This is a genomic window from Streptomyces sp. cg40, assembly GCF_050320165.1.
Taxonomy (GTDB): domain Bacteria; phylum Actinomycetota; class Actinomycetes; order Streptomycetales; family Streptomycetaceae; genus Streptomyces; species Streptomyces hokutonensis.
Map to the genome: position 1 here is coordinate 8,979,358 of NZ_CP190128.1, position 57,671 is coordinate 9,037,028.

A 57,671-nucleotide genomic window follows, 5' to 3' on the forward strand; every position below is an offset into this window, starting at 1 on the left:
CCTTCACATGGAGGTAGCCGATGATCCGGCGCTCGGCGTCCACCACCGGGAAGCGCGAGAAGCCGGACTCGGCCGACAGCACCTCCAGCTCGGCCGGGGTGATGCCCGCCACCACGTAGTCGACGCGTTCGAGGGGGAGTACGACGTCCCGGACCGGCCTGCTGCCCAGCTCCAGGGCGTCGTTCAACCGCTCCCTGGCGCGCTCGTCGATGAGGCCCGCCTCGCCGGAGTCCCGGACGATCCGGGCGAGTTCGGCGTCCGAGAAGGTCGCCGTGACCTCGTCCTTGACCTCGACGCGCAGCAGCTTGAGCAGCGTGTTGGCGAACGCGTTGATCGTGAAGATCACCGGCCGCAGCGCCCGGGACAGCGTCACCAGTGGCGGTCCCAGCAGCAGCGCGCTGCGCACCGGCTCGGCCAGGGCGATGTTCTTCGGCACCATCTCGCCGAGCAGCATGTGCAGATACGTCGCGGCGGCCAGCGCGATCACGAAGGACACCGCGTGCCCCGCGCTCTCCGGGACGCCGACCGCGTGGAACACCGGCTCCAGCAGATGCGCGATCGCCGGCTCGGCGACGATACCGAGCACCAGCGTGCACAGCGTGATGCCGAGCTGAGCCGCGGCCAGCAGCACGGACACGTGCTCCAGCCCCCACAGCACGCTCTTGGCACGCCGGTCGCCCTGCTCGGCGTGCGGCTCGATCTGGCTGCGGCGCACCGAGATCAGCGCGAACTCGGCGCCCACGAAGAAGGCGTTGACGACCAGCGTCGCCAACCCGATCAGCAGTTGTACGGCGGTCACAGCTCCCCCTCCACGGAGTCGGTACGGGCGTCGGAGCCGTCGCGCGGCGCGTGCAGCAGCAGCCGCGCGGCCCGTCGCCCCGACGCGTCCACGACGTCGATCCGCCACCCGGCGACCGCGACGGTGTCCCCGACCTCGGGGATCCGCCCCAGCTCGGTGGCGACCAGACCGGCCAGCGTCTCGTACGGCCCCTCCGGCGCCCGCAGTCCGACGCGCGCGAGCTGGTCCATGCGGGCGGCGCCGTCCGCCGAGTACAGCGCCCGGCCCTCGTCGTCCGTCCCGGCCGGGGCCAGGTCGGGCGTCTCGTGCGGGTCGTGCTCGTCCCGCACCTCGCCCACGACCTCCTCGACGATGTCCTCCAGGGTCGCGACCCCCGCCGTGCCGCCGTACTCGTCGATGACGACGGCCATCGTGCGCTTGCCGGACAGCCGGTCCAGGAGGCGGTCCACGGTGAGGGACTCGGGGACGAGGAGGGGTTCGCGCAACACGTCGGAGAGGGGGAAGCGGGCCCGCCGGTCCGCCGGTACCGCCAGGACGTCCTTGATGTGCACGGTGCCGACGACGTCGTCGAGGCTGCCACGGTAGACCGGGAAGCGGGACAGTCCCGTCGCCCGGGTCGCGTTGGCCACGTCCTCGCAGGTCGCCTGGGCGTCGAGGGCGACGACCTGGACGCGGGGCGTCATCACGTTCTCCGCGGTGAGGTCGGCGAGGTTCAGGGTCCGGACGAACAGTTCGGCGGTGTCCGGCTCCAGGGCGCCCTCCTTGGCGGAGTGCCGGGCCAGCGCGGCCAGTTCCTGCGGCCCGCGCGCGGAGGCCAGCTCCTCGGCCGGCTCCAGGCCGAAGGCCCGCACCACGTGGTTGGCCGTGTTGTTCAGATGGCTGATGAAGGGGCGGAACGCGGCACTGAACCAGCGCTGCGCGTTGCCCACCCGCTTCGCCACGGCCAGCGGCGAGGAGATCGCCCAGTTCTTCGGCACCAGCTCGCCGACGACCATCAGGAACACCGTCGACAGTGCCGTGCCCAGCACCAGCGCGACGGACCTCGACGCGGAGTGCGAGATGCCCAGCGACTCCAGGGGGCCCGCGATGAGGGCCGCGATCGACGGCTCCGAGAGCATGCCGACGACCAGGTTGGTGACCGTGATGCCCAGCTGCGCGCCGGAGAGCTGGAAGGTCAGATTCCGTACGGCCTTCAGGGCACCGGAGGCGCCCCGCTCGCCGCGCTCGACCGCGCGCTCCAGCTCGCCGCGCTCCACGGTGGTCAGCGAGAACTCGGCCGCGACGAAGGCGCCGCAGAGGAGCGAGAGCAGGATCGCCACCAGCAGCAGAAGCACTTCGGTCATCGGGTCACCTCCGTCCCATGATCGGACAGGGCAGGGAGGTTCGCGCGATGTCGCGTACTGGGAGGCTCGCCCATGGGCGGACGCTCACACCTTTCGAGGAGAAGCAGAAGTTCCGGGTCGTCCGCCAATGGTAAAGGATGGGCAAAGCGTTCAGGTGGTGAGGTGCTTCACCCAGCGCCGCCAGTGGTCCTCGCGTGCATACCCCGCCGCTCGCCAGGCATGCTGCCCGGTCTCGTTGCGCTCCAGCACCATCGCGTCCCCGCGGCGCCCGCCCAGCGCCACGAACCGCTCCTCGGCCGCCGTCAGCAGCGCCGAGCCGATGCCCCGGCGGCGCTGCTCCGGGTGCACGGCCAGCCGGTAGAGGTGACAGCGCCAGCCGTCGAAGCCGGCGATCACGGACCCGACGAGCCGCCCGTCGCGTTCCGCGAGGATCAGTGCGTCGGGGTCCCTCTCGATGAGCCGTGCCACGCCGTCGCGGTCGTCGCTGATGCTCGTGCCTTCCGCGGCCTCGCGCCAGAACGCCAGCACGGCGTCGATGTCGGAGAGGGCCGCGCTGCGGATATGAAGATCACTCATGGGGCGAGCCAAGCAGAGGGTCGGCCGGCGCGGCGAGCGGATTTCGGCGCAGTTCCTCGACCACCGGCGCGAACGCCTCCAGGTACGGCTCCAGCACGGTGAGATACGAGAACCCGTACCGGTCGCGCAGCGCGCGCAGCTTCGCGCTGATGTCCTCCAGGGTGCCGACCAGCATCACGGGGAGGTCGAGCACCTGCTCCAGGGTGAGGTCCGGCCGGCGCTCCAGCAGCGGGCGGAGCGCGCCCGCGGGGTCGTCCGTCACTGCCACCAGCTGGATCAGCAGGTTGAGTTCGGCGGGTTCCGCCGCCGCCCGCTCGGCCGCGAACTCCCGGTACCGGGCGACCCGTTGAGCGAACTCGGTGGAGTCGACCGGCGCCAGCCTGCCGTCCGTGTCGCCCGGCACCAGTCGCGCACCCGTGAACGCCGCGATGTCCGCGTGCTCGGCGGTCAGGCGCAGCATGCGGTCGCCGTTGCCGCCCAGGAGCAGCGGTACCCGGGTCTCCGTGGTCCCCAGTAGTCGCGCCAACTCCGCGACGGTGCGCCGGAGATGGTCCACGCGTTCGCCCGGCGAACCGAAGGGCAGCCCGGCCATGTCGTGCTCCGCCTGGATGTAGCCCGTGCCCAGGCCGAGTTCGAGGCGACCGCCGGTCAGGTCGTTGGTCGTCGCGACCTCGCGGGCCAGCAGAGTCGGGTTCCAGAAGCCCGCGTTGAGCACGAACGTGCCCACCCGTGGCCGCTCGGTCGCGTCCGCCGCCGCGACCAGTGCCGGGAACGGCGCGACCATGCCCAGATGGTCGGGGACGAGGATCACGTCGTAGCCGAGTTCCTCGACGCGTCGGCATCTCGCGCGCCACTCGTCGGCGGGCGCGGACGTGAGCAGACTGGCCCCGAAGCGGAACGGGCGCGGCATGAACTCTCCTCGGGCGCAAGGGACTTCAGATCGACGGCGGCAAGGGACTCCAGATCGACCGTCGCGATTCCATCACTCGTGTGCGATCGCCGCCAGCACGTTCATACGGGAGGCGCGCAAGGCCGGCAGCAGGGCCGCGACGATGCCGACCACCGCCGAACCGATCACCACCGCGACGATCGTGCTCCACGGGACCGCGAGCGCCTTCATGCCCTGGAGCGCCAGGACTTGCTGCGCGCACACGCCCCACACCAGGCCGAGACCGAGCCCCAGTACCGCGCCGAACACCGCGATCACCACCGACTCCAGCCGGATCATCCGCCGCAGTTGACGCCGTCCAAGTCCGATCGCGCGCAGCAGACCGATCTCCCGGGTGCGCTCCACGACCGACAGGGCAAGGGTGTTGACCACGCCGAGCACCGCGATGACGATGGCCAGTCCGAGCAACGCGTAGACGAGATACAGCAGTACGGCGATCTGGTCGTGCACGAGTTTCTTGTAGTCGGCCTCGTCGCGGACCTGCACCTGCGGATAGGGCTTCAGCGTCGTGTCCAGCGCCTTGCGGAGCTGGTCGGCGCCGGTGCCGGAGGCGGCGTTCACGTACAGCGTGGAGTCCTGGCCGTTCGGGACGTACTTCTCGACCGTGGCGATCCCGAAGAACAGCCCGCCCTGCGTGCCGAACCCGCCGGCCGTGCCCTGGTCACTGAGGGCGCCCACCGTCAGCTGTGTGGTGCGTCCGCCCGGGAACTCGACGGGGAGCACGCTGCCCAGCCGTACCTTGTGGTCCTTCGCGAAGTCGACGTCCATGGCGAGGTGCCCGGCCGCGAGTGCCGAAGTCGTGTTCCCCTGCGCGTACTTGATGTGGGCGACGTCGTCGAGCGGGGCGTCGTAACCGGCGGCCGTCGTCTCCACCCGCTTGCCGTCCGGCAGCCTGACGGCGAGGGGCGCGAACCGCGCGCGTACGACGAGACCGACGCCCTCCGTGGCGCGCACACGGTCCGTGACCTCCTTTGAGAACGGCACGAAACCGCCGTTCTGGATAACGAAGTCGGCGCCCAGGGTCTTGTCGATCTGCTGGTCGAAGGACTTGGACATCGACGCGCTCGCCACCGACATCCCGCCGACCAGGGCCAGGCCCACCATCAGAGCCGCCGCGGTCGCGCCCGTACGACGCGGGTTGCGCAGGGCGTTGCGCTGGCTCATCCGGCCGACCGAGCCGAACAGGGCGGGGAAGGCACCGCCCAGCACCCGGATCATCGGGCGGACCAGGAGCGGGCCCGCGATCACGGTCGCGATGAGAGTCAGCACGATCCCGAGCCCCAGGAACGAGGCGGAGGAGGCCGTCTTCGTCGCGGCCGCGCAGCCCGCGAGCGCGGCCACGCCGATCGCGCCGACGATCGAACCCACTACCGCCCGCACCCTCAACGGCCGCCCCACACCCGCGACTTCGGCGTCCGCGAGGGCCGCCATCGGCGAGACCGTCGCGGCCCGCCGGGCCGGGAGGTACGCGGCGACGAAGGTGACGCCGACGCCGACGACGTACGCCGCCACGGGAGTCGGCCAATTCACCACCATCTCGGTGGTCTTGAGATTCATGCCGAACGCGGTCATGAGCTTGATCAGCCCGGCCGCGAGCCCGATACCGGCCGCCAGCCCCAGAGTCGAACCGATGAGACCGAGCAGCAGCGCCTCGGTGAGCACCGAGCGGCGCACCTGCTTGCGGTCGGCGCCGAGGGCGCGCAACAGGCCCAGTTCGCGGGTGCGTTGGGCGATCAGCATCGAGAACGTGTTGACGATCAGGAACACACCGACGAGGACCGCGATGCCCGCGAAGCCCAGCATCACGTACTTGATGACGTCGAGGAAACCGCCCAGGTCGGCGGCGGCCGACTTGGCCTGCTCGTCGGCGGTCTTGATGTCGTAGGAGCCGGACGAACCGATCGCGGCGGCCACCCGCTGCTTGAGCACGGCGTCGGACACGCCCTTGGCCGCGTCCACCGAGATGCTCGTGGCGCGGTCGGAGGCGCCGAGGAGCTGGGACTTCGCGGTGGCGGGGTCGAGGAAGACGAGCGCGGCACCGGGGTTGGTGGTGGTGAAGGTGGCGATGCCGACGATCTCGACCTTGAAGCTGCCGGGCTGCGCCTGCACGGTGAGCGTGTCGCCGATCTTCACGTGCTTGTTGTCGGCGGTGTCCGCGTCCAGGAGGGCCTGGCCGGCGCCCTGCGGAGCGTGGCCCGAGGTCAGTTTCACCGGGCTGCGGTCGGTGAGGTACCAGTCGGTGGCGATGGTGGGCGCGCCCGTGGTCGGCCCGACCGACTTGTCCTTGCCGTCGACGACCACGATGTTCTGCACGGACACGTCGGCGTGCGTCGCCGCGACGCCGGCCACCTGCGCCACCTGCCCGGCCAGCGCGGCGGGCACGGTCTCGGTCGCGCCGGTGGGCACCGAGGACTTGAGGTCCTGCTTCGGCTCCACGGTCACGTCGGCGGACGTCGAGGCGAAGAGGCGGTCGAAGGTCCGCGTCACCGTGTCGGAGAAGATCAGGCTGCCCGCGACGAACGCGACGGACAGCACGACGGCCAGCGCCGAGAGCAGCAGCCTTCCCTTGTGCGCGAGGAAGCTCCGGAGGGTCGCCTTCAGCACGGTTCAGTCCTTGTCCTCGGTGTCCCCAGGGGCGGTCGGCGGCCCGTCGAGCTGCCCCCTGGCCAGGTCGAAGCGCTTCATGCGTTCCAGCACGCCCTCTGCCGTCGGCCGCTCCATCTCGTCCACGATCCGCCCGTCCGCCAGGAAGAGCACCAGGTCCGAGTGGGCGGCGGCACCCGGGTCGTGGGTGACCATGACGACGCTCTGCCCCAGGCCGTCGACCGCGTCCCGCAGGAAGCCGAGCACCTCAAGGCCGGCCCGGGAGTCGAGGTTGCCGGTCGGCTCGTCCGCGAAGATCAGCTCGGGCCGGGAGGCGAGCGCCCGCGCGCAGGCCACCCGCTGCTGCTGGCCGCCGGACAGCTGGGACGGCCGGTGCTTGAGGCGGTCCCGCAGCCCGAGTGTGTCGATGACCTGGTCCAGCCACTTCTGGTCCGGCTTCTGGCCGGCGATGTCCATGGGCAGCGTGATGTTCTCGGCCGCGTTGAGGGTCGGGATGAGGTTGAACGACTGGAACATGAACCCGATCCGGTCCCGGCGCAGCCGGGTCAGCTCGCGGTCTTTCAGCCCCGTTATCTCGGTGTCGCCGAGCCACACCTGTCCGGCCGAGACGGTGTCGAGCCCCGCCAGGCAGTGCATCAGCGTGGACTTCCCGGAGCCCGAGGGGCCCATGACGGCGGTGAAACGGCCGCGCGCGATGTCCACGTCCACCGCGTCCAGGGCGAGCACGGTCGTCTCGCCCGAGCCGTACGCCTTGGTCAGACCGCGGGCGCGGGCCGCGATCCGGCCGGCCGGGGCCTGACCCGGGGCGTGCTCCGCTGCAGGTGTGGACAAGACGGCCTCCTGGAGTTCCCTCGCTCGTGGACGTGCCCGACTCCGTACTCCTGGCCGAGCCTAGTGTGACGCGGCGCACACCCGATATCCCCCGTGCGACCGAGGCGGTCTCCGCCCCAGGTCGGGCCCCCGACACCGGTGTAAGGGGCACTCTCCACCCACCGGATGAGCCCTTGCCTCTGCTAGCGATTTGGCGCTAGCGTCTAGGTATGGCGAAGACCCAGCTGAACGTACGCGTGGACGAGGGCACCGCCCGCGCGGCGCGTGAGCGTGCCCTGGCCCGTGGCATGAGCGTCAACCGCTACATAGAAGAGCTGGTCAGACAGGACACCGGGGAGGTCGGCCACACCTTCGTCGAGGCCGCCGCCGACTTCATGAAGCAGTACGAGTCCGTCTTCGCCGACGAGTTCGGCGCCGACGGGGCGAGCACCCGCGAAGGTCGCCGCTGATCCCTTGAACAACCTCAGGATCGACCTCGCCTGGCTGCTGATGCTCGCCGAACACAACACACCCGGAGACCCCCAGGTCACCGACTGGGGCGCGCTCGTCGCCGCCGTCGCCCGCCACCAGGCCGACATATTCGACGTCCCCGTCTACGACAGCCCGCACGCACGAGCCGCCGCGTTACTCCAACTCCTCATCCACGTGCCCGCGTTGGAGCGCTCCAACGCCCTCTTCGCCTCGGCCGTCGCCTACGCGTACCTCGTCGCCAGCGGCCTGAAGGTCATCACCTCGCCCGAACAGGTCCGGGATCTTGCCCGGTTGGTGAAGAGCGGCGAGGCGTCGGTCGACGACATCGCGCACGAGCTGCGCCAGTGGAGCCTGTGACGTGTGATCACCCGTCCGCGACCGGGCGCCAGGCCGTGCCCAGGACGCAGTACGACGTCGGCAGCGCGGGCCCCTTCTCCGGGATCAACACCCGTCGGTACGGCCCCAGTTCGAACCCCGCCTCGCGCAACTCGGCGACCGGGTCGCGGGCGAGATGACAGCCTCCGTTGAGCGGCGGCCACAGTGTGCGGTCCAGGGCGCGCTGGGTGAAAGCCATCGCAGGTCCGCCGCCCCGGCCGTGCTCGAAGAACCGTACGACTCCGCCGGGCCGCAGCACGCGCTGGGCCTCCGCGAGCGCCCGCGGCACATCGCGCACACTGCACAGCACCAGTGAGAGCACGACCGCGTCGAAGGCCTCGCTCTTGACGGGCAGCTTCTCCGCTGCGCCCGGCACCACGTCGACGGGCACCCCGGAGCGGAGCGCGGACTCCACGGCCAGCTGCCGCAGAGTCCGCTCGGGCTCGATCGCGACGATCTCCGAGACGGTGCCCGGATAGTGCGCGAAGTTCAGCCCGTTTCCGGCGCCGATCTCGATCACCCGCCCGGAGAGCCCGGCGAGCAGCCTCTCCCGCATCCCGGCCAGGCCGAAGCGTGACTCGGCGCGCACACTGAAGCGGGCGTAGTAACGGGCGAACAGCGGGTGGTGGACGGCGTCCCGCGGCACAGTGCCGGAGCCTGCGGACCGTAGCGGCATGGCGACCTCCCGGACCGGACCGAAACCGGTCCTTACCGGGATTGTCCCCCTTGTCGGCCGCGCCCACCCCCGCTGTCGCCCTGGGGCGGGTCAGGAGATGAAGTCCCGGACCTGCTCGTAGACGCCGTAGTCGTTGTTCATGTCGGTGTGCGAGATGCACCCGACGTCGACATTGCTCGCGCCGCTCAGTTCGGCCGAGGTGTCCGGATTGATCGCCTCGTCGCAGTCCGACCAGTAGGCCGCGTACGACACGCTGCCGGGCGTCTCGTCACCGGAGTTGAGCGCGGTGAGGAAGGAACTCCCGGTCTGCATCTCCTTGCAGGACGTGTACAGCCAGCCGCAGAGCGAGGCGATGTTCGTCCCGTGGTTCACCCCGGCGACCGACACGAAGTCGTCGACGTACGCGGTCCCGCCGAGGTTCTTGAGGTAGTAGCGGCTGTTGAGGGCACCCATGGAGTGGACCACCAGGTCGACCTTCGAGGCGCCGGTGCTGGCGAGGACGGACTGGATGTAGGTGGACAGCGTCGAAGCGGTCGTGACGTTCGACTTCGTCCAGTCGTAGGAGATCGCGTACAGCTCGGAGGACGAGTATCCGTCGGCCTCGAAGTCCGCGATCCAGTCGTCCCAGCTCGTCGAGTCGCTGCTCAGACCGTGCACGAACACGATCGGGTTGTGGCTCGCCGCATGGGCGGGCGTCGAGGCCAGGGAGAGTGACAGAAGGAGCGAGGTCGTCACGGCCGACAGGGCCGCGGCGATGCGACGCTTGTGGCGCTGCATGATGCCTCCTGATACGGGTGGGGTTGTCAGGAGTGTCAGCGGGGTCTACGCGCGCCGCATCGGCGAAATCGCCGGTCTTTACGTGTGAATTAACTCGCCAGTAACGTCAGTTGTGTGGTGACACCAGTGAACCCCCCACCTCTGGACCGCACTTGGCCACCGTCGCGCACCGACGCGTGGCGAACCCCCGATCCCGCGCTCCCCGAAGGCGTTCACATCCGCCTCCTCCGCGCGGCCTACGGCGACCCCCGCGCCGCCGCCGAGCTCCGCTCCCGCCTGACCCCACGCCAGGCCGCGGGACTCGACCCCCTCCCCACCGAACCGGCCTCCCTGGCACCGGAGTTGCTGTACCGCCACCGCCGGGAGATCCGCTCCCTGCCCGACGACACCCGCCTGCTCCTGCTGCTCGCCGCAGCCGACCAGTACCCGGTCCCCACCCACGCCTTCCTCCGTGCCGTCGCGGCGGGCCGGCTCGACACCAGGCCCCTGGAAGCGGCAGAGACTGCCGGGGTCGCGCAGGCGACAGCCGGCGGGGTCGTGTTCCGCGACGCGTGGACGAGGATCGCCGCGTACGAGACCGGGTCCCCGGCGGACCGGCGGGACGTCCACCGGTTGCTGGCGCGGGTGTTGCGCGCGGCGGGCGAGACGCCGCGGCGCTCCTGGCACCGGGGCGCGGGCGCGCTCGGCCCCAGCGTGCGGCTCACCGCGGAACTCCGTACGGCTGCGGACAAGGCGCGGGCGACGGGCGAACACGCCTTCGCCTGCGCCCTGGTGGAACGCGCCGCCGCCCTCTCCCGCGACCCCCGCGAACAGTCCCGCCTCCTCGACCGCGCCGCCGGCGACGCCTGGCAGTCCGGCGAGGGCGACCGCGCCCGAAGACTCGCCGCCGCGACGGACAGCGACGCGCTGAACGGGGTGTTCGCGCTGCGCGCCGGGAACGCGGCGGAGGCGTTCGACGCGTTGCTGATCGCGGTGGCGCGAGGGGGAGTTGAGGGGGCGAACCCGGTCGCGGGGCGAGTGGGTGAGGGGTCGGTGGTGCGGCGAAGGGGCGAGGAGCCGGTGGTGCGGCGAAGGGGCGAGGAGCCGGTGGTGCGGCGAAGGGGCGAGGAGCCTGAGGCGCGGCCGGGGGCCGAGGAGCCTTTGGCTCGACGGGAGGCTGACGAGCGTTCGGCCCGACGGGAGGCCGAGGAGCCTTTGGCAGGAGGCCACTTGAGTGAGGCGTCGGGGCCGGCGATGCCGCGAGCGGAAGCATCTCGGACGGCGGGTTCCCGTGCGGGTGTGCCTGGTACGGCAGTTCCCCGGGGGGATGTGTCTGGTGCGGCGGTTCCCCGGGTGGGTGTGCCTGGTACGGCGACTTCCCGGGCGGATGCGTCTGGTGCGGCGGGTTCCCGGGAGGGTGTGCCCGGAACGGCGACTTCCCGGGAAGGTGTGCCCGGAACGGCGACTCCCCAGGCGGATGCGCCCGGAACGCCAGCACCTCGAACGGCCAAGCCACCAGCGGCGACGGCATCCTGCCCCGCCGGGACCCCCCGTCCTGGCGAGACTCCGCGCCCCGCTGAGACCCCGCGCCCCACCGAGACCCCCCACGCCACCGCCGCACCCCGAACTCCCGCCCCCGACCACGCGGTTCACCTCCTCGCGCGGGCTACCGAGGCCGCTGTCTACACCGGGGACCTGAGACGCTGCCGGGAGGCGGCTGCCGTTGCCTCCCGGCTCGGGATCGTGCCGCACGGGACGCTCGGGGGACTGGCCGCCGCGTTCGAGGGGCGGTACGAGGACGCGCGGGACCTGCTGAAGGCCGCCGCCGGGCGGTGCGGTCCCGGCGGCGACCCCACCCTCCTCGTCCACGCCGGGATCGCCGCCCTGATGCTCGGCGACCACACCCGCGCCACCACCGCCACCGTGCGGGCGGCGGCCTCGGCCCGGGCGCGCGGCGCGACGGTGATCGTGCCGCAGGCGATGGAGTTCCGGGCCTACGCCGAGTTCTGGACCGGACACTCGCGAGCCGCCGAGACGGCCGCGGCGGACGCCCTCTGGCAGGCCCACGCCACCGGCCAGGACAACGGCGCCTGCCATCTCCAAGCGGCCCTCGCCATGTTCGCGGCGCTCACCGGGGACGAGGAGGTCTGCCGCGAACGGGCCGCCGCCGCCCGGTCGTACGCGCTGGGCCACGGCCTGGGACTGCCCGCCGCGCTTGCCCAATGGGCGCTCGCCTACCTCGACTTGAGCACCGGACGCTTCGCCGCCGCGGCGGCCCGGCTGCGCGCGCTCGCCGGGTTCGGCCCGGGCCACGGCCACCGGGCGATACGGCACCTGGCCACCCCGCACTACGTCGAGGCCGCCGCCCGCAGCGGCGACACCCGCATCGCCCGCGCCGCGCACGCCGACTACGACCGCTGGGCGCGGGCCGTGCGCAGCCCCGACGACCTTGCCCTGAGCGCCCGTTGCCGTGCCCTGCTCGCCCCCGGCACCGAATCCGTCGACCACTACCGCACCGCCCTCGACCTGCACGCGCGCGGCACCCGCGACTTCGAACGGGCCCGCACCGAGCTGCTGTTCGGCGGCGCGCTGCGCCGACTGCGCCGACGCACCGAGGCCCGCGACCACCTGCACACCTCGCTGGAGGCCTTCGAGTCCTTCGGCGCCCCGCACTGCGCGGCCCAGGCACGGGCCGAACTCCGCGCCCTCGGCACACCGGTGGCCGCGACGGCCCTCCCCGCACCAGCCGCTCGCCTGACCGCCCAACAACTCATGGTCGCCCGCATGGCCGCCGACGGCGCCACCAACCGCGAGATCGCCGTCCGCCTCGCCCTCAGCCCCCGCACCATCGACCACCATCTGCGCGGCGTCTTCAGCCGGTTGGGCATCCGCTCCCGGATCGAACTGGTACGCCTGCTGGCGGAAGGGGAGGCATGAGGCGTCCTGAAGCCCCCGGGCACTTCCCTTACGCTGCGGGCATGCGGGAGTTGACGGTACGCGTCCGGGTGGCGGCCTATGTGCTGCGCCGGCGCGCGGGACGGCCGACGGAACTGCTCGTCTTCGACCACGACGCGGATCTCCCGCCCGGCACACACGTCCCGGCGGGAGGCGTGGCGCCGCAGGAGTCACCGGAAGAGGCGGTGCTGCGCGAAGTCGCGGAGGAATCCGGGCTGACCTGCGTACGCGTACTGCGCCCGATCGCCGAGGAGCACACCCCGCACCCGATCCGCCGCTTCCCTCGCCACACCACGTTCTTCGCACTGGAAGTGGACGCCGACGCGGAGGTCCCGGACGCGTGGGACCACCACGTGACGGGCGCGGGCCGCGACAACGGCATGATCTTCCACTGCCGTTTCGAGCCACTGCCCCTGACTCTCCCCTTGGCAGACGGCCAGGACGCCTGGCTGAACCGACTGGAGGCTTGAGCGCCGTCCGGTTACGGCGCCTCGCGCACCCCGAACCCCTCCGCGTCCCACGCCCCGTCGAGCCGCGCCCCCAGCCAACCAGGCGCCGCAGCACGGAAGTCGGCCGGGGCGAGTGCCCCCGCCCCCTCCGGCAGCGCGCCCAGCAGTGGAGCCCCGGACACCTCCGGCAGGTCGGCGACATTGCAACGCGAGGCGAGGTCAGGGTTGTTGGGCCAGCTGCCGATCACCACGCCGAGCAGGTCGAGCCCCTGGGAACGGAGTTCACGGGCCGTCAGTTCCGTCGTGTTCAGGGTGCCCAGGCCCGCGGACACCACGACCAGGACCGGAGCGTTCAACAACCGCGCCGCGTCCGCCAGTGTGCCGCCCTCCGCGTCGAACCGTACGAGCAGTCCGCCCGCGCCCTCGACCAGGACGAGGTCGTGTTCGGTGGCCAACTTCTGGGCCGCTTCCGCTACTTCGTGCGGGCGGACCGGAGGCATGCCGGCCCGGCGGGCCGCGGTGGCCGGGGCCAACGGCTCGGGGTAGCGGGCGAGTTCGGCCGTTGTCACGGTGCCCGCGAGCCGCGCGACCTCGTCGGCGTCGCCGCGCTCGTCCGGCCGTAGTCCCGTCTGGGCCGGCTTCAGGACGGCCACCGTGCGGCCGGCCGCCAGGGCCGTCGCGGCTACCGCGGCCGTGGTGATCGTCTTGCCGACCTCCGTGCCCGTGCCCGTGATCACCAGTACCGGCATGTCATCCCTCCCGTGCCGCCGCGCACACCGCGCGGGCGATCCGAGCCAGGTCGGCGTCGCCCGTCACGTACGGCGGCATCGTGTAGACGAGGTCGCGGAACGGCCGTAGCCACACGCCCTCGCGTACGGCCGCTTCCGTGGCGGCCTGCATGTCGACGTCGTGGTCGAGCTGGACCACGCCGATGGCGCCGAGGACGCGGACGTCCCGGACGCCGGGGATCTCCGAAGCCGGGGCCAGGCCTTCCCGCAGGGCCGCCTCGATGCGCTTGACCTCCGTCAACCAGTCCTGGTTCAGGAGGAGTTCGATCGACGCGCAGGCCACGGCCGCCGCCAGCGGGTTGCCCATGAAGGTCGGGCCGTGGGCCAGGACCGGCACCTCGCCCCGCGAGATGCCGTCCGCCACGCGTGACGTGCACAGGGTCGCCGCCATCGTCATGTAGCCGCCGGTCAGCGCCTTGCCCACGCACATCACGTCCGGGGTGACGGCCGCGTGCTCCGCCGCGAACAAGGCTCCCGTACGGCCGAAACCCGTCGCGATCTCGTCGAACACCAGCAGCACGCCGTGCGCGTCGCACGCCTCGCGCAGCACCCGCAGATACGAGGGGGAGTGGAACCGCATCCCGCCCGCGCCCTGGACCACCGGTTCCACGATCACCGCGGCCAGCTCGTGCGCGTGCCGTTCGATCGCGGCGCGCAGTTCGTCGGCGTACGACTCGTCGTAGTCGGTGGGGGGCGCGTCCACGAAGACCTGCCGCGGGAGCACCCCCGACCACAGCTCGTGCATCCCGCCCTCGGGGTCGCACACCGACATCGGCTGCCAGGTGTCGCCGTGGTAGCCGCCGCGCCAGGTCAGCAGGCGCTGTTTCTCGGGGCGGCCGAGCGAGCGCCAGTACTGGAGGCACATCTTCACCGCTACCTCGACCGACACCGAGCCCGAGTCGGCGAGGAAGACATGCTCCAGGCCCTCGGGAGACATGTCGACAAGGAGCTTCGCCAGGCGTACGGCGGGCTCGTGCGTGAGCCCGCCGAACATCACGTGGCTCATCCGGCCGAGCTGCTCGCGCGCGGCCTCGTTGAGCACGGGGTGGTTGTAGCCGTGGATCGCCGACCACCAGGACGACATCCCGTCGATCAACTCGCCCTCGCCGCCCGCCAGTCGGAGCCGGACCCCGCTCGCCGATTCGACGACGAGCGGTTCGGCACGGCCGGGCATCGGGCCGTACGGATGCCAGACGTGCCGCCGGTCCAGTTCCAGCAGCTCGGCGACGGGCAGAGCGGGCAGGGCGGTCGGGTCAGGCATTGGGCGCGAGATCCGTTCCGGCACCTCGGCGGCGGACCGAGACCAGGTCCCGGCGGACCTCGTCGACCCGCGGCGCGGGCGTGGCGGCGGGAGCCGAGCCACAGACGCCCGCCTCCTCGTGCGAACCGCAGCCGCCGCAGGCTTCGTCGTGCGACCCGCATCCGCCCGCCGCCACGGCCGCCCGGTGCTCCGGGAGCGTCACCTCGTCCGCGCCCTCCACCTCGAAGCCCGCGTCCGCGATCATCTCCAGGTCGGCGTGGCCGGCCTGGCCCTCGGACGTCAGGTAGTCGCCGAGGAAGATCGAGTTGGCGAGGTTCAGGGCGAGGGGCTGCATCGTGCGCAGGTGGACCTCACGGCCGCCCGCGATGCGCACCTCGACGTCCGGGCAGACGAACCGCACCATCGCGAGGATGCGCAGGCAGCGCTGCGGGGTGAGGTGCCACTCGGCCGCGAGCGGGGTGCCCTCCATCGGGATCAGGAAGTTCACCGGCACCGAGTCCGGGTCGAGGTCCCGGAGCGAGAAGACGACGTCGACCAGGTCCTCGTCGCTCTCGCCCATGCCGGCGATCAGGCCGGAGCAGGCGGACAGGCCCGCCGCGTGCGCCTTCTGCACGGTGTCGACGCGGTCGGCGTAGGTGTGGGTGGTCGTGATGTCGCCGTACGTCGACTCGGACGTGTTGAGGTTGTGGTTGTAGGCGTCGGCGCCCGCCTCGCGCAGCCGGTCGGCCTGGCCGTCGGAGAGCAGGCCGAGGCAGGCGCACACCTCGACGCCCTCGTTCTGGTCCTTGATCGCCTTGATGGTGCCCGCGACCCGGTCCACGTCCCGGTCGGTCGGGCCCCGGCCGGAGGCCACCAGACAGACCCGCTTGGCGCCTCCCGCCACACCGGCCGCCGCGGCCTTCGAGGCGTCGTCGGGCTTCAGCCAGGTGTACTTCAGGATGTCGGCCTTGGAGCCGAGCCGCTGCGAGCAGTACGAGCAGTCCTCGGGGCACAGGCCGGACTTGAGGTTGACGAGGTAGTTGAGCTTCACCCGTCGGCCGAACCAGTGCCGGCGCACCTTGCCGGCGGCGGCCACTACGTCCAGCAGGTCGTCGTCGGACGTGGCGAGGACGGCGAGTGCTTCGGCGCGGGTCGGCAGCTCGCGCCGAAGCCCCTTGTCCACGAGCGTGTTCAGCAGGTCCATGAGGCCCGATCCTGTCCTACGAAAGCGCCCTCGGCCAAGGAGAGATTGCACAAGACATGCGGTCGGCGGTGTGGGTATCACCACACCATGGGCGGCGGGTCGTCCGATTAGTGTCTGTGCACTGCCTACAAAAGCCCCGGAGGAACCATGGCGTTCGGCTGGATCGACGACCAGGCTGAGCTGCGCCGCCGCGCCGGGCTCGTACGGACCCTGCGCCCGCGCCCCGCCGACTCGCCGCTCCTCGATCTCGCGAGCAACGACTACCTGGGGCTCGCCCATCATCCGGAAGTCGTCGAGGGGGCCGCGGCGGCGGCGCGGACCTGGGGCGGCGGGGCCACCGGGTCGCGGCTGGTCACCGGTACGACCGAGCTGCACAGCCGGCTGGAGCGCGAGCTCGCCGGGTTCTGCGGCTTCGAGGCCGCCCTCGTCTTCTCCTCCGGCTACGCGGCCAATCTCGCCGCGGTCACCACGCTCGCCCCGCACGGCTCGCTGATCGTCTCCGACGCGGGCAACCACGCCTCGCTGATCGACGGCTGCCGGCTGGCCCGGGGCGCCACCCAGGTCGTAGGGCACGCCGATCCGGACGGGGTGCGCAAGGCGCTGCGGACGCACGACGGGCCGGCCGTCGTCGTGTCCGACTCGGTGTTCTCCGTGGACGGGGACGCGGCTCCCGTGGGGGCGCTCGCCGAGGCGGGCCGGGAGTTCGGGGCGGGGCTGCTGCTCGACGACGCGCACGGGCTCGGGGTGCTGGGCGAGGGCGGGCGCGGGGTGCCGTACGCGGCGGGGCTCGCGGGGGCCGAGGACGTGGTCGTGACGGTCACGCTGTCCAAGTCGCTGGGCAGCCAGGGCGGAGCCGTACTCGGGCCGGCGCGGGTGATCGACCACCTGGTCAACGCGGCGCGGACGTTCATCTTCGACACCGGACTGGCACCCGCCGCGGCGGGTGCGGCGCTGGCCGCGCTCACCCTGCTGCGGCGCGAGCCCGAGCGCGCGGCCCGGGCCCGTGCCGTGGCGAGTGAGCTGCACGCACGGTTCACCGCCGCGGGTCTGGAAGCGGTACGTCCGGACGCCGCGGTGGTGTCGGTGCGGGCACCGTCCCCGGAGGCGGCCGTGCGGTGGGCGGCCGACTGCCGTACGGCAGGGCTGGCCGTGGGCTGCTTCCGTCCTCCTTCCGTGCCCGACGGCATCTCACGGCTCAGGCTGACCGCCCGAGCGGACCTCTCCGGGGCCGAGATCGAACGCGCTGTACGTGTGATCGGCGAGACGCGACCATGAGTCGGCGTGACACGGTCGTGCGTCGCTGACGGGGGAAACCGATCAGTGGAAGGCGCCGAGGAATCCCGTCCAGCTCTCGGGGGAGAAGAGCAGGGCGGGTCCCTGGGGGTCCTTGGAGTCGCGTACGGCGAGCAGCCCCGCACGGGGGCCCGAGTGCGGACGGGCCGCCTCGACGCAGTTGTTCGCTCCCGTGCTGTAGCTGCTGCGCAGCCACCGCACGCCGGACAGATCGGTACTGGAAGGTACGTTCCGAGGCAGTGCAGACATGGTGCCTCCTTACGCGCCGTCACCTATCCCGGCGATGTAGTCCAACGAGTCCTCGGGTGAAAGGGCGTGGAACTGAAGGGTGTTGAAGGCCTCGCTGTAGGCCTCTAGGTCTTCTTTCCGTTCGAGGTAGAGGCTACTCGTCAAGTGGTCGAGAACAACCACGTCCAGATCAGAAGTGCTCGGAAAGGAGAAGATAACGAAAGGACCGGTGATGCCGATGTGTGCTCCTGCGGCGAACGGCAAGACCTGAAGCCGGACTTGGGGCAGCCGGGCCGCCTCGACGAGCCGCTCCAGCTGGCGTGCCATCACACCCGGCCCGCCGACCTCCCGGCGCATCACCGCCTCGTCGAGGACCACGCTCAGTTCGAGTGGGGGATCCGCGCGCAGGATGTCCTGCCGGGCCAGCCGCACCTGCACCAGCGCGTCGAGCCGCTCCGGCCCGTCGTTGTCGAGGCCTCCCACGGCGGCCCGGGTCACCGCGCGGGCGTACTCGGGTGTCTGGAGCAGCCCGGGGACCACCGAGGTCTCCAGGGTGCGGATCGTACTGGCCTGTGACTCCAGGCTGATGAAGTCCCGGTAGGCGGGCGGCAGTACACCGCGATACGCGTGCCACCAGTGGTGCCGGCCGCCCCCGTCATCCGAGCCCGCCAACACGAGCAGCATGTCCCGGAGTTGAGCGTCGCCGACCTGATAGGCGTCCAGAAGTAACCGGACGTCGGGCGGTTTCACGCCACTCGCGCCGGTCTCGATGCGGCTCACCTTCGACTGGTGCCAGCCGACCAGCCGGGCCGCCTCACCGCTGGTGAGCCCCGCGTCCGCACGCAACGCGCGGAGTTCGGCGCCCAGTTTCCGGCGGCGCACCGCGGGACCGTACTGCATGGGTTTCTCCTTACTCCTTCCGGGCCGCCCAAATAGAGTCTGGGTTCGCAGAGTTCACCGCTTTGAGCGACAGATATATGCATATCTTGGTGGATCGGCACCGTTGGCGACGCGGTAATGGCAGTCTGGCGAAGAAGCACCAGTCCGGGACCGTACTCGAACCATCCGCTCCGTGTCGGACACCGGTCCCGCGGGAAAGGGACGACCGCGCCATGGCAGACCATCTGGAAGCATCCGTCACTCTGCCGAGCGATCCCGCCTCGGTCTCCACCGCCCGCTCCTACGTGGTCGGGACCCTCGTGGAATGGGGACTGCCGGCGGACACGGAGGTCGCCGACACCATCCGCCTCATCGTCTCCGAACTCGCCACCAACGCCGTACAGCACACCTTCGGACAGTCACCCACCTTCACGGTGGACATCGAGCTGGAGCGTGACGAACAGCTGCGCATCGGAGTCACCGACAGCCATCCCCGCTTCCCCAAACGCCTGCCGGCCGCCGTCCAGCAGGACAACGGCCGGGGCATGGTCATCATCCGCTGGCTGACCGCGGAGTGCGGCGGCAAACTCCGGGTCCGGCCCACCCTGGAGGGCGGCAAGACGGTCTCCATCGAGGTGCCCTGGACGGTCCCGGCCCGGCCGGTGACCGCCGCCGGCCAGCAGGAGCCGTAGAGACCATGCCGAACGCCTTCGAACACCCGAGGGGGTGGCGGTCCGTCAGGAGACCGCCACCCCCTCGGGAGTTTTCAGCACGGATCAGCTGACCCGGCCGTACCAGACGCTCTTGGTCCAGATCTTCTGCAACCGCACCACGTCCCCGGTCTTCGGGGCGTGCCAGATCTTTCCCCCGCCGGCGTAGATGCCGACGTGGTAGACGCTGGAGCCCGAGTGGAAGAAGACGAGGTCCCCGGCCTTGCGGCTGCCGGCCGAGATGTGGTGGGTCTTGTTGTACTGCTGGGCCGCCGTACGCGGCAGCTTCTTGCCTGCCTTCTTGTACGAGTACAGCGTGAGCCCGGAGCAGTCGAAGCGGCCCGGCCCGGTGGCCCCGTACCTGTACGGGGCGCCCTTCTTGGACGCCGCGACCTGGAGTGCCTTCGTCGCGGGTGTCGCGGCCGCGGCGTCGGATGCGACGCCCGGGATCACGACGGAACCGCCGACGGCGGCGATGGCGAAGGCCGAAGCCGTACCGGCCCGGACCATCAGCGACGGGACACGATTGAGCGCAGTCATGCGCAACCCTTCGTCAGCCGCCTGTGAAGGATGACCTGTCGGATTCGGGCTGGCGAAGTTGCCCGGCCGCACACTCGCGGCTTCACCCCAAGGGCTGCTCGGCCCGGTCATGGCGTGACCGTCCCGGCGACCCGTCGTGCTTGGGTCCTCCACTCCTGCCGATGCAATCCTGTCGACCTGTCATCCGGGCGGCGGCAGGACTCGGCGTCCGCCCGGATCGCCCCGCCGCTGCGGCGGGGTCTTGTCGTCAGACAGGGATCTTCACCTATGAATGTCCGAAAAGCCCAACGGAATCGGGGATTTGTGGGGTTACTCACCACTCACTCGTTCGGCTGAACGCAGCGGTGTTCGAAGGCGTGTCGAGTGTGCATGACCCTCGGACCAGCACCGGAACACCTCACCCGCCCCACGGGCTACGCGTGTTGCGCAACCCGGACGGCCGCATGGACGGAGCGGCGACTACATCGATCGGGGGTACACCGTTCGGCCCGTTTCGCCCCCGGCCCTCATGGCTCCGGGTCCGTCAACTGTCGGAGGGCGCGGGGATCGTGACGCGAGCGGTGCGGCGCTCCCCGTCCAGCACGCGCAGCGCCCGCGCGAGCGTGGGGGCGTGCAGTTCGGTCTCGCCCCGCTGGTGCATCAGGGCCAGCGCGTCCCGCAGTTCGGTGGCCTTGGCCACCAGTGCCTGGGCCGCCCGCAGTCCACGGTACGTGTCCCCGTGGTGCGCCGGGTTGATACGGCCCAGCAGGTCGGCCACATCCAGATAACGGTCGATCAACTCGCCCTCGGCACGCGTCAGCGCGGGCAGCGGCGGAAGCTCCGGCGGCAGCATCGTCGGCTCACTCCCCGCCGGACTCGGTGAGCGAGGTCTTGCGGGTCGGCACGATCCGGTCCACCAGCCCGTATTCCAGAGCCTGTTGGGCGTCCAGAACGAGATCCCGCTCGATGTCCGCGCTCACCTGCTCCGCCGTCCGGCCCGTGTGCAGGGCCAGCAGCGCCTCCAGTTGGGACCGGGTGCGCGCCAACTCCTCGGCCTGGATGGCGAGATCACTCGCCTGACCCTGGATCGGCTCGGGCAGCGAGGGCTGGTGGAGCGTCATCCGCGCGCCCGGCAGCGCCGACCGCTTGCCCGGGGTGCCGGCCGCCAGCAGCACCGCCGCGGTGGTGCCGGCCCGGCCGAGGCAGATCGTCTCCACGTCGCAACTGACGTACTGGAGAGTGTCGTAGATCGCCGACATCGCGGTGAACGAGCCGCCGGGCGAGTTGATGTACAGCGAGATGTCCCGGTCCGGTGCCTGGTACTCGAGGTGCATGAACTGGGCCATCACGTCGTTCGCCGAGATGTCGTCGATCGGCGTCCCGAGGAAGACGATCCGCTCCTCCAGCAGCTTCGAGTACGGATCCATCGTCCGGTGCCCGGAACTGGTGCGCTCCGTGAATTCGGGCAGGACATGGCGGGCGAACGGTCGGGTCATGGGTACCCCTCCTTCGGCATCTGTAAGAAATGTACAGGACGTACATGACGTTATGATGGGAGCGGATTCTAGTGATCAACTCAAATGCCCAGGTCGGAGGGTCTTTTTTGCTCCCCGTGGGGGCTCGTGTCTCACATTCCTGTCACCGTTTTGACGGTTCTCTGGCGGGAGTGTTGTCGCTGTTGCGTTCGGCAACCAGCCAGTGGTCGTCCCCATGGCCGCTCTGATCTGCGAGCCTGTCGCGACTCGCCGCGGTAGGAGCGTCCGTCAATGGGTGCGGGCAGCCCGTCCGGAATGCCTGAGCCGTAACAGGCCTGTTGCTGCACGGCGGTCGTCGCCGATCGGGTGGGTATCCCCGATCATGAGAGCCCTGCCGTGCTTCCGGTGGCCGTACGACGAGCCCAGCATCACGCAGTCCGCTGCCCCGTGTCACATCCCGGCCGAGCCCGCCGAGGAAGTGCTGCTTGGAGTGGACACCCACAAGGATGTGCGCGCCGCGGCCGTCATCACCGTGCTCGGCGCCACCCTGGACAGCCGGAGCTTCCCGGCGACCGCGGAAGGCTATCGCCAACTCGCCGCCTGGGCTCGCTCGTTCGGTGTGCTGCGACGCGCCGGAGTCGAGTGCACCGGCTCCTACGGGGCCGCCCTGACACGGCACCTGCGGGCCGAAGGCATCGACGTGACCGAGGTCAACCAGCCGGACAAGGCAGTTCGTCGACGTCATGGCAAGACCGATGTCGTCGACGCCGAGGCGGCGGCCCGCGCGGTACTGTCCGGCCGGGCCACCGCCACAGCGAAGACGAGTGACGGCCCAGTGGAGGCACTGCGGCTGTTCAAACTGGCCAAGGGATCCGCGATCAAGTCGCGCACCCAGGCCATCAACCAGCTTAAGAGCGTCCTGGTCTTTGCCGACGTCACTCTGCGCGAGTCACTGGCCGGGCTGACAAACCCGCTCCTGTTCAAACGGTGCAGCGAACTGGAGACCCCGGATGCCCCGGGGCCGGATTCAGCCGCCCGTGTCACGTTGAGGCTGCTGGCCCGCCGCATCCAGCACCTGAGCGACGAGATCAGCGACTTGACCAAGCGGATAACCGAGGCTGTCCAGGCGAATACACCCGGCCTGCTCGAAGTCCACGGCGTCGGCCCGGACAGCGCCGTGGTCCTGCTCATCTGTGCCAGCGACAATCCCGAACGCATTGGCAGCGAAGCGTCCTTCGCCGCCCTGTGCGGCACCAGCCCGGTCGAGGCGTCCTCCGGCAAGACCCAGCGTCGCAGACTGAACCGTGGCGGTGACCGCCAGGTCAACGCTGCACTTTACCGGATCATCCTCAGCCGGCTGCGCTGGGACAGTCGGACCCAGGAATACGTGCGTCGACGCCTCGCAGAAAGGAAGACACGCCGCGAGATCATCCGAAGCCTCAAGCGTTACGTGGCGCGGGAGATCTACCGCCTCATCGTTACCCCCGACCGCACAACCAAGTCTGCGAGCGCTTCCGGGGCCGCTGCTTGACATCCATAGGGGCATCAACCCAAGTTTAAGCTCAAGCCCGGGGACTGGGAATCTGCTTCCATCCATCGATCGACTTGGTCACGAACATGACGCGATAGACCTCGCGGGTCCAGACCGTGGCGCCTTCCCCGTGTTCGGGGAGTTCCTCGAACGCTTCTTCCTCCGAGTCGTAACTGTACTTTCGACCCTTCGCGTCTTTGATCATCCACTCTCTGCTCGGCAGACCGGCGAGCCCCATGGCCATAGTGATCATCCTCCCCATTTGGCGTGGGCGCGATCGTAGCTGCTGTTGGACGTATCGATGTGCGAGGGGTTGATCACGGAATCGGTGGGCGGACCACACATTGTCCGGGGGTGCGCAAGCCGCCTACGCACCCGTCTCGGATCTCCTTGACCTGCGGATTGCCTGACGTCGTGGGCAGCGCCAGTACTTCCTGATGGCCTGTGATCAATTCAACCTGGTTTGTGGGGGCTGCCCATCATCTGGCCGGCGACGATTCCGGGGCGTGTGATCATCGTCACTCTTGACCGTGGCATGCACTGATCAGAAGACTTGACGGATCTGTGGGTAATCCATGAACTTTCTGGGGTATAGCTGTGGGGGAACGGGGGCGGCGCCATCGGCGTCGCAGATGGTGTGCGGTCGTGGCGATGGCGGCTGTTGGCACAGGACTGGCAGCGGTAGAACCGGCCTTGGCCGCACCGCACCAGACAGCGAAATCCACGGCATCGCAGTCGAGGAATCCGGAGGCTGCGGCGTCCGCAGCCGCAGTTGCATCGGGAGACCGGGTCGAGGTCACGGCGCAGCGCAGCGAGATGTCGCAGGTTTTTGCCAATCCTGATGGAACGTTCACGCAGGAGACGAATGCGGCGCCGGTCCGGGCCCGTAGGGCTGACGGTTCGTGGGCGGCGATCGATACGACGTTGGAGGCGTCGGGCGACGGGAGTATCCGTGCCAAGTCGACGGCGACGGATATGGCGTTCTCCGGGGGTGGCCAGAAGAACTTGGTCACTCTGACGCAGGGCGGGAAATCGTTGTCACTTGCGTGGCCCTCGGTCCTTCCGAAGCCTGCTGTGTCGGGAAGTTCCGCCACGTATCCGGATGTGCTGCCGGGGGTGGATCTCAAGGTCACCGCGCTCGGTACCGGCTTCTCTCAGGTCCTGATCGTCAAGGACGCTACGGCGGCTGCCAATCCCGCCCTGGACCGGCTGGAGATGTCGGTTGCGGCGCAGGGTCTGCAGATCGAGCCGGGCCGCGATGGTGGACTTGTCGCTGTCGACGAGAACGGGGCCAACGTCTTCGAAGGTCCCGGCGGGCAGATGTGGGACTCCACCGGAGACTCGGCCGACTCCAGCGCGAGCGGCGCCGGCGGTGTGGCCCGGAAGGCGGCGTTCTCCGCAGAGGAAGGAGTTCAACCGGACGACGGCGGTTCCCAGGATCCGACACGGGGTCCCGGCGCGGCGGACAAGACGGCTGATGTCGATGTGAAGGTATCGGCGGACAAACTCCAACTCGTCCCGGACCTGGACCTTCTGCGCGGTAAGGGCACCACGTATCCCGTCTACATCGACCCGCCGGTGAAGGGTGTGGTCCACAACGACTGGACGGCGCTGTCCTCGGACGGGGACCACTTCTGGGAGTGGGACGGCGACAAGGGCACTGGCTACTGCTCCAACTATGCGGGCTACCTGTGCTCCAACTCGCCCTACACCCAGCGTCTGTACTACGAGTACCCGCTGACGTCGCTGTACGGGAAGAAGGTCTTGGACGTCACGTTCGAGGCCTATCAGACGTGGACGTTCACGTGCGACGCGCACTGGTACGACCTGAGCCTGGTCGACAAGGGGATCTCTTCCAGCACCCGGTGGTCGAGCCGCCCCAAGGCTGTCGATCTGATGGTCGACCGGAACGTTTCCTACGGCCGGGGCAGCCTGTGCAGCCCTTCGCAGCCGGCGGACTGGGTGCGCTTCAGCGACAACGTGGCCGAGGAGAGCAACGAGAACCTGACCACCACGGTGCGGGATCACGTGGACCAGCAGAAGCCGCAGATCACCTTCTCGCTGACCGCGCACGACGAATCCTCCACCGCATCGTGGGCCCGCTTCCGCGACGACGCCAAGTTGTCGGTCACCTACATCTCCAAGCCGGCTGTGCCGACACCGGTAGGTGTGCAGCAGGGGACGACGGGTTCGGTGTGCAACGCTTCCACCCAGCCGTTCGCCACCAGCTCCACCAAGCCGAAGATGTACGCGACCGTCCAGTCCGCAGACGGCGCCAGTGCGCAGCTGCGCGGCCAGTTCGAGGTGTGGAAGGCCGACGGCTCGGCCAAGGTGTGGGATGCGGACTCGCCCTCCAGCGAGTGGGTGGCCGACAACGCCAAGCGTGACGCGACGACCAGCACACTGTCGGCGCAGACCGATTACCGGATGCATGCCCGCACCGAGGCGTACTACAAGACGGACCGCGGTGTGACGGGCACGCTGACGTCGGCGTGGTCGTCCTGGTGCTACTTCCGTGTCGACACCGACAGCCCACCGGCGCCTGTGATCAGCAGCAAGGACGGCAAGTACAAGCCGGCCGACACCTACCCGGCCTCCGGCGGTGTGGGGGAGAGCGGTGTGTTCACCTTCACCCCGGCGGACGCGGACCCAGGGACGGCCGGGGTGCAGACGGACGTGACGTCGTACCGGTGGAAGCTGAACAGCGGCAAGATTTCTGACTCGATCCCTGTGGTCAAGGGGGCGGCGCTGGATCGCACCATCACCCCGAACCAGGCGGGTGAGAACACCATCCAGGTGTGGGGCTACGACGACGCCGGACACACCTCGCTGACCGGCTACTACAGTTTCGATGTCAAGGGAGCCGAACTGGCCTCCGGGATATGGCACTTGGACGACAGCGGTACCGACAGCACCACGGCGACCGCCCACCCCCTCACCTCCGGGGGCGGCGCCTCCTATTCCGCGCTCGCACGGGCCGGGTCGCATGCGCTGAAGCTGGACGGCACCAGCGGCTACGCCGCGACCGCCGGACCGGTTCTGGACACCGGCAAGAGCTTCTCGGTCTCGGCGTGGGTGCGGCTGCAGGATGCCTCACGCAACTACACCGTCTTGTCCCAATCGGGTACGAACGCGTCCGGGTTCCAGCTCTATTACTCCTCCGCCTACAAGGCGTGGATCTTCAACCGGCACGGCAGCGATGTCGCCAGTCCCACGATCACTCGCTCGATCGCGACGGCGCCGCCCACGCTGAACGTGTGGACCCATCTGACGGGTGTCTACGACGCGGCCGGGGGCACCGTGCAGCTGTACGTCAACGGACGCCCGCAGGGAAGCCCGGTCGCTTTCACCACGCCGTGGAATGCGACGGGTGCTCTGCAGGTGGGACGCCTGCGTGCCGGGACCGCGTACAGCGAGTTCTTCGGCGGGCAGATCGACGAAGTCCACGTGTGGTCCCGCGCCCTGGCCGACACCGAGGTCGTTCAGGACGCTGCCCTGGAGGACGAGGACGCCAGCGACGGCACAGCGGGAGATCCGGTCGTGGCCGTGCTCGGAAACTGGGATGCTACGACCGCCTCCGCCAGTCCCCTGCCCGACAGTTCCGGCTATGGCCATGCCATGACGCTCAACGGCGCCACGCTGGGCCTCGATCCGGACAACCCGGGTGATCCCGGCCTGGGTCTGCCCGCACGCCAGGTCATGGCCCTCAACGGCACCGGCAACTACGCCACCGTCGCCGGACCGCTGACCGACGACACCGGTTCTTTCACTGCGACCGCCTGGGTCCGCCTGGACAGCAGCAAGCTCGCGGACACGTCCAAGAACTACCAGGTGCAGGTCCTCGGACAGTCCGGCACCACCCAGTCCTCGTGGGGGGTGTGGTACGAGCAGCCTGCCGGCTCCACCCAGGGCAAGTGGTACTTCGGCCGTCCGAGCAAGGATGCCACCGGCGCCACCTGGACCCGGGCCCAGTCCGAAGTCGCGGACAAGGACACCTGGGTGCGTCTGACCCTCGTCTACGACGCCCAGCAGGCCAGCGGCGATGAGAGCGACACCAGCACCTACGGCGCGGTGTTCCTTTACGTCAACACAACGCAGGTGGATGGCGATCACGGTGTCGCCTACACCGCGCCGTGGCAGGGCAGCGGCCAGTTCGAGGTGGGCCGCGCCAGGATCGACGGCACGGCCGCCCGCTACTTCCCCGGCCACATCGCGAGTGTGCGGGTGTGGGCGGGTGCGATGAGCGTCATGCAGATCGGCAACCTCTACGGCGCCGAACAGTAGCCAGCCCGTCTGCCGGGCACGGGCAGCCGGATCCCTGTGCGGTCCGGCTGCCCGCCCACTGGCCTCCCTTTTTCCGCATTACCCCTGCCCGCGGTAGGGGCTCATGTCCGCCATCAGGCAAGGAATCCACCACTGTGAATCCCGCATCACGCGCCAGACGGCCCCGAGCTGTGCTGCGCCGCTGGCTGGGCCGCGGCGCACTTGCCGTGAGCCTGGCCCTGATCCCGCAGACAGCAGTCCCCTCCGGATCGCTGCCCGCCACCGCGGCCGAGGCGAGTTCCACGGCGTTCCCGGCGCCGCCCAAACCGAAGGTCAACAAAGTCCTGCCGTTCAAGGCCAAGAAGCGCACCACGGCCAACAAGGCCGCTGCCGCGGCCAAGAGCACACAGCGCCGCCTCGCCGACGTCCACTGGCCCACGGCCGCGGACACCCGCCTGCCCCTGTCGGCGGCCGGGACCTCCGTTGCCAAGGCCGGCAGCCTGCCCGTCAGCCTGTCACCCGCGAAGACCAAGCAGCAGCCCACGGCGAAGACCGGGCAGAAGGCCACCACCGGTTCCCTGGGTGTGCGGGTCTACGGCCACCAGGCCGCGCACAAGGCCGGCATCAACGGCACCCTCATCGCCCTCACCCCGGATCAGGCACTGAACGGTGGAGCCTGGCAGTTCCACCTCAACTACGCCTCCTTCGCCGATGCCTACGGCGGCTCCTACGGCTCCCGCCTGACCTTTGTCCAGCTCCCGCAGTGCGCCCTGACCACGCCCACGGATCCCAAGTGCCAGGTGCAGAAGCCCCTGGCATCGCACAACGACCCAGCCGCGAAGACCGTCTCCGTGACCCTGCCCGCCACCGCCGGTGCGAGCGCGAAGACGCCGATGCTGCTCGCGGCCACCGCCGCCAGCTCCGGCCCCAGCGGCGACTTCAGCGCCAGCCCGCTGGGACCGTCCGCCACCTGGGAAGCCGGCGGCAGCACGGGCGACTTCAACTGGAGCTATCCCCTGCGCGTCCCGCCGGCCACGGCGGGCCCGGCCCCGAACCTGGCCATCTCCTACAGCTCCGCCTCGGTCGACGGACGCACCTCCTCGGAGAACAACCAGACCACCGTTGTCGGTGAGGGCTTCGGCATCACCGAGTCCTACATCGAGCGCAAGTACGGCTCCTGCAAGGAAGACGGCAACGACGGCAAGGGCGACCTGTGCTGGAAGTACGCCAACGCCACCCTCGTCCTCAACGGCAAGGCCGTCGACCTCGTCAACGCCTGCACCGACACCGCCACCTGTGACACCGCGGAGAAGTCCCAGGCGGCGGGCGGCACCTGGCGGCTGAAGAACGATGACGCCACCAAGGTCGAGCACCTGACCGGCAACACCAGTAACGGTGACGACAACGGCGAGTACTGGAAGGTCACCACCACCGACGGCACCCAGTACTACTTCGGCAAGCACCGCCTGCCCGGCTGGAGCGACCACGGCACCGACCCGGACGACCCGGTCACCAACTCCACCTGGACCGCACCGGTATTCGGCGACGACGCCGGCGAGCCCTGCCACGACACCACCTACGCCTCCTCCAGTTGTACCCAGGCATGGAAGTGGAACCTCGACTACGTCGTCGACACCCACAACAACGCCATGAGCTACTGGTACGGCAAGGAAACCAACAACTACGCCAAGAACGGCGTCGCCGACCCCGCGACCGGCTACGACCGCGCCGGCTACCTCAAGCGCATCGACTACGGCCTGCGCAGCACCAGCATCTACACCAAGCCCGCCGCCCAGCAGGTCTCCTTCGACTACGCCCAGCGCTGCGTCGCCAGCGACTGCTCCAGCCTGACCACCGACACCAAGGCGAACTGGCCCGACGTCCCCTTCGACCTGATCTGCGCCGACGGCAAGGCCTGCACCGGAAAGATCGGCCCGTCCTTCTTCACCCGCTACATGCTGACCGACGTCACGACCTCGGTCTGGACCGGCACCGGCACCACCCGCCGCAACGTCGACAACTGGCACCTGGAACACAGCTTCCCCGACTCCGGTGACGCCTCCTCACCCAGTCTGTGGCTGCAGTCCATTCAGAACACCGGCAAAGCCGACACCACCGAAGCCAGCCTGCCACCCATCACCTTCGACGGCATCCAGCTCTCCAACCACGTCGACGGCGGCGGCGACACACTGCGCTACATCAAATGGCGGGTGCGGAGGATCACCAGTGAGACCGGCGGGGTCCTGGAGGTCAACTACTCCGACCCGCAGTGCATCCGCGGCACCACCATGCCCTCCTCCGAGGACAACAACACCCTGCGCTGCTTCCCCGTGTACTGGTCGCAGTCCGGCGCCACACCGGAACTCGACTGGTTCCACAAATACGTCGTCACCTCCGTCTTCGAGGACGACCTCTACGGCAGCGACAGCCAGGAGACCCGCTACACCTACGACGGCGGCGCAGGCTGGGGCTACTCCGACGACGACGGCCTGACCAAGGCCAAATACCGCACCTGGAACCAGTGGCGCGGCTACGCCAAGGTCACCACCACGTCCGGCGACGACACCGGCCCCACCAGCAAGACCGTCAACCTGTACATGCGGGGCCTGAACGGCGAGAAGGAGAAGGACGGCACTCCCCGCGTCGCCAAGGTCACCGACTCCACCGGCACCAGCATCGACGACGACCGCCAGTACGCCGGCTTCGTCCGCGAGACCATCGCCTACGACGGCAACAGCGAGGTCAGCGGCACCATCAACACGCCCTGGTCGCTGCGGACCGGCAGCCACACGTACGACTGGGGCACCACCGAGTCGTACTTCATGCAGCCGGCCGCCATCACCAACCGGACCAAGACCTCCACCGGCACCCGCAGCACCAGAACCACCACCACCTACGACCCCACCTACGGCATGCCGCTGACGGTGGAGGACCAGGGCGACATCGCCAAGACCGGCGACGAGATCTGCACCAGGACCAGCTACGCCCGCAACACCACCGACTGGCTGGTGCAGTTCACCTCCCGCGTCGAGAGCTACGCCGTCGGCTGCGACAAGACACCCAAACTGCCCGACGACACCATTTCCGACGTCACGACCGGATACGACAACCAGGCCGTCGGCACAGCACCCACCAAGGGCGAGTCCACCTCGTCCTACCGGCTGTCCGGCTACAACACGCAGAACCAGCCCACCTACCAGAAGGTGTCCACCACCACCTACGACGACTGGGGCCGACCTGAGAGCACCACGGACGCCGACAACCGGACGACCAAGACGGCCTACGTCCCGGACGACACCGGCTACGGTCCGCTCACCCAGTCCACGGTCACCGATCCCAAGCTGTACACCGTCACCACGGACGTGGATCCGGCCTGGGGGCAGGTGACCAAGCAGACCGACCGCAACAGCAAGGTCACCGAATGGCAGTTCGACGCACTCGGCCGTGTCACCTCGATCTGGAAACCGAACCGCTCCCGCGCCCTGAAGGACGCGGCCAGCCTCGTCTACGCCTACAGCCTCACCAAGGACAAGGCCCCCTGGGTCCGCACCGACACGCTCAAGGCCGACGGCAAGACGTACAACTCCTCCTACGAGATCTATGACGCCCTGCTCAGGAAGCGGCAGACGCAGGTCCCGGCGGTCGGGGGCGGCCGGGTCATCTCCGAGACTCTCTACGACGACCGTGGTCTGGCCTACCTGAGCAACAGTCAGGTCTACGACAACATCAGCCCCACCAGTGCCCTGGCCAACACCCTGCCTGCCTCAGTACCGGCTTCCACCGAGACCGTCTATGACGGCGCCGGACGTCCCACCGACAGCATCTTCCGTGTCAACGGCCAGGAACGCTGGCGCACCAAGACCAACGACCAGGGCGACCAGGTCGCGGTCACCGCAGCCAAGGGCGGCTCCGGCACCCTCACCATCAAGGACGCCCGCGGACGCGTGACCGAACGCCGCGAGTACGCCAGCCCCAGCCCGACCGGCAGCGACTACACCCGCACCAAGTACACCTACACTCCCGCCGGCCAGCTCGACACGGTCACCGGACCCGACAACGCCGTCTGGCGGCACACCTACGACATCCGCGGCCGTGAGACCCAGACCTCCGACCCGGACAAGGGCACCACCGACCTCACCTACGACGACGCGGACCAGCCCCTGACCGCCACGGTCACCAAGGACGGCACGTCCCGGACCCTCATCAGCGACTACGACACCCTGGGCCGAAAGATCGGCACGTGGGACGGCACCAAGGACGACGCGCACCAGCTGACGAAGTTCACCTACGACTCAGTCGCCAAGGGGCAGTTGTCCGCGGCCATCCGCTACGTCGGCGGGACGACGGGCCGTATCTACGCCACCCAGGTCACCGCCTACAACAACCTCTACCAGCCCACCACGACCAAGACCATCCTGGCCGCAGCCGACCCGTTGGTGCAGGCCGGCGCACCGCAGACGTTCACCAACACCACGGCCTACAACCTCGACGGCACGGTCAACAACACCATCCTGCCCGCCGCAGGCGGACTGCCGACGGAGACGGTCGCCTACACCTACAACGACCTCGGGCTCGTCGACACCGTCTCCGGCAACACCAACTACATCCGCAGCATCGGCTACACCCAGTACGGCGAACCGCTACAGACCACACTCGCCACTTCCGCGACCGCCAAACAGCTACAGGTCTCCGACCAATACGAAGACGGCACCCGCCGACTGCTGAACAGCCACACCAAAGACCAGACCAACACCGGCCTCACCAGTGACGTCGACTACACCTACGACGACACCGGCAACGTCCTGTCGATCAAGCAGAAGACCGGCCCCGCCGACAACCAGTGCTTCGCCTACGACGGTCACCAGCGACTGAGCGACGCCTGGACCCCGCAGTCCGGAGACTGCTCCGCCAATCCGGCGGCATCCACCCTGGGCGGGCCCGCACCGTACTGGACCAGCTGGACGTACACCACCGGCGGAATGCGCGACACCCAGATCGCCCACACCACCTCCGGCGACACCAAGACCACCTACAACTACCCGCCCGTCAACGCCCAGGGCGCGGGCCAACCGCACACACTGACCTCGACCACCGGCGAACCCGCCAACACCTACAAATACGACGAGCAAGGCAACACCACCCGCCGTCCCGGTGCCTCCGGAAACCAGACCCTGACCTGGAACATCGAAGGCCAACTCGACACACTCACCGAGAGCGGCAAAACCACCAGCTACCTCTACGACGCCAACGGCCAGCTCCTCCTTCGCCAAGGCACCGCCGAGACCGTGCTCTACCTCGGAGGCCAGGAACTCCACTACGACCCGGCCACCAAGAAATTCACCGCACAGCGCTACTACAGCGCCGGTGACGGCACCGCCCTGCGCACGCCCACAGGCCTGTACTGGATCGTGGACGACCGCCATGGCACAGCCAGTATGGTCGTCGACTCAGCAACACAGCAGATCACCCGGCGCTACACCAAACCCTTCGGCGAAAGCCGCGGAAGTGCACCAGCCGCCTGGCCCGACGATAAAGGCTTCCTCGGGAAACCCGTCGACAGCAGCACAGGACTCACCCACATAGGTGCCCGCGAGTACGACCCCGCCATCGGCCGCTTTCTGTCCGGTGACCCGGTCTTCAGCGCCGACGACCACGAATCCCTCAACGGATATGCCTACGCCGACAACACTCCCGTAACTGCCAGCGACCCCACCGGCCTCAAAGTCATTCTCGGCTGCGAGGAAGGCTGCAAAGACAGCAACGGCAACTGGTACCGCCTCAACGCTTCCCCGAAGCCGAACGGCGGCCTGGAGTACAACCGCACCACCACATACACCAGCACGGTCAACTCCGGGAACGTAAACGGCACCCTTTCCGCCATCGTCACCAGCAACGGCTCGCAGGTGACAGTCAGGGTGGTCTTCAAGAAGGGCCCCAAGCCCGCCCCGATCGAACACAAGGGCAACGCTCCCTATGTAAATGGGGTCTGCGTCTATGCGGCAGCGGGAAACTGCGGGAGTAATCAGGAAGACGCAGGATCTGCCGAGATTCCCGAGCTGGGATGCGCGAAAGACGACGGACTCTGCGGCGTACGAAACTCCCTCCTGAAAACAGCCCTGGTATCAGGAATGCTCGGAGGCTCCCTCGGAGTGTTCTCCATACGGGGCGGCTGCAGCTTTTCCGCGTCGACGCCCGTCCTTCTTGAACACGGCAAAACAAAAACGATCAAAAAGATCAAGCCGGGTGACAAGGTGGAGGCAGGTGACCCCGGCACCGGAAAGCACACCGGCACCCGCACCGTTACCGCCACCTTCATCAATCACGACGACGACCTGATCGACCTGACCGTACGTGTTCAGGGCGGCAAGACAGTCATCCTGCACACGACATCTGAACACCCCTTCTGGGACGATACTGAGCGCGCCTGGGTATCGGCCGGAAAGCTCAAGCCCGGGCACCTGCTGAACACGGTCCGAAACCGGCACGCCCTTCTTACTGCTGTTCGGGTGCGGCCCGGCGAGGCCGCCATGTACAACCTGACCGTCGACGACCTCCACACGTACTATGTTGTGGCGGGCGGCGCACCCATCTTGGTGCACAATACTTGTGGGCCAGCCGACGTGACTGTTAGCTGGAAGCCGGGAATGCCCAAGAGTCAGTTCAATCTAAAGGCAGCCGCACTGCAGGATCTTAGCGACAGTGGGGTTCTCTACAAGGCGCCGAACCCGGTGGCGCGAGACAGCTCGATTACAAACAACTATAAAGCGAACCTCATTGCTCGGGTGTTCGATCAGTTTGGCGCGACAAACCCAGAATTTGCGGCCAGTCTGAGGACTCGGATCTTGACGCAGATGAACCCAGATCACGTTTGGGAGTTGCAGTTGGGTGGACCGGACGCCGCGAGTAATCTTCATATTCTGGAGGCGTATACGAATCAGGATATCGGCCGCCAGATATGGGGACAGATTCGAAATCTACCGGACTATACACCTATACGTATCAATACCCTGGGGCCCCCATGATCTCATCTGAACTTCGGCAGGCCGTAATAGTGGCGCGGGCAACGGTGCAGCTAGAGCGGGAATGGTCGATGATGAACTCCATCCCGGAGGGGGCAGCTGCCCCCTCCGGGATGGAGGCTCCAGCCGAATACCTGGAGCTGCTTCCTGCTGCTAACGGTGGAATCTTCGGTCGAATCGTCGTCTTTGATGCTAAGACCGTCGGAAAGATGCAGTTCTACGCTGACGAGACTCAAGGTGCCCCAGTTCCCCTTGGTCACGAGTCGTGGTTTTGCTTTGGGAAAGTCAATGAAGACCCACTTTTCATCAATCAGAAAGATGGGTCCGTCTGGGGCTTTCCAGACACGGGAATCATCTGGTGGCAGAGCGATACGTTCGAGCGCCTGGCGGATAATCTTAATGGCTTTCTCATGGAGTACGCCTTCGGCCACGGCTATCGATCTCTTTCGGATGCCCCAGAGGATGATCAGTGGTGGCGCTTGCTGATGCGTATGGAAAGCGCTGAATAGGTAGGAAGAGGCTAGAGGGCGTCTGAAAAGCCTGTCAGCGGGCTGATCTTGCGAGGCGGCGGACGAGGAGCATGGCCATGGTGAGGTAGATGGCGTTCTCCGAGCAGACGCGCAGGTACTCGTAGTCCTTCGACAGGCGGCGGCACCGTCCCAGCCAGGACGTTGGGTCGGCCGCGCGGAACAGGACCTGCCACGGCGGGCACCTCACCGCGCGGCCGACCCAACGTCCTGGCTGGCCGGCTGCCGGCGGCTCCACCGCCGCTACGAACGCAAGGCCGAACACTTCCTCGCCTTCGTCTGCATAGCCGCAACCCTCATCAGCTACCGCTGGCTGAGTTGAACCTGCCCGGCCCAACCACGCGCTACGGGTCGTTCGGTCCAAGTTAGAGCGGACGATGGGTCTGATACTTGCCCTCCAGCGATGTGGCCGCTGCGTCAGCCACGTCCGCCCGCGGACCTGCCGCACACCTCTCCAAGAATGCGCGAACCCGCTCACCTGGCCATCCGGCTGCTGCTGCCGCAGCCCAGAAGCGCAGCCCATCATGAGGCTGCAGTGGTGCAAGAAAGTCGAGGATGTAGTCGACGGTCTCCGGCTCCGGCACCGCGCGCAGCATGGCGACGCCGCGGAGGGCGCCGTCGGCAAGCATGAGTGTTCCACTGTCCAGGCACCATCGCACAGGGACTGAGATTCCCTCTTCTGCGCCGCGCAGCCGCACAATCGAGTCGCCCAGGGCGACATGCACCATCGTGGCATCCAGGGCCTGCTGAGCCAGATCGCTCAGGAACGGGACCGCTGGCCGATGATCGCACGCTCCGAGCGCCATGACCATCTGGTACTGAGTTTCCCACGTCCGCAGGTCGAGAACCTCGCGCCGCAGAGCCTCCAGCAGCGACGGGCCGGCAGTCGTGACAGCGAGTCTGCGCAGTCGTTTCGCAGCCGCACGGCGCTTCGCCGAGGACCTGTCGTCAAGCTGAACAACCGCCTCGTCCAATGTCAGCACCGCGTACGCCTCCCAATGAGATCTACTCGAACGCAACGCTACTCAGCTCGACTGACACTGAACGGCGGGCGACGTCTTCGGGCACCAGACGGCCATAAGAAACGACGTCTTACTGAGCGTTTGGTCCTGTTTCAGTCGAATTGATATCGTTTCCGGAGTCCTGCGACACCGGGGCCGCTGTGTTTGATGGGGCAGTCGACGCGTCCGCGACGCCCGGGAATCGTTTCGTTCCGACTGCTCCTGTCTGCTCCCGACACGCCCCCGAGCGCCGCCTTTTGACCGCTGGCGGGACCGGCCACGGTCGGCTACTTCGCAAACATGACCCCGCACGGCCCCTATCCCAGCGACCTGTCGGACGCGCGCTGGGAACTGATGGCACCCGTCCTGACGTCATGGCGGGACCAGCGCCGCGCCCGGGCGCTGCACATCGGCCGACCGCCCGAACACGACCTGCGCCAGATCATGAACGCCATCCTGTACGTGGACCGCACCGGCATCCCCTGGCGCTACCTCCCGCACGACTTCCCGCCCTGGGCCACGACCTACGGATACTTCGCCACGTGGCAACAGGACGGCGTGTTCGAGCAGCTCACCGGCCTGCTGCGGCGCCTGGTCCGTGAAGCCGAGGGCCGAGGCGCGGAGCCCTCGGCCTGCGTGCCGGCTCCCAGACCATCAAGACCTCCGCCAACGTGCACCTCGCGGACCAGGGCACGGACGCCGGGAAACGGATCATCGGGCGCAAGCGCCACCTCGGCTGCGACACCCTCGGCCTGCTGCTGACCGTGCTGGTCACCGCCGCCAGCGTCTCCGACACCGCAGCCGGCGTGACCCTGCTCTCCCGCATCGCCGCCGCCCACCCGCACATCACGAAGGCCTGGGTGGACGCGGGCTACCGCACCACCGCCATCGAGCACGGAGCCCGCCTCGGCATCGACGTCCACCTCGTCCACCGCCCGCCCGGCGCCCACGGGTTCACGATCATCCCGAGACGGTGGACCATCGAGCGCAGCATCGGCTGGCTCATGCACCACCGACGCCTCGCCCGCGACTACGAGACCCACCCGCACCGCTCCGAAGCCATGATCCATCTCGCCATGATCGACCTCATGGCCCGCCGACTCACCGGCGAAGCCACCCCAAACTGGCGCAGAACCTGACCGACCCGGGACCAAACACGAACCACCGAACCAAACGCTCAGTTAGTGGAACATCGCGAAGCGGCCCGCACGATGCTTCACGTGCTCCACAGCATCGACTCAGCCGAGAGCGTGCGGGCGGAGCTGACCAATGATCCTTGGCCACGACGACGACCTTGCCCAAGACGCCACCCGCACCGCAACTGGCTGCGGGGACTGCTCACCTCGATCCATCGGCCCTGAAACGCGTTCTGGGACCGCTGTTGCGGCACCCGGCGGTCCTGGCCCTACTTCAGACCTTCGGCTTCCCGGCCGCATTGGCTCAGGACGGAACCGAGTAGCTCATCAAAGTCTTGACCGACGCTGCCGCACGCATGGACCCTGCGGGATCTGGCCGGACAGATCCATGCCGCCCTGGTCGAGCAGACCGAGGCCAGCCCGATTGAACATCTGCCGCTTCAACATCCTGAGATGGGTGCAGTTCTTGGCTTACACGAGATTTTCGTAGCCAGTGATCAGCGGTGGGTCATTTGGCTCATGACGGCGGGTCTGGTTGCGGTGGACCCTTGGCTGTGTACGGGATCGATCTGGAGGTCCTGCTGCCGCGCATCTGGCTGCGGTGCAGGTCGAGGGTGAGCAGAGGCCAGAGTTTGAGTCAGAGCAGTTCGACAACTGACTTGCCTAGTACTCCAGCAGGATTTCGCTGTCTGACCGGCGGGTTTCGCTGGGCGGCTGGAGTACTAGGGGCCAGCGCTGGACTCTGGCACGCCCATGTGGAGCGCAGCGCCTGACATCCGCGCCCTGCCTGTGCCTGGCTGAAGCCCTCCGCACGCAGCAGGTCCCCGTCCGTGTCCGTGCTCGCCCGGTGCCCATGCCCGGTCCCGGACGTCCGAGACCGGGCGTAGCGGTGTCCGCACGCGCCGCCTTCTTCCTGGCGACCTCATGAACCCGTCGCCGTGTGCTGCTCAGCCCCGCCGTCGGCTCACGGCTCCTGGTCCTGGGCCGCGTTGACCGGTCGATACGCCAGTGACTGCAGGGCCGCCTGGAAGGCGGGAAAATCGTCGACTGGACCGAGTTGCTCCTCGTCCAAGGCGAAATCGCGTCGCAGGGCCTGGAGTTGGATCCTGAGGTCGTCCGCGTCCACGGAGTTGTCGAGGGCCGCTTCGATGTCTTCGAACAGCAGGGCGGCCTGTTCGCGTGTCGCACTGTCAGGGCGGTCCTGGAGGAAGGAGCCCCTGAGCCGTTTGATTTTCGACGTGGTGCGTTCGGTTGCGATCTCGCGCAGTGCGTTTCGCTGCCGACTGCCGAGTTCACGGAACAGGGTGCGGAAGTTACGCTCCAAGACCGCGACGGCCTCGGCCGGGACGTCCTTGTCGTGGGACAGGACGTCGAGGACGTTCCGGGCCAGGCCCACCTTGTCCAGGTGGAAACCCTCCACCACGCGCGCGGCGGCTTCCTGGAGCGCGTCGTGCGTTCCCTCGTCACCGTCGAACCGCACGTCGTCGGTGCACAGGCTCTCCAGCTTTCTGGCTTCGGCGACGGTGAGAAAGACGGAGGCGTAGCGCTTGACCGCCGCCACGCCGATCTCCAGGGGGATGAGGTCCTCGATGGCCACTGCGCCCTGCGGACGGGAGCTCGTGATGTGCGCGGCGGGCAGTTCGTTCAGCTGCAGGACGAACTTGTCGTCGAGGAGCGGCTTCCCTTGGGGTCCGCGGATCAGCTTCTTGCGGGCCTCGTTTCCCGAACGGTCACCGTCGAGCAGGACGATGACGGCCGGCTTGTCCACGTCCCGTCCCCTGGCGAGGTACACCAGGTAGGGGATATGAGGTGCGGAACCGGCTGGGACAAGGGTGATCGTATTGAGGTCGAGTTGCTCCAGAGCCGATGTCCTGTGCCGACGCAGTCCTGCTGATACACCGGCTAGCAGGATCTGGTCGGACATTCCTTCCAGCATGAGGTTGCAGTTGCTGATGAACGTTGTCTCACCGACGAAGCTGCCGAAGGCGGATCTGAGCGGTTCGTAGTGGTTGCGAGAGGCGTTACGGACCACGCGGGTGCCCTCGTCGCCCTCTCCCTTCTCCAGGACCCGGATGCGTTCTCCGTGGTTTTTGTCGATGAGGAAGGGCGAGTGCGTCACGTACACGACCTGGCAGGCGCGGCGGTCGGGGGCGGACGGGTAGGCGAAGTCGTCGAAAATGCGTAGCAGGTCCTGCTGACCGCTGCCGGAGAGGTAGGCGTCGGGTTCGTCCATCAGCAGCACTTCGCGCTGTCCTGAAGTGGGCGGCTCGTGGGCCAGGTACTGGATGAAATAGCTGAGGAAGTACTTCAGCCCGTGGCTGCGCTCGTCGGCTGAATACTCGGTGCCGGTTCTGTCCCTGATGGTGAAGACCAGGTCCTGGTCGCGCAGGGTCATCTGCAGTTGGAACTGGTTGTCCTGGGTCCACCACTTGGGAAAGTTCAGCGACTGGGCCAGCTGCCGGTTCATGTGTTCGACAATGCCGTTGGCGAAGCCTTCCTGGCCATCCTCGACCGCCGCGAGGAGTTCCTGGAACGCGGATTTGTCGATCTTGGCGACTTTCAGCAGGAGCTGGTCGGCAAGAGCGAGTTGTTTGTCGTGGTCTTCGTCAGGCTTGTTCGCCGTGGAGAAAGCCGATGTCAGGTTCGGTACGGCAGTGGTGAGTTCCTGGTCGGAGTTGAAGGAGGCGGAGTGGTCCAGGATCGTGCGGATGAATGACCGGCGGGCGTTGCGGGATCTGGTGCGCAGGGTGGTCTGCTGACCGGCCAGATACTCAACGGGCACACTCTGGGGGAGCGCCGTATGCGCATCGATCTCGAACCAGCGAGGCAGAGCAGCCTCCAGCGCTCCGAGATCTTGGACGGGGCACAGTTGCCAGTTGTCACCTTGGGGAAGATAGACGATGGGCTTCTGCCCTCCGATGCGGAACATCAGGAACGTGTCGAACTCGTCGTCGGTGTCCCTTCCGCACGCCTGTAGCACCGCGTCGCGATCGTCCGGATGCAGGTTGTCGAATCGCAGACCGAAGTCAGGGAAGGCCATGGCCTTGTTCACCGTGAAGAACTGCGAGTAGCGGCAGAAGTCGCCTCGTGCGATTTCCCGTCCGGTCAGGGCTCGTTGGATGGCGGCCAAGAGCTGGCTCTTGCCGGACTCGTTGGCGCCGACGACGGTGGTGACGCCCTCCTCCAGCGGCACCTTGACGAACGGGTACTTGAGGTCGTCGCTGTCCAGGACGTCCCAGGGGTCCGGGGTGAACTTCTCGCTGGTCTTGCGGAGGTAGTCGAAGTTGAACGAGCGGAAGAAACGGACGTAGACAGCGGATATGAACATGTAAGCCCCATCCTGGCTCAAAGTGCTCGGCAGGCGTTCATGCTACTGCTGGGCACCGACAATGTGTTGGGAAAGGTCTCGTCAGGAGAACGCAGGTGGGGAACGTCCTCGCGCAGGGCTGTGGGCCGCCCGCACTCATCCAGCGCGGGCGGCCATCCCCTGCTGCAGGTGTTGCTGCACGGGGTGCTCAGCCGTTGCTGGAGCCTCCGCCCTGGCAGCCTTCCGGCTCGCCGACGGACGGGAAGTGGTGGCCGTACTCGGCGAGAGCGGCGAGAGCCTTCAGGTCTGGGACCCGGCCACCGCCAGCCGGGTCGGCCCCGTGGCAGCAGGGGATTTCGAGCGGCCGGTGTGCCCGCTCAAGTCCGCGGACGGCCGGGTGCTCCTCGCGGTCCACGGCAAAGCGGGTCTCCAACTCTTCGACACACGGACCATGCCCCCGGTACGCCCACCTCTCGACCCTCCCTTCGGCGTCTGGAACACAGCCGCAGTCGGTGACCACATCGCGGTGGCCGGCGAGACCGGCATCGTGCTGCTCTTGCGGCCAGCCTGACGAGGCCCACCGGCTCCTTCGGCGACTGTCTCACGTTGGCGGTCCGGTTGTGCCTGGTCAGCGCGGTGCGTCACCAAACCCGATTTCGTTCACGTCGGGATCACGGTACGTGGCTTTGCGTACGGCATTCTCGGACGTCTCCCGCTTTGCGGGCTGAAGTCTCCGACCGGCGACAGCCTGGTGGTCCGCTTCCGCCCAGCACGTGTACTGCTGCTCGCCGAACCCGTGCAGGATCACTGGTTGGTTGAAGCCCTGCACCGCATCCGAAACGTCACCTGCAGAGACGACGCCTCGCGAGTACGCACCGGCACCGCGCCCCGCGCCCTGGAGTCGGCGACCACCTGCGCGTTCACCCCGTGCCGGCGTGACTTGGCTGAGTAGCCGGTCCGGCTTTCACCGAGTCGGCCGCACTCGGTCAGGGTGCCGTCGAGCAAGACGAACTCGGGGTCCGCTTCACGTAGCGATTCAGGAGATCCAAGAGGAGGGCCGCGAGCCTGTCGGCGCCGATACATGCGACTGCCGGGCGCGTACGCCGGGTCACCAGTCGGTCTCCTTCCGCCGTTTCGGCCGCTAGACCTGGCGCACGGACAGCATCCGCAGCAGGCGAGTGAGGGCGGACCTGACGCACGGCCAGGTGATCGGGGTGCTGGTGGCCAACCGGCTGACTGCTCCCGCGCCGCTGTTCCGCGTCGGTGACTGGGTGTCCTCGTGTGAGGCTGTCAGGGGTCCTGGTGGAGGCCGATGTGTGTCCCGGCCGGTGCATTGACGGGTCTCATCGGTGTCGTGCTGGGGGCTTCGGCGATCAGTGGCGTTGTCGCGTCCGGCCGGTGGCAGCAGAACGCCTCTTCAGGGACACCACCGGGACGCGAAGATGTCCATGGCGGGACGCCGACGTGTCAGTCGGGGGTTGCGTCCAGGGAAGTGGTGTACGGGTTCGACCTGATCCGGGGGTTTGCTCCGGCATCGGGATGGTGCCCGCATAGTTGAACGGCCACCGGCTGATCTTCGAAGTGTCGAAGCCTCGAAGGAGATCAGCACGATGACCGCACCAGACAGTCTGCCCCTGCACGCCCTCGCGGAAGACAACCTCGCTTCGGCGAGTCCCGATCTGCTGCGCGCGATGGTCAAGACGTTCGCCGACGCGCTCATGTCCGCGGAGGCCGATGCCCTCTGCAATGCCGAATACGGGCAGGTCAGCGACGAACGCGTCAACTACCGCAACGGCTATCGCCCGCGCGAGTGGGACACGAGGGCCGGCACCGTCGAGCTTGCCATTCCCAAGCTGCGCCAGGGCAGCTACTTCCCGCACTGGCTGCTGGAGCGACGCCGCCGGGCCGAACAGGCCCTCATCTCAGTGGTCGCCACCGCCTACCTGCTGGGTGTCTCCACCCGAAGAGTCGAGAAGCTCGCCGAGTCCCTGGGCGTCACCCAGCTGTCGAAGTCCCAAGTCAGCGCGATGGCCAAGCACCTGGACGAACAGGTCGCCGCGTTCCGCAACCGCCCCCTGGACGCCGGCCCCTACGCCTTCGTCTGGGTGGACGCGCTCACCCAGAAGGTCCGCGAGGGCGGCCGCATCATCAACGTCCACGCGCTGATCGCGGTCGGCGTGAATGCCGACGGCCACCGTGAGATCCTCGGCATCGACGTCGCCACCGCCGAGGACGGTGCCGGCTGGCTCGCCTTCCTGCGCTCCCTGACCGCCCGCGGCCTGTCCGGCGTCCAACTCGTCGTCTCCGACGCCCACATGGGCCTGGTCAACGCGATCGGTGCCACCCTGCCCGGCGCGAGCTGGCAGCGCTGCCGCACGCACTACGCCCGCGCGTTGCTGAGCCAGGTCCCCAAGTCGGCCCAGCCATGGGTGGCCACCCTGCTGCGGACCGTCTTCGAACAACCCGACACCAACGCCGTGAAGGCCCAGATGCGCCACGTCCTGGACGCGTTGGAGGCCAAGTTCCCCAAGGCCGCAGCCCACTTGGACGCCGCCCAGCACGACGTCCTGGCGTTCACCGCGTTCCCGCGTGAGATCTGGCGGCAGATCTGGTCGAACAACCCGCAGGAACGACTCAACAAGGAGATCCGCCGCCGCACCGACGTGGTCGGCATCTTCCCCGACCGCACCGCCCTGATCCGCCTCGTCGGCGCGGTCCTGGCCGAGCAGAACGACGAATGGACCGAAGCCCGCCGCTACATGGGACTCGACCTCCTCGCCAAGACCCGCCTCCACCCGATCGAGTCACAAACCGACGAGACCATCGTCCCGACCGAACTCACCGCCTAGCCTCAAAGAAGAGATCACCGAGTGGCCGTCGATACACCACTCCAGCGGACGTGACCTCAGTCGGGTTGGAGGGCCGGGGGACCGGCGCTCCTACCCCGGTTGATGCTCCATCGGAAGAGCGGCTCGGGCCCGACTTCCGAGAATCGTCCTCCGCGGTCGCCTGCAGTGAGGGCCCGGGGGACGGCGGTCGGTCACTCCCGGCCGGCGAAGTGCACGACGACGTGGACGGCCTGCGCTGACCTGGGCGCCTCCGCTGCATCAGCGGCCGGCCAGGAGCCGGCCGGGTTCAGCCTCCTCCTCAGGCGCCACAGTCCGGCCGACCCCCTGGATCCCGGAGATCCGCGCAGCCTCGGGTGCGTCGACGGGCAGGCACCCGCCCGGCCCGAGTTCTGCTCAGGACCGGCCGGGCCCGGCGTTCCGCCGCACCGGAGACCTGCCAGGATCCAGTACGACCGGACAGCTCTTCGTCTCACCGCGTCTCACACATTTGTCACAGACGAGAGCGACCGGGAGCACGCGAGAGCCTCTGACCTGGAACTTTGATGTCGTCACTGACCACGGTGAACCAGATGGACGCGCCGTAAGCTAGGCACATGGCCTACGAGATTCCGGTGACGCAAGCCAGGGCTGAGCTCGCCGACCTGATCAACCGGGTGGTGTACGGCGGTGAGCGCGTCGTCGTGACACGGCACGGCAAGCCCCTCGTCGCGCTGGTCTCCGCCGCCGACCTGGAGCGACTCGACGAACTCGACAAGCTGGACGCGAACGCCGATGAGCAGGTGATCAGCTCCGTCTCGCACGTCCGCGAGGTAGCTTCCGCTCCCCGCGAACACCAGCGCTTCGGCATCGCGGCCGAGCACCGGAGGCCGAACCCCTCCTAGGCGACCGGTCGAGGGGCGGCTCTACGGGCGTAGATGTGATTGTCCTGATCACAGCTCGGTTAACTTGCTTGAAACGCCGTCCAACTAGCCTGCCGATCCACGCCACCAGGGACTTTGACCAGGGGCTACGGCAGCCGGACCCCGCACGGTCCGGAGCGAGGACTGTGAGGTGGGAGCGTGCAACTGACCCCGCACGAGCAAGAGAGGCTGCTGATCCATGTGGCGGCCGACGTGGCCGAGAAGCGCCGGGCCCGTGGTCTGAAGCTCAACCACCCCGAGGCGGTCGCCCTCATCACGTCGCACATCCTCGAGGGCGCCCGTGACGGCCGGACCGTCGCCGAGCTGATGGCCTCCGGGTGCAAGCTGCTCACCAGGGACGACGTCATGGAGGGCATCCCCGAGATGATCCACGACGTACAGGTCGAGGCGACCTTCCCGGACGGCACCAAGCTCGTCACCGTCCACGACCCGATCGTGTAGGAGGCCTCGATGATTCCCGGCGAGATCCTGTTCGCGGACGACCCGATCGTCTACAACGCGGGCCGCGAGGTCACCTCGATGACCGTCCTCAACGCCGCCGACCGGCCCGTCCAGGTCGGCTCCCACTACCACTTCGCCGAGGCCAACCCCGGGCTCGAGTTCGACCGCGCCGCCGCGCGGGGCAAGCGGCTCAACGTCGCCGCCGGCACCGCCGTGCGCTTCGAACCGGGGATCCCCGTCGACGTCGAACTCGTCCCGCTGGTCGGCGCCCGTGTGGTGCCCGGACTGCGCGGGGAGACCGGAGGTGCCCTCGATGCCTGAGATCTCCCGCGCCGCGTACGCGGACCTCTTCGGGCCGACCACCGGCGACCGCATCCGGCTCGCCGACACCGACCTCCTGATCGAGATCGAGGAGGACCGCTCCGGCGGTCCCGGACTCGCCGGTGACGAGGCCGTGTTCGGCGGCGGCAAGGTCATCCGCGAGTCGATGGGCCAGGCGCGTGCCACGCGCGCAGAAGGCACCCCCGACACCGTCATCACCGGTGCCGTCATCATCGACCACTGGGGCATCGTCAAGGCCGACGTCGGCATCCGCGACGGCCGGATCACCGGCATCGGCAAGGCCGGCAACCCCGACACCATGGACGGCATCCACTCCGACCTGGTGATCGGCCCGGAGACGGAGGTCATCGCGGGCAACGGCCGCATCCTCACGGCCGGTGCCGTCGACGCGCACGTCCACTTCATCTGCCCGCAGATCGCCGACGAGGCGCTCTCCGCCGGGGTCACCACGCTGGTGGGCGGCGGTACCGGTCCGGCCGAGGGCTCCAAGGCGACGACCGTGACGCCCGGCCCCTGGCATCTGGCCCGGATGATGGCCGCGATGGAGCAGTACCCGCTCAACATCGGCTTCCTCGGCAAGGGCAACACCGTCTCGCACGACGCGATGCTGTCCCAGATTCGCGGCGGCGCCCTCGGGCTGAAGCTGCACGAGGACTGGGGCTCGACCCCCGCCGTCATCGACGCCTCGCTCACCGTCGCCGACCGCACGGGCGTCCAGGTCGCCATCCACACCGACACGTTGAACGAGGCCGGCTTCGTCGGCGACACCCTCGCCGCCATCGCCGGACGCGGCATCCACGCCTACCACACCGAGGGCGCGGGCGGCGGGCACGCGCCCGACATCATGACCGTGGTCTCCGAGCCGCACGTGCTGCCCAGCTCCACCAACCCGACCCGGCCCTACACCGTCAACACCGCCGAGGAACACCTCGACATGCTGATGGTCTGCCACCACCTCAACCCGGCCGTCCCCGAGGACCTCGCGTTCGCCGAGTCCCGCATCCGGCCCTCGACCATCGGCGCGGAGGACATCCTCCACGACCTCGGCGCCATCTCGATCATCTCCTCCGACGCGCAGGCGATGGGGCGGGTGGGAGAAGTCATCCTGCGGACCTGGCAGACGGCCCATGTGATGAAGCGGCGGCGGGGCGCACTGCCGGGGGACGGGCGCGCGGACAACCATCGCGTACGGCGCTATGTCGCGAAGTACACGATCAACCCCGCCCTCGCGCAGGGCCTCGCCCGCGAGATCGGCTCTGTCGAGAGCGGCAAGCTCGCCGACCTCGTGCTGTGGGAACCGGCGTTCTTCGGCGTCAAGCCGCACCTCGTCATCAAGGGCGGCCAGATCGCGTACGCGCAGATGGGCGACGCGAATGCGTCCATCCCTACTCCGCAGCCGATTCTGCCGCGGCCGATGTTCGGGGCGATCGGACGGGCTCCCGCTTCCAACTCCTTCAACTTCGTCGCGCAGTTGGCGATCGAGGACGGGCTGCCCGAACGGCTCGATCTCGGCAAGAAGTTCGTGGCCATCGAGTCCACGCGTGGGGTGACCAAGGCCGATATGCGGGAGAACGACGCCCGGCCGCGCGTCCAGGTCGACCCCGACAGCTTCGCCGTGCACATCGACGGGGAGCTCGTCGAGGCGACTCCGGCCGCCGAACTGCCCATGGCCCAGCGGTACTTCCTCTTCTGATGAACGGGTCGCGATGAGCAGGGGAGCGTTGCTGGTCCTCGCCGACGGGCGCTTTCCCGCCGGTGGGCATGCGCACTCCGGCGGGGCGGAGGCGGCTGTCAAGGCCGGGCGGGTCACCGGGGCGGCGAGTCTCGGTGACTTCTGTCGGGGGCGGCTGCATACCGTGGGGCTTGTGTCCGCCTCGCTGGCCGCTGCGGCCGTACTCGGTGTCGATCCTGCTGAGTTGGACGCGGCGGCTGACGCGCGGACGCCGTCGCCTGCTTTGCGGGTCGCTGCGCGGAAGCTCGGGCGGCAGTTGATGCGGGCGGCGCGGGCGACCTGGCCGTCGGGTGAACTCGACGCGCTGGCGCGGGAGTTTCCGAAGGGGGCACATCAGCCGGTCGTGTTGGGGCTGGTCGCTCGGGCGGCCGGGCTCGGGGCCGAGGATGCTGCGTACTGCGCGGCCTACGAGAGTGTGAGTGGGCCCGCGTCCGCGACGGTGCGGTTGCTGAGTCTTGATCCGTTCGACGCTACGGCTGTACTGGCGCGGTTGGCGCCGGAGTTGGACCTTGTCGTCGATCGGGCGGTTGAGGCGGCCGGGCGCGTGGTGGACCACGGTGTTGATGAGCTGCCTTGTGCGGCTGCGCCGTTGCTGGAGATCGGGGCGGAGGCGCATGCGGCTTGGGCTGTGCGGTTGTTCGCGTCGTAGGGGTTTTCTCGCCCCCGCCGCCCCTACCCGTCCCGTCCCTGGGGGCTGCCGCCCCCAGACCCCTGCTTCGGCCTGGACGGCCTCGTCCTCAAACGCCGGACGGGCTGAGAGATGCCGGCCCGGTTGAGAGATGCCGGTCCGGTTGAGAGGTGCCGGCCTGGTTGAGAGGTGCCGGTCCGGTTGAGAGGTACCGGCCCGGTTGAGAGATGCCGGTCCGGTTGAGGGGTACCGGCCTGGTTGAGAGGTGCCGGTCCGGATGAAAGATGCCGGCCCCACCAATACGTGCCCCACCCGCAACGCCCGCACAAACCCAGAAGGAGCCGCCCCATGCACCTCGACCACACCCACGACGGCCCCGCCGCCGTCAGTGCAGACGCTCATCGCCCGGACGGGAACCGTCGTGCCCTCCGTATCGGCCTGGGCGGGCCCGTCGGTTCCGGTAAGACCGCTACCGTGGCCGCGCTCTGCCGGGCCCTGCGGGACGAGCTTTCGCTCGCTGTCGTCACGAATGACATCTACACCCGTGAGGACGCCGAATTCCTGCTGCGGGAGGCCGTGTTGCCGCCCGAGCGGATCGCCGCCGTGGAGACGGGGGCCTGCCCGCACACCGCCATCCGGGACGACATCTCCGCGAACCTCGAAGCCGTGGAAGACCTGGAGGACGAGGTCGGGCCGTTGGATCTGATCCTTGTCGAGTCCGGTGGGGACAATCTCACCGCCACCTTCTCCAAGGGGCTTGTCGACGCGCAGATCTTCGTGATCGACGTCGCCGGCGGGGACGATATTCCGCGCAAGGGCGGGCCGGGGGTCACCACCGCCGATCTGCTCGTCGTCAACAAGACCGACCTCGCGCCGTACGTGGGGTCCGATCTCGGGCGGATGGCCGCCGACGCGAAGGCTCAGCGGGCCGAACTGCCCGTTGTCTTCCAGTCGTTGCGGACCGAGGCGGGGGTCGGCGATGTGGCCCGCTGGGTGCGGCAGCAACTCGCCGCGTGGGCCGCGTGATCGTGACCGGCGTTCGGGCCGCCGCGCGGATCGTGGCCCGGGACGACGGGCGGGGCGGTACCGCGCTGCCTGTGCTGGAGGGCGACGGGCCGCTCGCGCTGCGGCGGATCCGTGCCACCGGTTCCGAGGCTCGGGTCATGCTCGTCGGGGCCATGAGCGGGCCGCTCGGCGGGGATCACTTCGCCGTCGAGGCCGGTGTGGAGAGCGGGGCGCGGTTGAGAGTTGGGTCGGCCGCCGCCACCATCGCGCTGCCGGGGCAGGCGAAGGGGGAGTCGCGGTACGACGTACGGCTGACTGTCGCCGAAGAGAGCGAATTGCATTGGCTGCCCGAGCAGTTGATCTCCGTGTGCGGGAGCGACTTGCGCGTCACCACCCGTGTCGACCTCGCCGGGTCCGCCCGGCTCGTACTGCGTGAGGAGCAGGTGCTCGGGCGGGTCGGTGAGGAACCCGGGCGGCTCACCAGCCGTCTCACTCTGCGGATCGGTGGACGGACCGTGCTGGTCCAGGAGTTGGCCTGCGGTCCCGGTGCGCCGGGCGGCTGGGACGGGCCCGCCGTGCTCGCGGGGCATCGCGCGGTGGGTCAACTGGTCGTCGTACGGCCGGAGTTCACCCGGGAACCGCCTGCGGCGCGGATGCTGGGGGAGTGTGCGGCGCTGGCGCCGTTGGCCGGGCCCGCGGTGCTGGTGACGGCTGTGGCGGCTGACGGGCTGCGGTTGCGGCGGGTGCTGGACGAGGCGTTGGCGACGCTCGGGTGAGTATCCGCTGAGCGGTACCTGAGTTTCCGCTTATCGGATTGGTAAAGAAGGTCAACAGCCTCTGTCCTCAGACACCTCACAGCCGGGAGGATCCCCCGAGACCATTTCGCAACTAAGTACGGGGAGGGGCCCACTTGAGGTTCATCAGACCGAGGAGCCGCGTCACGGCGTTCGGCTCGGCCGGGTTCGCCGCGGCGGCTCTGATAGCCGGCGCCGTGGTGGCACCCACGGCCACCGCCCAGACCAACCAGACCGCCGGTCACGGGCAGGACCGTGCGGCCGCCCAGGGCGCCGCGCTCGCCGCCGCCCGCGCCGCGAAGGCCGGGATCGACTGGCAGGACTGCCCCGCCGCCTGGGGCTTCGCGAAGCCCGTCCAGTGCGGCTGGGTCACCGTGCCGATCGACTACACCAAGCCGAACGGCAAGAAGATCAAGCTCGCCGTCGACCGTGCGGTCAGCACCGGCACCGCGGCGGAGCGCCAGGGCGCGCTCGTCTACAACCCCGGCGGTCCGGGCGGCTCGGGCATGCGCTTCCCGCTCCGGGTCACCACCAAGAACCCGCTGTGGGTCAACACGTCCAAGGCGTACGACTTCGTGGGCTTCGACCCGCGCGGTGTCGGCCACTCGGCGCCCATCTCCTGCATCGACCCGCAGGAGTTCGTGAAGGCGCCCAAGGCGGACCCGGTGCCGGACTCCACGGCCGACAAGAACGCGCAGCGCAAGCTGGCCCGTGAGTACGCCGACGGCTGCGCCGAGCGCACCGGTACCACCATGCTCGCGCAGATGACCACGCCGAACACCGCGCGCGACCTCGACGTCATCCGCGCCGCCCTCGGCGAGAAGAAGCTCAACTACCTGGGCGTCTCCTACGGCACCTACCTCGGCGCCGTCTACGGCACTCTGTTCCCGAGCCACGTGCGCCGGATGATCGTCGACAGCGTCGTCAACCCGGCGCGCGACAACATCTGGTACGAGGCCAACCTCGGCCAGGACGTCGCCTTCGAGGGCCGCTGGAAGGACTGGGAGGACTGGGTCGCGAAGAACGACGCGGCCTTCCACCTCGGCACCACGCGTGCAGCGGTCCAGGCGAAGTGGCTGGAGCTGCGCGCCACCGCCAAGAAGAGCCCGCTCGGCGGGGTCGTCGGACCGGCCGAGCTGCTCGGCTTCTTCCAGGGCGCCCCGTACTACGACTCGTCGTGGGTGCCGGTCGCCACCGCGTTCAGCAAGTACTTCGCCGGTGACCCGCAGCCGCTGATCGACGCGGCCTCGCCCGACATGTCGGACACCGCGGGCAACATCACCTCGGAGAACGGCAACGCCGTCTACACGGCCGTCGAGTGCACCGACGCCAAGTGGCCGACCAGCTGGGCGAAGTGGGACAAGGACAACACGGCGCTCAACAAGAAGTACCCGTTCCTGACCTGGTCCAACGCCTGGATGAACCTGCCGTGCGCCACCTGGCCGGTCAAGCAGCAGTCCCCGGTCGAGGTGAAGACCGGCAAGGGTCTGCCGCCGGTGCTCATCGTGCAGTCGCAGCGTGACGCCGCGACCCCGTACGAGGGTGCCGTCGTCCTGCACCAGCGCTTCAAGGGCTCCCGCCTGATCACCGAGAAGGACGCGGGTTCCCACGGTGTGACCGGTCTGGTCAACCCGTGCATCAACTCCCGTGTGGACACCTACCTGTTGACCGGGCAGCTGGACAAGTCCGACGTGACGTGCACCCCGCACGCGACGCCGGTGCCGTAACAAGCAGCAGTCGTACATGACGTGGGGCGGTCGGTTCGCGACCGGCCGCCCCTCTTCATGTCTTCCGTCTGTGGAGCCTCAACTCAGCGGCAGGCGGGGGAACTTGCGCTGCTCCTTCGCGGCGGCCGCCTGTTCCGCCTTGACGACGGCCGCGTACTGGTCGACGTACTCCTGCTCGGAGAGCATGAGGATCGCGTACATGATCTCGTCGGTGATGGCGCGCAGGATGGCCTTTTCGTTCTCCATGCCTGCGTAGCGGGAGAAGTCGAGGGGCTTGCCGAAGCGGATGGTCACCGGGTGGATGTTCGGGATGACCTTGCCGGGCGGCTGGGCCTCGAAGGTGCCGATCATCGCGCAGGGGATCACGGGCACCTGGGCCTTCAGGGCCATGACCGCGACGCCGACCTTGCCCTTGTAGAGGCGGCCGTCGTGGGAGCGGGTGCCCTCGGGGTAGATGCCGAGCAGCTCGCCCTTGCTCAGGACACCGAGGCCCTCGCGGATGGCGGCCTGGCCCGCCTCCTTGCCGGAGCGGTCGACCGGGATCTGGCCCGCGCTGCGGAAGAAGGTCGCGGTGAGGCGGCCCCTGATGCCGGGGCCGGTGAAGTACTCGGCCTTGGCGAGGAACGTGATCCGGCGCTTGAGGACGGCGGGCATCAGGAAGTGGTCCGCGAACGAGAGATGGTTGCCCGCGACGATCGCCGGACCCGACTCCGGTATGTGGTCGAGGCCCTCGATGCGGGGCCGGAAGGCCAGTCTGAGCAAGGGACCCAGAATCACGTATTTAAGGACGTAGTAGAACAAAGGGGGGTCGCTCCTCACTCCGGCGGGTCGGCTCGACCGATCTGTTCTCGCAGGTCACCCGGTCTCTCGTGGGCTGCCAGTGTAGGGGCAGGCGGCGTCGCGTGGAACCGGAGGCGATCAGCGCGCCGCGGACACGGCCGAGGGCGGCGAGAAGGGAATCCTCGCCGCCCTCGGGACGGAACTGCCGCCGGTCCGCCGGGACTTACACGGACGCGGTGCGCGCCCTGCGGCGGTACAGCGCGAACGCGGTGGTCGCGCCCGCGGCGGTGACCAGACCCGCGCCGATCGCGATCGCCGGCGTGTTGGAGGCGGTGCCGCTGGCGGCGACGTTCTGCGCCTTCAGATCCTGGGCGTACGCCGGGTACGGGGCCGTGGTGGCCGTCGACGAGGTCTGGGAGTAGTGCGGGATCCGCTTCACCGACTGCACGGAACCGTTCGTGTTCAGCAGCACCTGCTTGTCGTTCGGGTGCTTGAAGTCGAACATTCCGGCGAGGGTGCCGGCCCGCTGGTCGAAGGAGGAGTCACCGATCCGGCCGGTGTGCCAGTTGTCCTCGATGAACTGCGTGATCGACGCCTGCTCGGTCGGCGTGTGGTCGATCTTGTCGACCTTGCTGTACGGCGAGATGACCAGCAGCGGCTGCCGGGTGCCGGGGCCGCAGCGGTCCGCGTAGCCGCTCTTCGCCGCCGGACCGGCCTGGCAGGCGGGGCTGTCGATGGCCTTGCCGTTCGAGCCGACCGTCGAGTCCGTGGAGCCGTTCAGCACCTTGGAGGTGACGTGGTCGTACCAGCCGTCGGAGTCGTCGTAGGCGATCACGACCGCCGTCGACTTCCACTCCGGCGACTTCTGGATCGCGTTGATCTCCTTGATCAGGAAGTTCTGCTCGTCGGCCGGGTCCGAGTAGCCGGCGTGCCCGTCCTGGTACTCGGCCGCCTTCAGGAAGCTCACCGCGGGAAGGTTGTTCGCCTTCAGCGCCGCGTCGAAGTCCGTCAGGTCGTAGTTGTGGTTCGCCCGGCCGTTGTGGCCGATCTCGGCGACCGACTTCGGCGCCAGGTGGTGCGGGTTCGACGTCGACTTGTAGTACTCGAACGGCGAGTGGTGCGGGCTGTAGTCCTCGGAGGCCGCGCCGCCCACGTTGGTGTGCGTGGTGCCCGCGCACTTGGCGTAGTCGCCGCTCTTGCCGTCCCACGCGGTGCTCGGCCGGAAGCCGCCCTGGAACCAGCCCCAGGTCACACCCTTGTTGTTGAGCAGGTCACCGATGTTCTTGCCCTGCATCACCGCGAGCGCGCTGGTCGCGGTGTGGTCCTTGTCCGAGCAGTCGTCGAAGGCCGGGTCGGGGTCGTTGATGACCGTGCCGACACCCTTGGCGTTCGGGGAGACAACGGCGTACGAGTCCGGGGTCGTCGTCTGCTTGGGGTTCTCGGTGCCGGAGGCCGGGTCGACAGATATGACCCCGTGGGTCTGGCCGGAGATCAGGTTCAGGGCGCCGGGCGTCGAGGGACCGAAGGTCGAGCTGAAGGAGTGGTCGTTCAGCGCGAACTGCTGCGCGTAGTTCCACAGGCCCGTGACGGTGTTGCCGTCGTAGTAGTCCATCACCAGACCGGGCTCACCGAACAGGCCGGTGCACTTGTTGACCTCGGTGTTCTCGACGTACTTGTCGGCCTTGCCGCCGTCGGCCGCGTACTGCTCCGGGCCGTAGGAGTGGTTCTGGTCGCAGGTCATCACCTGCGAACTGCTCAGCCGGGTCGGCGTGTAGAGGTTCGGGTTCTTCTTCAGCAGCCCGGCGTTGAGCAGGTTGTCGGCCTTCGGCGTGTGCGCCGCGGCCTTGAACTTCGTGCCGTCCGTGTTGGCGGCCTGCGGGTAGGTGGCGAAGTAGTGGTCGAACGAGATGTTCTCGTCGTAGAGGACGACCACGTGCTTGATCGGGGTGGCCGTACGGGTGCTGCCGGAGGGCTGGTGGCCGCCGGAGTTCGCCGCCGCCGGGACGACCCCGCCCGCCGTGGCCAGCGCCGCCGCGCCGAGCAGGGCGCCCACGCGGGTCAGGCCCCGCCGCGCGCCTGGAATTCTTCCTGTGCCGATCATGCTGTCTCGCCTTCCGGGAGCACTGTTCTCGCTGCCACGCCATCCATGGCCGTGACGCCTACGGCCGTAGCCTCGGCAATGGTGACGGCGGGGCGGGGGAGCGGCAATGACGCGAGAGCGAACGCCCGGTCAGGAATTTCTCATGGTCTGTTGGCCTGCTCTTGACCGTGCTCTCAGGCCAGCAGGGTGCGGCCCAGCCAGTCGGCGGTGTCGCGGGCCCCGGGCAGTGCGAAGAAGTACCCGCCGCCGTACGGCGAGACGTAGTCGACCAGCGGTTCACCGGCCAGCCGCTTCTGCACGGTCTCGAACTGCCGGGCCAGGTCCTGCTGGTAGCAGCAGAACAGCAGCCCCATGTCGAGGTTGCCGTTGCTGTCCATGCCCCGGTCGTAGTTGTAGCCCCGGCGCAGGATCCGCTGGTCGGCGCTCTGAGTGGTGCGCGGGTTGGCGAGCCGGATGTGGCTGTCCAGCGGGATCACATCGCCCTGCGGGTCCTGCGCGAAGTTCGGCGTGTCCTTCTCGTGCCGTCCGTCCAGCGGGGCGCCGGTGTCCCGGGCGCGGCCGAACATCCGCTCCTGCTCGGTGATGGAGACCCGGTCCCAGAACTCCACCAACATCCTTATCAGGCGCACGACTTGATAGCTGCCGCCGATTGTCCACTCCGGTTCGCCACTGCTACCGCCCACCCACACGAGGTCGTTCATCGCGCGGGCGTCGGTCACCTCCGGGTTGGCGATGCCGTCCTTGAAGCCGAGGTGGTTGCGGGGGGTGCCCGAGGGACGCGGCGGGCTGATGAAACCGTCCGTCCGCCAGCGCACCTGCATGCCCCCACGGGTGTGCCGGGTGACATCGCGCAGGGCGTGCAGCACGGTGTCGGAGGTGTCGGCGCAGAACTGCACGCTGAGATCGCCGTGGCACCAGGCGGAGTCGAGATCGTCGTCGGGGAAGGCGGGCATCGCGGTCAGCCGGCGCGGAGCGAGCTTCGCGAGCCCGTAGCGGTCGTCGAAGAGCGAGGCCCCGACGCCGACCGTGACGCTCAGCCGGTCGGCCGGGAGGTCCGGGCCCAGGGTGCCGGAGTCGGCGGGCGGCGCGGTGATGCCCAGGTCCTCCGGACTGCCGCCGGAGGTCAGGAAACGCGCCCGGTCGGTCAACGTCCGCAGCAGATCGGTGAGTTCGGCCCGGTTCTCGGCGGTCGCGTCGAAGGAGACGAACGCCGTGGCCCGCTGCGCCGGGGTGATGATCCCGGCCTGGTGGAGCCCGTGGAAGGGCACACGCGTGGCCGTCTCCGCCGCGGCCGAGGCCGTAGCCCGGTCGGCGGCCACCAGACCGGCACCGGCCACGGCCGCCGCGCTCGCCAGAAAACCCCGGCGGCCCACCTCGTGTCCGCGCTTCACGCGATCCTCCGTACGTCCGTGAGGGCGGCCACGTCGGCCAGCCGCTCCACCAGTCCGCCCAGGTCGGAGTCGACCTTCTCCCTCTGCGGACGGGTGAGTTGAGCCAGGGGCGTCCACTTCCCGGAGCGGTCGAAGCCGTCCAGAGTGTGCTGCGCCCGGTCCATCCAGTCGCCGAGCTCGGCGTAGCCCGCGTCCCGGGTCTTCAACAGCGGGCCCAGATGTCCGAGCAGCACGCGGGTGCCGTCGAGGTTGGCGCGGGCGGTGGCCAGGTTGGTGCCGCTGCCGTAGTCGGTGCGACCGGTCAGCTCGAACTGCACGGTGTTCTCCATGATTTCGTGTGCGCGCAGCCCGGTGTCGGCCGGGTCCATCCGCTGGGAGGGCCAGCTGCTCTCCAACGCGTGGACGTCCTTGGCGAGTTGGTCCGCCGGACCGCGCAGCGCGCTCGCCGACTCGCCGTGCCACAGCCCGTACTCGACCCGGTGGAACCCGGTGAACCCGGCGTCGCGCACCCCGCCGTCCAGCCCGGCCGTGGTGCCGTTGATCGCCCCGTCCGAGTCGCCGAACGTGCCGTAGGCGGCGCCCATCCGCTCGTAGACGAGATGCGCGGGCAGCCATGCCTTGCGGGCCGCCGCGAGATCACCACGATCGACGGCGGCCTTCAACACGTCTGTCTTCCGGGCCAGTTCGACGGTCCGCGCCTGGATCCACTTCTGGTAGGCGAGCGTGGGAGGGATGAGTTCCTGCTGGGTGATCGGGACGGCGGCGGGTCCGCTCTTCACCTTCGACCCGGTGATCCGCACGGTGGGCCCGGTCACGGCGTCGGCGTCGTCGGGCAGACACTTGAAGGCGTACGAACCGTTCCCCAGGGTCACTCCGAGCGGCCGTACCGTGCCCGGCGCCAGCCCCTCGACCTCGCCGTAGACCGCGCCGGTCGTCGGGTCGGTCAGATACACCTCGGCCGCCGTGCTCGACGTGTTGTGCAGCTCGAAGACCTGGTGTCCGCCTTGCGGGTGTGCCCAGCCACTGCCGCAGCCGGAGGTCGCGACCTCGACGGTGGTGTGCGGCAGCCCGTCGGCGGGGGCAGTCGCCTTCCCGCCCGAGCCGGACCCCCGGGCGGCCAGCACACCGGCCACGACGGCCGCGACGGCGACCAGGGCACCGGCCGTGAGGAGGACGGTACGGCGACGGGTCGCCGGGCCCGACGAGGGCGCCGGCGGACCGGGCTCGGTCTCGGGTTCGGCCCCGCGCGGGGTTCCGGGCACGCCGGCCTCCAGGGGGAGTCGTACGAAAGATGGCGGTACCAGCGATCTTATGAGCGCCCCACGGCCCCCACCGCGCCCCTTGACCCTGTCCTGACCGGAGGGCGGGCGAGAATTCGCCCGGGGTTCACCCGGGGGTTCGTGACCACCACGGTTCGCCGTACGCGCGGACACGGTGCGCGACGGCCGCCTCACCCACGCCGGGAACAACCCGGGCCCGTTCCGCGCTGCTCCTGGTACCTCGCCGGGTATTCAGAGAAGGGTCGTGGACGAGATGATTCGGTCAGGGCAGGAGCCGCTCCCGCCGTCGGGTGAAGCGCCGTTGGTGACCACCTGCGGCCGGCAGGTCGCGGTGAAGCGGCTGCGGTTGCCCATCCCGGAGCGACCGATCACTCGAGTCACCCTGGACGTGGGCCCGGTCGTGCGCGGCGAGCCCGGGCTCTGGGCCTCCCTGACCGTGGACGAGGCCCGCGACCTGGCGCGTCGGCTGCTCGCCCAGGCCGCCCTGGCCGACACGGTGGCTCCCACGGGCGAGGAGTAGTCGGGACCGGCGCCCGAGCGCCGGTCCCGACCACCCGCCACCTCACGCCCCTTGCGTCAGCACCCTCTCCAACGCGCCCACGGCGGACCGGAGTTCGTCCGCCGTGATGGTCAGCGGCGGGGCCAGTCGGATCGTGGAGCCGTGGGTGTCCTTGGCCAACACGCCCTCGCGCATGAGGCGTTCGCTGATCTCGCGGCCGGTGCCGATGGCCGGGTCGACGTCGACGCCCGCCCAGAGGCCGCGGGAGCGGAAGCCGACGACACCCTTGCCGACCAGCTCGGTCAGACCGTCCCGCAGGACCACGCCCAACTCGGCGGCCCGGCGCTGGAATTCACCGGTCTCCAGGAGTTCGACGACCGCCGTGCCGACTGCCGCGGCGAGCGGGTTCCCGCCGAACGTCGAGCCGTGCTCGCCCGGGTGCAGCACCCCGAGCACGTCGCGTCGCGCGACCACCGCCGACACCGGCACGATGCCGCCGCCGAGCGCCTTGCCCAGCAGCAGCACGTCCGGGACGACACCCTCGTGCTCGACGGCGAGGGTGCGGCCGGTGCGGCCGAGGCCCGACTGGATCTCGTCCGCGATGAACAAGCAGCCCTTGCGGCTGGTGAGTTCACGCACACCGGCCAGATAGCCGGCGTCCGGGATGATGACCCCGGCCTCGCCCTGGATGGGCTCGATCAGCACCGCCGCCGTCGTCTCGTCGACCGCCGCCTCCAGCGCCGCGAGGTCGTTGTACGGCACGATCCGGAAGCCCGGCGTGAAGGGGCCGAAGCCCGCGCGTGCCGTCTCGTCGGTGGAGAAGCTGACGATCGTCGTCGTACGGCCGTGGAAGTTCTCCGCCGCGACGACGATGGTCGCCCGGTCGGCGGGGACGCCCTTCACGTCGTAGGCCCATTTGCGGGCCACCTTGATGCCGCTCTCGACCGCCTCCGCGCCCGTGTTCATCGGGAGCACCATGTCGAGGCCGGTCAACTCCGCGAGCCGTTCGGCGAATTCGGCGAGGCGGTCGTTGTGGAAGGCGCGGGAGGTGAGCGTCAGCTGGTCGAGCTGGCGGTGGGCCGCCTCGATCAGCGCGGGGTGGCGGTGGCCGAAGTTGAGGGCCGAGTAGCCCGCGAGCATGTCGAGGTAGCGGCGGCCCTCGACGTCCTCCACCCAGGTGCCCTCGGCGCGGGCGACGACCACGGGCAGCGGGTGGTAGTTGTGCGCGAGGACCGGCTCCTCGGCGCGGATCAGGTCGGCGGAGGTACGGGCACTGGC

45 protein-coding genes, 2 pseudogenes and 1 riboswitch (2 of these 48 only partly in view) are annotated in these 57,671 nt (G+C 68.9%); of the genes and pseudogenes, 23 read left to right on the forward strand and 24 right to left on the reverse strand.

Annotation, left to right across the window (positions count from 1 at the left end):
• From ACQHII_RS40540 to ACQHII_RS40565, 6 genes are all read right to left on the reverse strand, one after another.
• A protein-coding gene (locus ACQHII_RS40540; protein WP_388110167.1) for a hemolysin family protein crosses the window boundary here: on the reverse strand, positions 1 to 799 show its 5' portion. 215 nt of this gene lie to the left of the window's left edge; only the first 799 of its 1,014 coding nucleotides appear in the window; its start codon is at positions 797 to 799; its stop codon lies off the left edge, out of view.
• Positions 796 to 2,142, reverse strand: coding sequence for a hemolysin family protein (locus tag ACQHII_RS40545; protein ID WP_427923919.1), 1,347 nt, complete (start codon positions 2,140 to 2,142; stop codon positions 796 to 798). Before ACQHII_RS40545 ends, ACQHII_RS40540 begins: the two co-directional genes overlap by 4 nt.
• Before the next feature lie 150 nt (positions 2,143 to 2,292).
• On the reverse strand, positions 2,293 to 2,718 hold the full coding sequence (locus ACQHII_RS40550) for a GNAT family N-acetyltransferase (RefSeq protein WP_427923920.1): 426 nt from the start codon (positions 2,716 to 2,718) through the stop codon (positions 2,293 to 2,295).
• Positions 2,711 to 3,628 (reverse strand): TIGR03621 family F420-dependent LLM class oxidoreductase, encoded by a 918-nt coding sequence (locus ACQHII_RS40555; RefSeq protein WP_427923921.1) that lies wholly within the window; start codon positions 3,626 to 3,628, stop codon positions 2,711 to 2,713. Before ACQHII_RS40555 ends, ACQHII_RS40550 begins: the two co-directional genes overlap by 8 nt.
• 72 nt (positions 3,629 to 3,700) lie before the next feature.
• A complete protein-coding gene (locus ACQHII_RS40560) occupies positions 3,701 to 6,271 on the reverse strand; it encodes an ABC transporter permease (RefSeq protein WP_427923922.1) in 2,571 nt (856 codons plus the stop codon).
• Positions 6,272 to 6,274: 3 nt separating this feature from the next.
• Entirely contained in the window at positions 6,275 to 7,102 is an 828-nt protein-coding gene (locus ACQHII_RS40565) for an ABC transporter ATP-binding protein (RefSeq protein ID WP_427923923.1), read from the reverse strand.
• A 209-nt stretch (positions 7,103 to 7,311) separates the two neighbouring features.
• Between ACQHII_RS40565 and ACQHII_RS40570 the strand changes: the two genes are divergently transcribed.
• Complete coding sequence (locus tag ACQHII_RS40570; protein WP_366094160.1) at positions 7,312 to 7,551, forward strand: toxin-antitoxin system HicB family antitoxin; 240 nt, start codon at positions 7,312 to 7,314, stop codon at positions 7,549 to 7,551.
• A gap of 4 nt (positions 7,552 to 7,555) precedes the next feature.
• On the forward strand, positions 7,556 to 7,930 hold the full coding sequence (locus ACQHII_RS40575; RefSeq protein WP_019070960.1) for a hypothetical protein: 375 nt from the start codon (positions 7,556 to 7,558) through the stop codon (positions 7,928 to 7,930).
• Between the two features lie 7 nt (positions 7,931 to 7,937).
• Here the strand turns inward: ACQHII_RS40575 and ACQHII_RS40580 are convergent, their stop codons facing one another.
• Both ACQHII_RS40580 and ACQHII_RS40585 read right to left on the reverse strand, forming a co-directional pair.
• The gene (locus ACQHII_RS40580) at positions 7,938 to 8,624 is read right to left on the reverse strand and encodes a class I SAM-dependent methyltransferase (protein ID WP_427923924.1); all 687 of its coding nucleotides are present in this window, start codon (positions 8,622 to 8,624) and stop codon (positions 7,938 to 7,940) included.
• A gap of 90 nt (positions 8,625 to 8,714) precedes the next feature.
• Positions 8,715 to 9,401 carry an esterase/lipase family protein gene (locus ACQHII_RS40585; RefSeq protein WP_427923925.1) on the reverse strand — a complete coding sequence of 229 codons (687 nt, stop codon included), beginning with the start codon at positions 9,399 to 9,401 and terminating at the stop codon, positions 8,715 to 8,717.
• A 117-nt stretch (positions 9,402 to 9,518) separates the two neighbouring features.
• Between ACQHII_RS40585 and ACQHII_RS40590 the strand changes: the two genes are divergently transcribed.
• On the forward strand, positions 9,519 to 12,317 hold the full coding sequence (locus ACQHII_RS40590; RefSeq protein ID WP_427925516.1) for a LuxR C-terminal-related transcriptional regulator: 2,799 nt from the start codon (positions 9,519 to 9,521) through the stop codon (positions 12,315 to 12,317).
• Between the two features lie 41 nt (positions 12,318 to 12,358).
• The gene (locus ACQHII_RS40595; RefSeq protein WP_427923926.1) at positions 12,359 to 12,805 is read left to right on the forward strand and encodes an NUDIX hydrolase; all 447 of its coding nucleotides are present in this window, start codon (positions 12,359 to 12,361) and stop codon (positions 12,803 to 12,805) included.
• A gap of 11 nt (positions 12,806 to 12,816) precedes the next feature.
• On the opposite strand, the gene bioD is transcribed toward ACQHII_RS40595, so the two are convergent.
• The 3 genes from bioD to bioB are packed head-to-tail and all read right to left on the reverse strand — an operon-like array spanning position 12,817 to position 16,016.
• Positions 12,817 to 13,533, reverse strand: a complete 717-nt coding sequence (gene bioD / locus ACQHII_RS40600; RefSeq protein WP_427923927.1) for a dethiobiotin synthase — start codon at positions 13,531 to 13,533, stop codon at positions 12,817 to 12,819.
• 1 nt (position 13,534) lies between these two features.
• The gene (locus ACQHII_RS40605; RefSeq protein WP_427923928.1) at positions 13,535 to 14,833 is read right to left on the reverse strand and encodes an adenosylmethionine--8-amino-7-oxononanoate transaminase; all 1,299 of its coding nucleotides are present in this window, start codon (positions 14,831 to 14,833) and stop codon (positions 13,535 to 13,537) included.
• Entirely contained in the window at positions 14,826 to 16,016 is a 1,191-nt protein-coding gene (gene bioB, locus ACQHII_RS40610) for a biotin synthase BioB (protein ID WP_427923929.1), read from the reverse strand. Before bioB ends, ACQHII_RS40605 begins: the two co-directional genes overlap by 8 nt.
• Positions 16,017 to 16,163: 147 nt before the next feature.
• On the opposite strand from bioB, the gene ACQHII_RS40615 reads away from it, so the two are divergent.
• Positions 16,164 to 17,291, forward strand: coding sequence for an 8-amino-7-oxononanoate synthase (locus tag ACQHII_RS40615; RefSeq protein ID WP_427923930.1), 1,128 nt, complete (start codon positions 16,164 to 16,166; stop codon positions 17,289 to 17,291).
• Between the two features lie 42 nt (positions 17,292 to 17,333).
• On the opposite strand, the gene ACQHII_RS40620 is transcribed toward ACQHII_RS40615, so the two are convergent.
• Together ACQHII_RS40620 and ACQHII_RS40625 are read right to left on the reverse strand one after the other, a co-directional pair.
• The gene (locus ACQHII_RS40620; RefSeq protein WP_019070950.1) at positions 17,334 to 17,558 is read right to left on the reverse strand and encodes a DUF397 domain-containing protein; all 225 of its coding nucleotides are present in this window, start codon (positions 17,556 to 17,558) and stop codon (positions 17,334 to 17,336) included.
• A gap of 9 nt (positions 17,559 to 17,567) precedes the next feature.
• Positions 17,568 to 18,437 carry a helix-turn-helix domain-containing protein gene (locus tag ACQHII_RS40625; RefSeq protein WP_427923931.1) on the reverse strand — a complete coding sequence of 290 codons (870 nt, stop codon included), beginning with the start codon at positions 18,435 to 18,437 and terminating at the stop codon, positions 17,568 to 17,570.
• Between the two features lie 212 nt (positions 18,438 to 18,649).
• On the opposite strand from ACQHII_RS40625, the gene ACQHII_RS40630 reads away from it, so the two are divergent.
• Positions 18,650 to 19,108: an ATP-binding protein gene (locus tag ACQHII_RS40630; RefSeq protein ID WP_019070948.1), complete on the forward strand. Its 459-nt coding sequence runs from the start codon at positions 18,650 to 18,652 to the stop codon at positions 19,106 to 19,108.
• 84 nt (positions 19,109 to 19,192) lie between these two features.
• Here ACQHII_RS40630 and ACQHII_RS40635 read toward each other — a convergent pair whose 3' ends face one another.
• The 3 genes from ACQHII_RS40635 to ACQHII_RS40645 form a co-directional block, all read right to left on the reverse strand.
• A complete protein-coding gene (locus ACQHII_RS40635) occupies positions 19,193 to 19,666 on the reverse strand; it encodes a C40 family peptidase (RefSeq protein WP_200716611.1) in 474 nt (157 codons plus the stop codon).
• Positions 19,667 to 19,669: 3 nt separating this feature from the next.
• Positions 19,670 to 19,842, reverse strand: a riboswitch (cyclic di-AMP (ydaO/yuaA leader).
• Positions 19,843 to 20,189: 347 nt separating this feature from the next.
• Positions 20,190 to 20,498 carry a hypothetical protein gene (locus ACQHII_RS40640; protein ID WP_200716610.1) on the reverse strand — a complete coding sequence of 103 codons (309 nt, stop codon included), beginning with the start codon at positions 20,496 to 20,498 and terminating at the stop codon, positions 20,190 to 20,192.
• Positions 20,499 to 20,505: 7 nt separating this feature from the next.
• Entirely contained in the window at positions 20,506 to 21,141 is a 636-nt protein-coding gene (locus ACQHII_RS40645) for an ATP-dependent Clp protease proteolytic subunit (RefSeq protein ID WP_427923932.1), read from the reverse strand.
• Between the two features lie 361 nt (positions 21,142 to 21,502).
• Here ACQHII_RS40645 and ACQHII_RS40650 point away from each other — a divergent pair, with 361 nt between their 5' ends.
• Positions 21,503 to 22,651, forward strand: coding sequence for an IS110 family transposase (locus tag ACQHII_RS40650; RefSeq protein ID WP_427923933.1), 1,149 nt, complete (start codon positions 21,503 to 21,505; stop codon positions 22,649 to 22,651).
• Positions 22,652 to 22,682: 31 nt separating this feature from the next.
• Here ACQHII_RS40650 and ACQHII_RS40655 read toward each other — a convergent pair whose 3' ends face one another.
• On the reverse strand, positions 22,683 to 22,895 hold the full coding sequence (locus ACQHII_RS40655) for a hypothetical protein (protein WP_362984971.1): 213 nt from the start codon (positions 22,893 to 22,895) through the stop codon (positions 22,683 to 22,685).
• 830 nt (positions 22,896 to 23,725) lie between these two features.
• Here ACQHII_RS40655 and ACQHII_RS40660 point away from each other — a divergent pair.
• From ACQHII_RS40660 to ACQHII_RS40675, 4 genes and pseudogenes are all read left to right on the forward strand, one after another.
• On the forward strand, positions 23,726 to 26,935 hold the full coding sequence (locus tag ACQHII_RS40660) for a LamG-like jellyroll fold domain-containing protein (RefSeq protein WP_427923934.1): 3,210 nt from the start codon (positions 23,726 to 23,728) through the stop codon (positions 26,933 to 26,935).
• 134 nt (positions 26,936 to 27,069) lie between these two features.
• The gene (locus ACQHII_RS40665) at positions 27,070 to 33,936 is read left to right on the forward strand and encodes a polymorphic toxin-type HINT domain-containing protein (RefSeq protein WP_427923935.1); all 6,867 of its coding nucleotides are present in this window, start codon (positions 27,070 to 27,072) and stop codon (positions 33,934 to 33,936) included.
• Positions 33,933 to 34,442, forward strand: a complete 510-nt coding sequence (locus ACQHII_RS40670; protein ID WP_427923936.1) for a hypothetical protein — start codon at positions 33,933 to 33,935, stop codon at positions 34,440 to 34,442. The genes ACQHII_RS40665 and ACQHII_RS40670 overlap by 4 nt, the downstream gene beginning before the upstream one ends.
• Before the next feature lie 226 nt (positions 34,443 to 34,668).
• Positions 34,669 to 34,782: pseudogene (locus ACQHII_RS40675) on the forward strand (IS5/IS1182 family transposase); the annotation flags it as partial.
• 43 nt (positions 34,783 to 34,825) lie between these two features.
• On the opposite strand, the gene ACQHII_RS40680 reads toward ACQHII_RS40675, so the two are convergent.
• Entirely contained in the window at positions 34,826 to 35,443 is a 618-nt protein-coding gene (locus tag ACQHII_RS40680) for a HEAT repeat domain-containing protein (protein WP_427923937.1), read from the reverse strand.
• 318 nt (positions 35,444 to 35,761) lie between these two features.
• Between ACQHII_RS40680 and ACQHII_RS40685 the strand changes: the two are divergent.
• Positions 35,762 to 36,600: pseudogene (locus tag ACQHII_RS40685) on the forward strand (IS5 family transposase).
• A gap of 961 nt (positions 36,601 to 37,561) precedes the next feature.
• Here ACQHII_RS40685 and ACQHII_RS40690 read toward each other — a convergent pair.
• The gene (locus tag ACQHII_RS40690; RefSeq protein ID WP_427923938.1) at positions 37,562 to 39,946 is read right to left on the reverse strand and encodes an AAA family ATPase; all 2,385 of its coding nucleotides are present in this window, start codon (positions 39,944 to 39,946) and stop codon (positions 37,562 to 37,564) included.
• Positions 39,947 to 40,169: 223 nt separating this feature from the next.
• Between ACQHII_RS40690 and ACQHII_RS40695 the strand changes: the two genes are divergently transcribed.
• From ACQHII_RS40695 to ACQHII_RS40740, 10 genes are all read left to right on the forward strand, one after another.
• Complete coding sequence (locus ACQHII_RS40695; RefSeq protein ID WP_427923939.1) at positions 40,170 to 40,475, forward strand: hypothetical protein; 306 nt, start codon at positions 40,170 to 40,172, stop codon at positions 40,473 to 40,475.
• Positions 40,476 to 41,514: 1,039 nt separating this feature from the next.
• Complete coding sequence (locus ACQHII_RS40700; protein WP_427920940.1) at positions 41,515 to 42,753, forward strand: IS256 family transposase; 1,239 nt, start codon at positions 41,515 to 41,517, stop codon at positions 42,751 to 42,753.
• A gap of 593 nt (positions 42,754 to 43,346) precedes the next feature.
• Positions 43,347 to 43,634, forward strand: coding sequence for a type II toxin-antitoxin system Phd/YefM family antitoxin (locus tag ACQHII_RS40705; protein WP_427923940.1), 288 nt, complete (start codon positions 43,347 to 43,349; stop codon positions 43,632 to 43,634).
• 177 nt (positions 43,635 to 43,811) lie between these two features.
• A complete protein-coding gene (locus ACQHII_RS40710; RefSeq protein WP_427923941.1) occupies positions 43,812 to 44,114 on the forward strand; it encodes an urease subunit gamma in 303 nt (100 codons plus the stop codon).
• A gap of 9 nt (positions 44,115 to 44,123) precedes the next feature.
• A complete protein-coding gene (locus ACQHII_RS40715; RefSeq protein WP_019070943.1) occupies positions 44,124 to 44,435 on the forward strand; it encodes an urease subunit beta in 312 nt (103 codons plus the stop codon).
• A complete protein-coding gene (locus ACQHII_RS40720; RefSeq protein ID WP_427923942.1) occupies positions 44,428 to 46,149 on the forward strand; it encodes an urease subunit alpha in 1,722 nt (573 codons plus the stop codon). Before ACQHII_RS40715 ends, ACQHII_RS40720 begins: the two co-directional genes overlap by 8 nt.
• 13 nt (positions 46,150 to 46,162) lie before the next feature.
• A complete protein-coding gene (locus tag ACQHII_RS40725) occupies positions 46,163 to 46,837 on the forward strand; it encodes an urease accessory protein UreF (RefSeq protein WP_427923943.1) in 675 nt (224 codons plus the stop codon).
• A 327-nt stretch (positions 46,838 to 47,164) separates the two neighbouring features.
• Positions 47,165 to 47,842, forward strand: coding sequence for an urease accessory protein UreG (ureG, locus tag ACQHII_RS40730; RefSeq protein WP_427923944.1), 678 nt, complete (start codon positions 47,165 to 47,167; stop codon positions 47,840 to 47,842).
• On the forward strand, positions 47,830 to 48,597 hold the full coding sequence (locus ACQHII_RS40735; RefSeq protein ID WP_427923945.1) for an urease accessory protein UreD: 768 nt from the start codon (positions 47,830 to 47,832) through the stop codon (positions 48,595 to 48,597). Before ureG ends, ACQHII_RS40735 begins: the two co-directional genes overlap by 13 nt.
• Before the next feature lie 134 nt (positions 48,598 to 48,731).
• The gene (locus ACQHII_RS40740; RefSeq protein ID WP_427923946.1) at positions 48,732 to 50,342 is read left to right on the forward strand and encodes an alpha/beta hydrolase; all 1,611 of its coding nucleotides are present in this window, start codon (positions 48,732 to 48,734) and stop codon (positions 50,340 to 50,342) included.
• A gap of 78 nt (positions 50,343 to 50,420) precedes the next feature.
• Here the strand turns inward: ACQHII_RS40740 and ACQHII_RS40745 are convergent, their stop codons facing one another.
• The 4 genes from ACQHII_RS40745 to ACQHII_RS40760 all read right to left on the reverse strand — a co-directional run bounded on the left by ACQHII_RS40745 (position 50,421) and on the right by ACQHII_RS40760 (position 55,876).
• Positions 50,421 to 51,143, reverse strand: a complete 723-nt coding sequence (locus ACQHII_RS40745; protein WP_427923947.1) for a lysophospholipid acyltransferase family protein — start codon at positions 51,141 to 51,143, stop codon at positions 50,421 to 50,423.
• A 202-nt stretch (positions 51,144 to 51,345) separates the two neighbouring features.
• On the reverse strand, positions 51,346 to 53,223 hold the full coding sequence (locus tag ACQHII_RS40750) for a phospholipase C (RefSeq protein WP_427923948.1): 1,878 nt from the start codon (positions 53,221 to 53,223) through the stop codon (positions 51,346 to 51,348).
• A 173-nt stretch (positions 53,224 to 53,396) separates the two neighbouring features.
• The gene (gene efeB / locus ACQHII_RS40755; RefSeq protein WP_427923949.1) at positions 53,397 to 54,614 is read right to left on the reverse strand and encodes an iron uptake transporter deferrochelatase/peroxidase subunit; all 1,218 of its coding nucleotides are present in this window, start codon (positions 54,612 to 54,614) and stop codon (positions 53,397 to 53,399) included.
• Complete coding sequence (locus tag ACQHII_RS40760; protein WP_427923950.1) at positions 54,611 to 55,876, reverse strand: EfeM/EfeO family lipoprotein; 1,266 nt, start codon at positions 55,874 to 55,876, stop codon at positions 54,611 to 54,613. The genes efeB and ACQHII_RS40760 overlap by 4 nt, the downstream gene beginning before the upstream one ends.
• Before the next feature lie 271 nt (positions 55,877 to 56,147).
• Between ACQHII_RS40760 and ACQHII_RS40765 the strand changes: the two genes are divergently transcribed.
• Positions 56,148 to 56,414: a hypothetical protein gene (locus ACQHII_RS40765; protein WP_427925517.1), complete on the forward strand. Its 267-nt coding sequence runs from the start codon at positions 56,148 to 56,150 to the stop codon at positions 56,412 to 56,414.
• Between the two features lie 42 nt (positions 56,415 to 56,456).
• On the opposite strand, the gene rocD is transcribed toward ACQHII_RS40765, so the two are convergent.
• Positions 56,457 to 57,671: the 3' portion of an ornithine--oxo-acid transaminase gene (rocD, locus tag ACQHII_RS40770; protein WP_427923951.1), read on the reverse strand. It continues 12 nt past the right edge of the window; only the last 1,215 of its 1,227 coding nucleotides appear in the window; its start codon lies beyond the right edge, outside the window — the gene reads right to left on this strand; its stop codon occupies positions 56,457 to 56,459.

Coding starts and splice junctions, on each gene's coding strand:
- ACQHII_RS40555 (WP_427923921.1), bottom strand. CDS start 3,628: ATGCCGCGCCCGTTCCGCTTCGGGGCCAGTCTGCTCACGTCCGCGCCC.
- bioD (WP_427923927.1), bottom strand. CDS start 13,533: ATGCCGGTACTGGTGATCACGGGCACGGGCACGGAGGTCGGCAAGACG.
- ACQHII_RS40765 (WP_427925517.1), top strand. CDS start 56,148: ATGATTCGGTCAGGGCAGGAGCCGCTCCCGCCGTCGGGTGAAGCGCCG.
- ACQHII_RS40570 (WP_366094160.1), top strand. CDS start 7,312: ATGGCGAAGACCCAGCTGAACGTACGCGTGGACGAGGGCACCGCCCGC.
- ACQHII_RS40620 (WP_019070950.1), bottom strand. CDS start 17,558: ATGTCTGCACTGCCTCGGAACGTACCTTCCAGTACCGATCTGTCCGGC.
- ACQHII_RS40650 (WP_427923933.1), top strand. CDS start 21,503: ATGAGAGCCCTGCCGTGCTTCCGGTGGCCGTACGACGAGCCCAGCATC.
- ACQHII_RS40545 (WP_427923919.1), bottom strand. CDS start 2,142: ATGACCGAAGTGCTTCTGCTGCTGGTGGCGATCCTGCTCTCGCTCCTC.
- ACQHII_RS40625 (WP_427923931.1), bottom strand. CDS start 18,437: ATGCAGTACGGTCCCGCGGTGCGCCGCCGGAAACTGGGCGCCGAACTC.
- ACQHII_RS40705 (WP_427923940.1), top strand. CDS start 43,347: ATGGCCTACGAGATTCCGGTGACGCAAGCCAGGGCTGAGCTCGCCGAC.
- ACQHII_RS40605 (WP_427923928.1), bottom strand. CDS start 14,833: ATGCCTGACCCGACCGCCCTGCCCGCTCTGCCCGTCGCCGAGCTGCTG.
- ACQHII_RS40725 (WP_427923943.1), top strand. CDS start 46,163: ATGAGCAGGGGAGCGTTGCTGGTCCTCGCCGACGGGCGCTTTCCCGCC.
- ACQHII_RS40670 (WP_427923936.1), top strand. CDS start 33,933: ATGATCTCATCTGAACTTCGGCAGGCCGTAATAGTGGCGCGGGCAACG.
- ACQHII_RS40720 (WP_427923942.1), top strand. CDS start 44,428: ATGCCTGAGATCTCCCGCGCCGCGTACGCGGACCTCTTCGGGCCGACC.
- ACQHII_RS40750 (WP_427923948.1), bottom strand. CDS start 53,223: ATGATCGGCACAGGAAGAATTCCAGGCGCGCGGCGGGGCCTGACCCGC.
- bioB (WP_427923929.1), bottom strand. CDS start 16,016: ATGGACCTGCTGAACACGCTCGTGGACAAGGGGCTTCGGCGCGAGCTG.
- ACQHII_RS40595 (WP_427923926.1), top strand. CDS start 12,359: ATGCGGGAGTTGACGGTACGCGTCCGGGTGGCGGCCTATGTGCTGCGC.
- ACQHII_RS40640 (WP_200716610.1), bottom strand. CDS start 20,498: ATGCTGCCGCCGGAGCTTCCGCCGCTGCCCGCGCTGACGCGTGCCGAG.
- ACQHII_RS40615 (WP_427923930.1), top strand. CDS start 16,164: ATGGCGTTCGGCTGGATCGACGACCAGGCTGAGCTGCGCCGCCGCGCC.
- ACQHII_RS40715 (WP_019070943.1), top strand. CDS start 44,124: ATGATTCCCGGCGAGATCCTGTTCGCGGACGACCCGATCGTCTACAAC.
- ACQHII_RS40645 (WP_427923932.1), bottom strand. CDS start 21,141: ATGACCCGACCGTTCGCCCGCCATGTCCTGCCCGAATTCACGGAGCGC.
- ACQHII_RS40630 (WP_019070948.1), top strand. CDS start 18,650: ATGGCAGACCATCTGGAAGCATCCGTCACTCTGCCGAGCGATCCCGCC.
- ACQHII_RS40585 (WP_427923925.1), bottom strand. CDS start 9,401: ATGCAGCGCCACAAGCGTCGCATCGCCGCGGCCCTGTCGGCCGTGACG.
- ACQHII_RS40550 (WP_427923920.1), bottom strand. CDS start 2,718: ATGAGTGATCTTCATATCCGCAGCGCGGCCCTCTCCGACATCGACGCC.
- ACQHII_RS40700 (WP_427920940.1), top strand. CDS start 41,515: ATGACCGCACCAGACAGTCTGCCCCTGCACGCCCTCGCGGAAGACAAC.
- ACQHII_RS40580 (WP_427923924.1), bottom strand. CDS start 8,624: ATGCCGCTACGGTCCGCAGGCTCCGGCACTGTGCCGCGGGACGCCGTC.
- ACQHII_RS40635 (WP_200716611.1), bottom strand. CDS start 19,666: ATGACTGCGCTCAATCGTGTCCCGTCGCTGATGGTCCGGGCCGGTACG.
- ureG (WP_427923944.1), top strand. CDS start 47,165: ATGCACCTCGACCACACCCACGACGGCCCCGCCGCCGTCAGTGCAGAC.
- ACQHII_RS40655 (WP_362984971.1), bottom strand. CDS start 22,895: ATGGCCATGGGGCTCGCCGGTCTGCCGAGCAGAGAGTGGATGATCAAA.